The 42,540-nt window shown below is 50.3% G+C and carries 41 protein-coding genes; 35 read left to right on the top strand and 6 right to left on the bottom strand.

The window, feature by feature from the left end; genetic code table 11:
• The coding region (locus KOO62_05295) for a hypothetical protein (protein ID MBU8933405.1) at positions 1-2,411 on the bottom strand (2,411 nt) is incomplete at its 3' end.
• Between the two features lie 311 nt (positions 2,412-2,722).
• Between KOO62_05295 and KOO62_05290 the strand changes: the two genes are divergently transcribed.
• The 3 genes from KOO62_05290 (at position 2,723) to KOO62_05280 (ending at position 4,167) form a co-directional block, all read left to right on the top strand.
• Positions 2,723-3,268 (top strand): helix-turn-helix domain-containing protein, encoded by a 546-nt coding sequence (locus KOO62_05290; protein ID MBU8933404.1) that lies wholly within the window; start codon positions 2,723-2,725, stop codon positions 3,266-3,268.
• Positions 3,269-3,305: 37 nt separating this feature from the next.
• Positions 3,306-3,788 (top strand): methylated-DNA--[protein]-cysteine S-methyltransferase, encoded by a 483-nt coding sequence (locus KOO62_05285; protein MBU8933403.1) that lies wholly within the window; start codon positions 3,306-3,308, stop codon positions 3,786-3,788.
• Between the two features lie 97 nt (positions 3,789-3,885).
• Positions 3,886-4,167 (top strand): PGPGW domain-containing protein, encoded by a 282-nt coding sequence (locus KOO62_05280; protein MBU8933402.1) that lies wholly within the window; start codon positions 3,886-3,888, stop codon positions 4,165-4,167.
• A 13-nt stretch (positions 4,168-4,180) separates the two neighbouring features.
• On the opposite strand, the gene KOO62_05275 is transcribed toward KOO62_05280, so the two are convergent.
• Positions 4,181-4,813 carry a DNA-3-methyladenine glycosylase 2 family protein gene (locus KOO62_05275; protein ID MBU8933401.1) on the bottom strand — a complete coding sequence of 211 codons (633 nt, stop codon included), beginning with the start codon at positions 4,811-4,813 and terminating at the stop codon, positions 4,181-4,183.
• A gap of 353 nt (positions 4,814-5,166) precedes the next feature.
• Here KOO62_05275 and KOO62_05270 point away from each other — a divergent pair, with 353 nt between their 5' ends.
• From KOO62_05270 to KOO62_05240, 7 genes are all read left to right on the top strand, one after another.
• Positions 5,167-5,562 (top strand): hypothetical protein, encoded by a 396-nt coding sequence (locus KOO62_05270; protein ID MBU8933400.1) that lies wholly within the window; start codon positions 5,167-5,169, stop codon positions 5,560-5,562.
• An 18-nt stretch (positions 5,563-5,580) separates the two neighbouring features.
• Complete coding sequence (locus tag KOO62_05265; GenBank protein ID MBU8933399.1) at positions 5,581-6,153, top strand: hypothetical protein; 573 nt, start codon at positions 5,581-5,583, stop codon at positions 6,151-6,153.
• 15 nt (positions 6,154-6,168) lie between these two features.
• Positions 6,169-7,326, top strand: coding sequence for a hypothetical protein (locus KOO62_05260; protein MBU8933398.1), 1,158 nt, complete (start codon positions 6,169-6,171; stop codon positions 7,324-7,326).
• A 94-nt stretch (positions 7,327-7,420) separates the two neighbouring features.
• Positions 7,421-8,593 (top strand): hypothetical protein, encoded by a 1,173-nt coding sequence (locus KOO62_05255; protein MBU8933397.1) that lies wholly within the window; start codon positions 7,421-7,423, stop codon positions 8,591-8,593.
• Positions 8,594-8,827: 234 nt separating this feature from the next.
• Complete coding sequence (locus tag KOO62_05250) at positions 8,828-9,064, top strand: hypothetical protein (GenBank protein MBU8933396.1); 237 nt, start codon at positions 8,828-8,830, stop codon at positions 9,062-9,064.
• Positions 9,048-10,433: an SAM-dependent methyltransferase gene (locus tag KOO62_05245; protein ID MBU8933395.1), complete on the top strand. Its 1,386-nt coding sequence runs from the start codon at positions 9,048-9,050 to the stop codon at positions 10,431-10,433. The genes KOO62_05250 and KOO62_05245 overlap by 17 nt, the downstream gene beginning before the upstream one ends.
• Complete coding sequence (locus tag KOO62_05240; GenBank protein ID MBU8933394.1) at positions 10,430-12,319, top strand: hypothetical protein; 1,890 nt, start codon at positions 10,430-10,432, stop codon at positions 12,317-12,319. The genes KOO62_05245 and KOO62_05240 overlap by 4 nt, the downstream gene beginning before the upstream one ends.
• 57 nt (positions 12,320-12,376) lie before the next feature.
• On the opposite strand, the gene KOO62_05235 is transcribed toward KOO62_05240, so the two are convergent.
• A complete protein-coding gene (locus KOO62_05235) occupies positions 12,377-13,624 on the bottom strand; it encodes an MFS transporter (protein ID MBU8933393.1) in 1,248 nt (415 codons plus the stop codon).
• Between the two features lie 245 nt (positions 13,625-13,869).
• Between KOO62_05235 and KOO62_05230 the strand changes: the two genes are divergently transcribed.
• The 11 genes from KOO62_05230 (at position 13,870) to tgt (ending at position 25,310) form a co-directional block, all read left to right on the top strand.
• Positions 13,870-14,055, top strand: a complete 186-nt coding sequence (locus KOO62_05230; GenBank protein MBU8933392.1) for a 4Fe-4S binding protein — start codon at positions 13,870-13,872, stop codon at positions 14,053-14,055.
• A gap of 426 nt (positions 14,056-14,481) precedes the next feature.
• Entirely contained in the window at positions 14,482-16,689 is a 2,208-nt protein-coding gene (locus tag KOO62_05225) for an HYR domain-containing protein (GenBank protein MBU8933391.1), read from the top strand.
• A gap of 63 nt (positions 16,690-16,752) precedes the next feature.
• Positions 16,753-17,238, top strand: coding sequence for a tRNA (N6-threonylcarbamoyladenosine(37)-N6)-methyltransferase TrmO (tsaA, locus tag KOO62_05220; protein MBU8933390.1), 486 nt, complete (start codon positions 16,753-16,755; stop codon positions 17,236-17,238).
• Positions 17,239-17,323: 85 nt separating this feature from the next.
• Positions 17,324-17,797 carry a DUF494 domain-containing protein gene (locus KOO62_05215; GenBank protein MBU8933389.1) on the top strand — a complete coding sequence of 158 codons (474 nt, stop codon included), beginning with the start codon at positions 17,324-17,326 and terminating at the stop codon, positions 17,795-17,797.
• 5 nt (positions 17,798-17,802) lie between these two features.
• Positions 17,803-19,005 carry a bifunctional phosphopantothenoylcysteine decarboxylase/phosphopantothenate--cysteine ligase CoaBC gene (coaBC, locus tag KOO62_05210; GenBank protein MBU8933388.1) on the top strand — a complete coding sequence of 401 codons (1,203 nt, stop codon included), beginning with the start codon at positions 17,803-17,805 and terminating at the stop codon, positions 19,003-19,005.
• A 24-nt stretch (positions 19,006-19,029) separates the two neighbouring features.
• Positions 19,030-19,788 (top strand): uracil-DNA glycosylase, encoded by a 759-nt coding sequence (locus KOO62_05205; protein MBU8933387.1) that lies wholly within the window; start codon positions 19,030-19,032, stop codon positions 19,786-19,788.
• A gap of 8 nt (positions 19,789-19,796) precedes the next feature.
• Positions 19,797-21,251, top strand: coding sequence for a replicative DNA helicase (gene dnaB / locus KOO62_05200; protein MBU8933386.1), 1,455 nt, complete (start codon positions 19,797-19,799; stop codon positions 21,249-21,251).
• Positions 21,252-21,260: 9 nt separating this feature from the next.
• Positions 21,261-22,040: an ABC transporter permease gene (locus KOO62_05195; protein ID MBU8933385.1), complete on the top strand. Its 780-nt coding sequence runs from the start codon at positions 21,261-21,263 to the stop codon at positions 22,038-22,040.
• Positions 22,041-22,043: 3 nt separating this feature from the next.
• Entirely contained in the window at positions 22,044-22,802 is a 759-nt protein-coding gene (locus tag KOO62_05190) for an ABC transporter ATP-binding protein (GenBank protein MBU8933384.1), read from the top strand.
• A complete protein-coding gene (gene radA, locus KOO62_05185; GenBank protein MBU8933383.1) occupies positions 22,802-24,166 on the top strand; it encodes a DNA repair protein RadA in 1,365 nt (454 codons plus the stop codon). Before KOO62_05190 ends, radA begins: the two co-directional genes overlap by 1 nt.
• A gap of 7 nt (positions 24,167-24,173) precedes the next feature.
• Positions 24,174-25,310: a tRNA guanosine(34) transglycosylase Tgt gene (tgt, locus tag KOO62_05180; GenBank protein MBU8933382.1), complete on the top strand. Its 1,137-nt coding sequence runs from the start codon at positions 24,174-24,176 to the stop codon at positions 25,308-25,310.
• A 68-nt stretch (positions 25,311-25,378) separates the two neighbouring features.
• On the opposite strand, the gene KOO62_05175 is transcribed toward tgt, so the two are convergent.
• Together KOO62_05175 and KOO62_05170 are read right to left on the bottom strand one after the other, a co-directional pair.
• Entirely contained in the window at positions 25,379-26,680 is a 1,302-nt protein-coding gene (locus KOO62_05175; GenBank protein ID MBU8933381.1) for a serpin family protein, read from the bottom strand.
• 155 nt (positions 26,681-26,835) lie between these two features.
• Entirely contained in the window at positions 26,836-27,453 is a 618-nt protein-coding gene (locus tag KOO62_05170; protein ID MBU8933380.1) for a hypothetical protein, read from the bottom strand.
• A 346-nt stretch (positions 27,454-27,799) separates the two neighbouring features.
• Between KOO62_05170 and KOO62_05165 the strand changes: the two genes are divergently transcribed.
• The 14 genes from KOO62_05165 (at position 27,800) to icd (ending at position 42,291) form a co-directional block, all read left to right on the top strand.
• A complete protein-coding gene (locus KOO62_05165; GenBank protein MBU8933379.1) occupies positions 27,800-29,290 on the top strand; it encodes an aldehyde dehydrogenase family protein in 1,491 nt (496 codons plus the stop codon).
• A gap of 176 nt (positions 29,291-29,466) precedes the next feature.
• On the top strand, positions 29,467-30,831 hold the full coding sequence (locus KOO62_05160; protein ID MBU8933378.1) for a cyclic 2,3-diphosphoglycerate synthase: 1,365 nt from the start codon (positions 29,467-29,469) through the stop codon (positions 30,829-30,831).
• 84 nt (positions 30,832-30,915) lie between these two features.
• Positions 30,916-31,860, top strand: a complete 945-nt coding sequence (gene arcC, locus KOO62_05155) for a carbamate kinase (GenBank protein MBU8933377.1) — start codon at positions 30,916-30,918, stop codon at positions 31,858-31,860.
• A 2-nt stretch (positions 31,861-31,862) separates the two neighbouring features.
• Positions 31,863-33,257: a CCA tRNA nucleotidyltransferase gene (locus KOO62_05150; GenBank protein MBU8933376.1), complete on the top strand. Its 1,395-nt coding sequence runs from the start codon at positions 31,863-31,865 to the stop codon at positions 33,255-33,257.
• Positions 33,254-34,393, top strand: a complete 1,140-nt coding sequence (sucC, locus tag KOO62_05145; GenBank protein MBU8933375.1) for an ADP-forming succinate--CoA ligase subunit beta — start codon at positions 33,254-33,256, stop codon at positions 34,391-34,393. The genes KOO62_05150 and sucC overlap by 4 nt, the downstream gene beginning before the upstream one ends.
• A gap of 21 nt (positions 34,394-34,414) precedes the next feature.
• Positions 34,415-35,473, top strand: coding sequence for a succinate--CoA ligase subunit alpha (sucD, locus tag KOO62_05140; GenBank protein ID MBU8933374.1), 1,059 nt, complete (start codon positions 34,415-34,417; stop codon positions 35,471-35,473).
• A 54-nt stretch (positions 35,474-35,527) separates the two neighbouring features.
• Positions 35,528-35,794 (top strand): ferredoxin, encoded by a 267-nt coding sequence (locus KOO62_05135; GenBank protein ID MBU8933373.1) that lies wholly within the window; start codon positions 35,528-35,530, stop codon positions 35,792-35,794.
• 8 nt (positions 35,795-35,802) lie between these two features.
• Positions 35,803-36,945, top strand: coding sequence for a 2-oxoacid:acceptor oxidoreductase subunit alpha (locus KOO62_05130; protein MBU8933372.1), 1,143 nt, complete (start codon positions 35,803-35,805; stop codon positions 36,943-36,945).
• Positions 36,945-37,820: a 2-oxoacid:ferredoxin oxidoreductase subunit beta gene (locus KOO62_05125; protein MBU8933371.1), complete on the top strand. Its 876-nt coding sequence runs from the start codon at positions 36,945-36,947 to the stop codon at positions 37,818-37,820. Before KOO62_05130 ends, KOO62_05125 begins: the two co-directional genes overlap by 1 nt.
• Positions 37,810-38,385: a 2-oxoacid:acceptor oxidoreductase family protein gene (locus KOO62_05120; protein ID MBU8933370.1), complete on the top strand. Its 576-nt coding sequence runs from the start codon at positions 37,810-37,812 to the stop codon at positions 38,383-38,385. The genes KOO62_05125 and KOO62_05120 overlap by 11 nt, the downstream gene beginning before the upstream one ends.
• 25 nt (positions 38,386-38,410) lie before the next feature.
• On the top strand, positions 38,411-38,812 hold the full coding sequence (ndk, locus tag KOO62_05115; GenBank protein MBU8933369.1) for a nucleoside-diphosphate kinase: 402 nt from the start codon (positions 38,411-38,413) through the stop codon (positions 38,810-38,812).
• 14 nt (positions 38,813-38,826) lie between these two features.
• On the top strand, positions 38,827-40,071 hold the full coding sequence (locus KOO62_05110; GenBank protein ID MBU8933368.1) for a DUF2088 domain-containing protein: 1,245 nt from the start codon (positions 38,827-38,829) through the stop codon (positions 40,069-40,071).
• 35 nt (positions 40,072-40,106) lie between these two features.
• Entirely contained in the window at positions 40,107-41,033 is a 927-nt protein-coding gene (gene mdh, locus KOO62_05105; GenBank protein MBU8933367.1) for a malate dehydrogenase, read from the top strand.
• A 10-nt stretch (positions 41,034-41,043) separates the two neighbouring features.
• Positions 41,044-42,291, top strand: a complete 1,248-nt coding sequence (gene icd / locus KOO62_05100) for an isocitrate dehydrogenase (NADP(+)) (protein ID MBU8933366.1) — start codon at positions 41,044-41,046, stop codon at positions 42,289-42,291.
• Here icd and KOO62_05095 read toward each other — a convergent pair.
• A partial coding sequence (locus tag KOO62_05095) for a hypothetical protein (protein ID MBU8933365.1) occupies positions 42,275-42,540 on the bottom strand: 266 nt, incomplete at its 5' end. The two genes, icd and KOO62_05095, sit on opposite strands and share 17 nt — an antisense overlap.

The raw sequence follows: 42,540 nt of genomic DNA, 5'->3' as shown, positions 1-42,540 counted from the left end.
CTATGCGGCTCCAGATTCGAAGAGAAATCGCATGTGTCATTGAGATATGCCCCCAGCATGGCATGACCACCGAAACGGTTGGTGTTGGGTTGACAGCCGCTACCATCTTCCATACCCTGGAAATATACTAGCCGGTCGTCGGAGCTAAAACCGGTGAAGTTCTTTGCCCCGTCATCAGAAGGGACATCCCAGTCAACGAACTCTCCGATGCTCAGACCCGAGTGAGAGAATCCATCGAAAGAATACACTTTCAGACGTCCGATAACAAACTGGCAGCTGTCATAATGTTTTGGTGCCCACCAGGTTTTTTCCAAGCCCAAGGTCAGGTCATCCGTAGCAAAAGTACCGGTCTCGTACACCTGGTAATCCGGTGTATCCGTAGTCAACACCGTCGGGTTACCCGCGACATCACGATATGTGTCTTCGCCAACGGCCGAGACGTTGAGAACAGTATCAATTCCGTCAATATAGCAAATCAGCGGCGAACCATCATAGATGTACACATTAGCTCCAGGGTCGCAATCGCCAAAAGCGGCATAGTCCAGGTTGGCACCGCCCTGGCCGCTATTACCGCCACTGCCGCAGTTACCGTGACGATCTACGATTAACTGCGTACAACCGGTGTTCACCGTATCCGGCCACGCCTCAGCTTCACAGGCGTCGCCGATGCCGTCGCTGTCGCTATCCAGTTGATTAGGATTGTAGACGGTCGGGCAGTTGTCAACCGGGCACGTATTGAATACAAAGTCGGGATCGCCGAAATCATCGCCGTCAGTGTCGGTGCAAACGTCACAGACGTTGCCGATGTCATCACCGTCGGCATCCTCCTGGTCGGGATTGAAGGTCGTGGGGCAGTTGTCGTCGGCATCCGGGATACCGTCGCTGTCTTCGTCCTCTATTAACGGTATCTCGACGTAGGCATATAGTTTGTCATCAACAATGGAGTCTACTCGAATTGTTATGCCCGATGAACCGTAATAGCCGTCGCTGGACGGAATAGATGAGGGGGAGAACTCGTTCTGCTCGAACGGTCCGCCGGTGACATCATCGGACCATGGTGCCGCTACGCGTGTTTCATAGGGGTACCACCATTGGGCGCTGTCAGTGAGGCCACCCTCCGGATTACTGCTCCAGCCCATGTTGTTGTTATATCCTGCATCCTCGACTTGTACGGCGTAATGTGGATAATCGGGCGTGCCGGTGTTGATACGCCACCACGTAGAGCCGACGCTGTCGTGAACATGCGAGATCAACAACCCACGATCCATTGCCTCACCGCCATGGGACAGTAGCGGCCAGAAATAACAGCTGAAATCGGAATTGACTTTGTCAAATATCCCTGCCGATTGCGGGTTGCGGTATTCGAGTAGGAAATACTCACCGTTGACCAGGTCAATCGGAACCATATATAATGAACTGTCCTTGTGTGTTTCTATATCGTAGATGACGAGGTCATGATTGGTTCCAGATAGTATTACCGGCTCGATCCACCCAATCTGCATTTTGTTCCAGCCACAAAGGTGCGCGGCAATATCGGTACCTAATGAGAATATTCCGTAGCCATAGTAGCCCATGAGGCACCAATCCATGAATGGATGATCGTTGTCATCATTGGGCGTGTAGTAGGTATTTGTGTCAAGTTTGGCGTCATAGTCGTACAAATCGGGTAGTCCGAGATTGTGAGTCGTTTCGTGACAGAAAACACGGATGCGGTTAAGGCTGTCTATGCCTGAAAACTGAGTTGGATTACTTAGATTGCGGAGTGGCCTTGTTTCGGGTGAGGTGTTCCAGGCCGAGACCAGTACACCGTCAAACGGCCCGGCTCCGTGGCCCGGACTATAATGAAGCGCATGTGACCAGATATCGTTTGGATCGCCGCTATCTTCCATGCCGTTGCCGGATCGAACAAACACGACGGCATCCACCACACCGTCACTGTTGCCGTCGAACTGGGAGAAATCGACAGTAGCATCTAAGCTGTAGAGAATGTCCTCAAAGTCAAAGCTTGTCGAATATAACCCGGCATCGAACCAATCAAGAAGCTGACCAATTACGGTCAATTGACCATAGGATACTTCGTCAAAGTAGTCGGCGATTGAACCTCCCTGATAGACCCCACGGGAGAAAAACATGCTGTCAAGCGTGGCATGAGACCATGTTCCAGGGCGGTCGATCCATTCAACCAGAATCGCCAGAATTTTTACCGTGTCAGCATCGTAGCGATAAGAAGCCAATGCCAATGAGTCTTCTTTGGACAGGGCTGAACCAAACTGCTGTCCATAGTGCTTTTGCTGCGCATGGTCGGGCATGTCGAACACGATGGCATGCGACGGATCAACGCTAAAAGATTGCGGGGTAGCAATCAGGATGGCCAACAGAGCTGTTACGATGGTTATGCCAAGGTTTCTCACTTCGATCTCCTCTTCAGTTATATCGGCGCGACCAGTGACTATGCCCTAATGTGTCGCCGGTTTATTTCTCACTTAATATGAGTCGGTCAACAAGACGGTTAGTACATGTAATATCTACCCCGACAAGATTCCTAAGTGTCGAGGTGATTCATGGCAATATAGTTATGTCTGGTCCGCTTTGCAAGATAACTTTGCGTGGCGGCCAGATCGGTGGGTACTTCTCTATATCACAAGTTTGCAGGGACAGCCATTCTTACAATGATGCTTGGAATTCGGTAGACAATTCCGGCCCCGTCGGTTAGACTCTAAACATGAACATGCCGAACTACGAAGAGATGGTCGAAGCTATGCGGGCCAGTGATGCCGATTATGACGGTCGATTCTTTGTGGGTGTTCATTCGACCGGGATATATTGTTTGCCGTCCTGCCCGGCCAGATTACCGCTTCTGAAGAACGTAGTTTTCTATGTCTGTCGGGAAGAGGCGGTTGCGGCCGGTTTGCGTGGTTGCAAACGATGTCACTCAGATCGTTACCCCGATACATTGCCCGAATGGTTGCATACGGTCTTAAAGCAGATGAGCCGGACTTGTGATATGAAACATAACGAGGGGAAATTGGCAGAGATTACCGGTGTGGAGATTTCGACTGTTCGACGGCACTTCAGGAAACATCTGGGTACAACTCCCTCGGCTTTCCACCGCAGACTTCGTCTGAATTATGCCCGATCTTTGATTGAGGAGGGAAACGGTTATCTTGAGGCTGCCTTTGCCACCGGATGGGAATCATCGAGTGGATTTCGGGATGCGTTTCGCCGAGAGTTTGGTTTTCCACCAGGGAGATTCTATGCCCGACCTTAAGATTGTTTTTACTGACATGAGTAGCCCTCTGGGAGATATGATTGCCGGGGCTTCTGATACAGGCGTTTGTTTCCTTGAATGGCATGATCGCGGGGGCGTGGAACGTATTCTCAAACGTGTCGAGAAGCGATACAAAACGACTCCAGTCTTAAGCAATGTTACTAACCCGCATCTGATTCAACTTGAAAAAGAACTGACAGAATACTTCGATGGTCGGCGACGTGTTTTCGACGTTTCCATTGACGTTCATGGCACTCCATTCCAGAAAATAATTTGGGATCAACTTATGGATATTCCCTACGGTGAAACCAGATCGTATGGCCAACTGGCCAAGTTGGTGGGCAAGCCGGGGGGGATGCGAGCGGTGGGACGCGCCAATGGGTCCAATTATCTATCGATCATAATACCCTGTCATCGGGTCATCGAATCATCCGGTGGGCTTGGAGGATATGGCGGCAAACTCTGGCGCAAGAAACGGCTGCTTGAGCTGGAAGGCAGCCTCGGCGAATCTTTCATCTGAGGATACGAAGCAATGAACATCGGGATTCTCGAGTATCATACGGTGAATATGTGTCGTTTGAGAAAGTAGTCCATATGTATATATGGAGAGCATTACAGTGAGCTTAGCATCGGATTCACCAGGGCCGACCAGCAAATCGATCCGTACCGGCGGAGCATTCAAATCAATACGGCGTATCGTCGTAAGCGTGATCGGAGTCACAGTAGTTATGATCGGTATGGCGTTGATACTTCTACCCGGACCGGGACTTATTGTCATTTTTGCCGGACTGGCTATTCTTGGTCTGGAGTTTGCGTGGGCACGAAATCTCTACTTGAAGGGGCGGCAGCAAGCAGCATCACTTTTGAATCGCACAAAGAAACGTTCCCCAAAATCCTGATCGCCGGATTGTATCACTCCTTAGCCAGATCGCTACCCAGAAATGCCCACAGGTACCAGCAGGCTACGGTTCGGAAAGGTTTCCAACGTTCGCCGAAGATATCAATATCTGTAGTTTCGTGGTCCACATCATAGATACGGCGAATCGCAGAGCGGATACCGAGGTCCCCCGGAGAGAAGATGTCGGGGCGCATCAGCACGAACATCAGATACATCTGCGCGCTCCAGGGGCCAAGTCCTTTGACCTGAGTGATTGCTTCAATAATAGCCTCATCATCCATCCGACCGAATCGACGTGTGCTGAGACGGCCATCCTCGATATGAGCGATAAGGTCACGAACCGCGGTCGTTTTCGCACCGGAAAGGCCAACGCTTCGTAGTTTCGTATCGGTGACCTTCTGAAGCTCTGGCAGGGTGATTTTCCCTGAGGGACAAAGACCGCGAACTCGTCCCGCAATTGTTTGAGCCGCTTTGCCGGAGAGCTGCTGGGCAATGATAATCCGTACCAACTCTTCGAACTGACTGCACCGTATCACCGAAAATGGCAATTCGATCTGTGCCATGATTCGGGCCATTTTCGGATCGGCCTTTTTGAAGTGTCGTCTTGCTTTCCGAACGAGATCATCTCTGTGTTGTTTAGTAGGCATGATTCAAACTCGTACACCTATTTGTATGTATGTTTTTCAAAGATAAGATGGCCAAATCTCTAGCACAATCACAATTAACCCTGAATTTAGTAGCCCCGTTTTTAGGCTGGATCCGGCCCTGCTTGAGAGGAATTATGTACAATTATATCTAAAATAGTGGTGGAAATCCTACTCAGGTTGGCGTACACACCACTTAGTTTCGCTATCTATAGCCATATATTTCTCGTTGCGAGACGCTATCACGTTGCAAGACCATAAGATAGGAAGGTGGTGTTGGTGGGCTATACTCTGGCAGATGATTTGCTTAAGAGACTAACAGAATTAGATAAGAAATCCTCAAAAGGGAACTGATTATGGGACAACTCAAGATTTGTAATAATACAGGCGTAGGTCTTCTTGAGGTCATGGTGGCTATGATAGTTGTTGCTATCGGTCTCATGGGTCTTGCTCCGTTGCTTGTGACTTCAGTCGAAGGAAATGTCATTGCGCGTGACACTTCCACAGCAGTTAATCTCATCAAGCAGCAAATAGAGTTCTACACGGCACAGGATTCGATACCTGGGATTCCCGTGGAATTTGTGGTTAAAGGACTCAGGAATCGATTCAATCGATCTACTCGTATCTGGGATAACACCACCGATTCTACGCTCCCCGATGGGGTCTATTGCATAGATGTAGACGTAACGTGGACGGATTTTCAGAACATACCGCACTCTCGTAACTATACGACGCTGATTCTAAAGGACTAGTGAGATCGGAAGGATGCCATGAGGATATTAAGCGAAACGACTGGACATACGATTATTGAACTGTTAGCAGCTCTGTTTATAACGGGCATCATGACAGCAGCCGGATACAACTTCTATATCAAGATGCACAATCAATCGATTGCTCAGAGCGATATTTCCGATCTACAGCAGAACTCGCGGAACACGATTCAGGAGATCACCAAGACTTTGCGCTCGGCCGGATACAAAGTTGGCACTCACGTACCCTACCGGATCGGCAATGATAGCTTGTTGATATTTTTCAGTGATACAAATCCGGTGGATAGCGTCTTGTACTATCTGGAAGATTACAACGGTGATGAAGCCTTCGAGGTGGCTCAATTACCGGTGGGTCTGCGACCCAAGAAGCTAATGAAAAGAGTCAACAGCAATCCTCCGGAAATGTATTCAGGACTGGTCCAGAGTATTTCATATGTGGCATCAAGTGCCTCTTTGATCCAGGTAACCCTCGTCGTACAAACGGGTCGGCCTGATGAAGATTTCAACTCCAACGATGGTGTCAGAACACTAACCAGTGTCGAGTCGGTTACTTTACGCAACGTTACGCTGTGATCAGGAGTACGAATCATGAATTTAAAGATAATGAACCAGAAGGGCAGTGCTCTGCTCATTGCCCTGATGCTTTTATCCATGCTTACTTTGCTGGGTGTGACGGCAATAGAAAAGACGAACACCGACATCGATCTTGCGGGCAACCATGTGCAGGCAGAACAGGCTTTCTATATTGCCGAAACAGGAGTCAAATGTGCGTATGTTGAGTTGCTCGCCGACGCTACCTGGAGAACTGGTTTCCCAGGAGTCAGTTTCGGCGATGGTCAGTACATTGTTACTCTGACCGATTCGACCGTAGATCCAACTTTGGTGGATACGGTTATTTTGCTTTCGCAAGGTATGACATCTGAAGCTTCGGCGATGGTGCAGTTGGTAGTAGCTCCCGGCGAGGTTCATCCTTTTGGATGGGCAATGTTTGCCGATGACGAGGTGGATGTTCGCAACAGTTTTGTTACCGATTCGTATAACTCCGATTCTGGTAGCTACTGGGCGACGCGGCTTAACACGGACTCCAATGTTGGTTCCAACGGTAACATCATTGTCAAGAACGGTGCCGTCATTGGGGGGGACGTGGCAACTTCCCTGGTTGGTGGAGCGGATGTCAACCCGGGTGCCACTGTTACCGGGACAATATCCGATACTGCCCCCGATCAGGAACTGCCCGAAATCCCAGCCTCGGAGTTCACCTGGGCTGAGACCAACAGCAATGCTCCGGCGGGAATTAGCGGCAGTTATAGTTACAATCCAGCCACTAACGCTCTTATTAGCTCTGGCAACCTGGTGCTTGATGGAGGGGTTTACTACTTCTCAAGTATCATCCTCAAGAACTCCGCTTCGATATCCATTCCCAGTGGTGCAGAGGTCACTATCTATATTACTGGTGATATTGAGATGAAGAATTCTTCATCTATGAATTCAGGCGGTGATCCATCTGACCTCGTTATATATTCTCAGGGGGATTTCGTTCTTAAGAACAGTGGTGATATTGCGGCAGCCTTCTATTCTCCCGACGGTGATGCCGACTTGCGGAACTCGGGAGAATTCTATGGATCCATCGCGGCAAATACTATTGTAGCTCACAATAGCGCCAATTTCCATTACGATCGCAACCTTGGGAAGAAAACTCTTTCCGGGTCGGGAGGTATGGAAGTGGTTGGATTCAAAGAGCTTTAGCAATTTATGAGAAGGCTTCAGAAGTCCAAATCATGGAACCTTAGTTGGATGAGGTAGATCGATACCGAGATATTATGAAAGGCGGAGAAGAAGTATGATATCAATATTATTCAACCAGAAAGGCAGTGCTCTGCTCATTGCCCTGATGCTTCTGGGTATGCTCAGTCTGCTGGGACTGGCGGCAATAGACAAGACGAACACCGACATTGATCTTGCGGGCAATGACGCCACCGCTAAAGGTGCTTTCTACGTAGCCGAAGCTGGCGTGAAAATGGCTCTCGTCACGCTAAATACAGACGATACCTGGCGAGCTGGATTCACCAATGTCAAATATGGCGGTGGATTCTATACGGTAACGCTAGTTGATTCGACTGGTGACAGCACGTTATTTGATACGGTCCTGATTACGTCTACCGCGGTAGTTGATGGTGGTGCAGCAGCCGTCGAGTACGAGACGATACCGGTTTACAAAACCCCCTTTAGCTTTGGGCTATTCGCTGATGCCGGGATATTCTTCGATCGAAACACTTGTACCGACTCCTACAACTCTGACTCAGGGACCTATGCGACCACTGTCCTGGATTCTATGGGGGATATTGGTTCGAACGGTACAATCGGTTCATCGAAAGATGTCAACTTTGGTGGGAGTATCAATGTTGCTACCGCGGGCGGTATTACTTTGGGAAGCGGCAATGTCGTTAATGGTGACACGAGTTCAACGGTTGATTCGGTGGACCTCGATCTAATTCCGAGTTCCGAATACGATTGGGCTCGTACAAACAGCATCGCGACTATCGGAATAACAGGTAGTGGATTTACCTACAATAACGGAACCAAGGATCTTACCGCCGGTTCCTACTCCAATATCGTGCTATCGTCGGGCGTATATTACTTCAATGATATTTCCCTGGGGCAAGGCTCGAACCTGTCATTAGCTCCAGGTGCAAATGTGACCATATACGTCAACGGTGATATTCACCTGGATCAAGCGTCGACTATGAATGATGGAGGAGCGCCATCTGATCTCATGATATTCTCACGAGGTTCAGCTCTCACGTTTAATCAGGACAACATTTTCTACGGCGCTTTCTATGGTCCCAATGCCCATATTCAATACGACCAGACGACCCAGGCTTTCGGGTCACTGGTGGGTAACACGATCAAGCTCGATAAAGGCGCATGTTTTCACTTCGACCGAATGCTTGGCAGCTTCACCAAAGGGACTACGGGAGAAATGATTGCCGTAGCATGGATTGAGACTCTGTAGACTTTATTCAGTTGGTCAATTCCACTCGAAACTAAAGGACTCTCTTCACGGTGAAGAGAGTCCTTTTTTTCTTACACCTTCACGCCAGAGTCATAAAAACCTTGTTCTCGGTATTGACGGCTTCTATGTTGTTCCGCAGGGATTGTACAAAGTGATTGTTTATCGGAAAACGGTCGTTTCGGGAACGGCTGATGTATTCTCGGTCGCGTCTGCTTCATCTGTGGAGGGATTCTAATGCGTAACGTCGGTTTGTTAATATCCCGCCTGATTGGCGGGTTTACCATTATGCTATTACTAACAGATGATGCTCACGCCTACGTTGATCCGTCGACAGGTAGCTACCTGATCCAGATTTTACTGGCGGGTTTACTGGGCGCACTTTTCACACTGAAGATATACTGGAAACGAGTTAGTTTGTTTATTGCCACTTTATTCTCCCGATCCAAACGAGACGATGACACCACTTCGTGACGAGCGTGTAGCCGGATCTTTTCGCGACCCTTCAGGTTTTGTGTTCTTTAGGGAGGGGCAACTCTATCGGCAGGTCAATTCTGAGTATCGTGAGAACTTCGAATTATTGACCAGTTCCGGATTGCATGAATCGCTTGTCGGCAAGGGATTGGTTGTGTCATTCGAGGAGGTTGATATACCTCCTCATGATCCTGAGACGGCTGATCGTATTCTGAAACCAGAGGAAGTACCCTTCGTTTCGTACCCATACGAATGGTGTTTTGGCCAGCTTAAAGACTCTGCCCTGACAACTCTTGCTATCCAGAAGCTCGCCCTTGAACACGGTATGTCGCTTAAGGATGCGAGTGCGTATAACATTCAATTTCTCAAAGGGAAACCGGTACTGATCGATAATCTTTCCTTCGACCGTTATGAAGAAGGAACACCCTGGGTTGCTTATAATCAGTTCTGTCGTCATTTCCTTGCTCCGTTAGCCCTGATGGCTTACTGTGATATCAGGCTGGGACAGTTGCTGCGGGTTAATATCGACGGCATACCCCTTGACCTGACCAGCAAGTTGCTGCCACGCAGGACATGGATGACTTTCTCCCTGCTAACTAACATCCACCTGCACGCCGCGAGCCAGCGACGAGCTGCCGACAAGGGTACTACAACCGGTGGGAAAGGGGTAATGAGCAAACGCGGTCTACTAGGGCTGATCGATTCACTGGAAACCAGAATTAGAAAATTGAAATGGTCACCCGGTAACACGGTCTGGGGGGATTATTATTCCGACACGAACTATAGTCGGGAGGCGCTTGATCACAAAAGGCAACTCGTTTCGGAGTCCCTGAATGTCATGACACCGATATCAGTCTGGGACATGGGTGCCAACACTGGTCTGTTCAGTCGCCTGGCCTCCGAGCGCGGCGCCTACACAGTAGCATTTGATATGGATTCCTCTGCTGTCGAAGCCAATTATCTCGAATGCAGAAAAAAGGGCGATGACCTTCTTCTTCCGTTGATGCTGGACTTGAGCAACCCCAGCCCTGATCTCGGATGGGCGCATCGGGAAAGGATGTCATTGCGCCAACGCGGTCCGGCCGACCTGGTTATGGCGTTGGCTTTGGTACACCATCTGGCTATCGGGAACAATGTTCCTCTGAGTGATATCAGCCGTTTTTTCGGTGAAATTGGCCGTGCGTTGATAATCGAGTTTGTTCCCAAAGAAGACTCCCAAATTCAACGCATGCTGGCTAACCGCGAAGATGTGTTTCCGGACTATGATCGCGCCCATTTCGAAAAAGCTTTCTCCGACCATTTCCATATCAAGCAAACAAGCCCCATCCGTGACAGCAAACGAACCCTTTATCTAATGACCAGACTGTGATCAGTTTTATTAAAAAATACGGCGCTATCCACCCCGTTCTCTTCGGGGTGTTTCCGGTTTTGTTCCTTTTTGCCCAGAACGCAAACGAACTAGTCCTGGACGAAGTGCTGGATGTTCTCTGGGGTGTGGCTGCGATCTCTCTGGGTGTCACAGTTCTCTTTACGCTCGTCTTACGAAATCTTCGGAAGGGAGCTTTGTTCGCGACTCTCAGTCTTATGCTGTTTTTCTCCTTTGGTCATGTTAAAAACGTATTACCAGAGATCAGCATCACGATCGGAGATTCGGAGATTACATCCGGGATCATGCTGCTGGTTTTCTGGATTTTACTGCTGATAATCGGAGGTTGGTCTATTGTTCGCCAACGGCGTGAATTGGATGGAATCACAAGTGCTCTCAATGTGATCGCCACTGTCCTGGTGTTGATTCAAATATGGGGTGTTGGCAGTGTGCTGGCGGATCGCCCTGGACCTCTCGTCATTCTGGAAACAGACGGAACTGAGTGTGACCCGCCCGACCAACTGCCCGACATTTATTACATAGTATGTGATGCCTATACCCGGAGCGATGTTCTGAAGGAAGTATTCGATCACGACAATTCGGAGTTTCTGAATGGTCTTGAAGATATGGGGTTCTATGTCGTTGATCGGGCACGTTCCAACTATCCAGAGACTGTATTATCCCTAGTGTCGTCCCTTAACCTAAATTATGCCGACAGTCTTGATGGGCTGGAGCCATCTTCTGGTGACCGAACATTGATGTCGGATCGAATCAGGCAAAATACGCTGACAAGCACGCTTAGGAACGCTGGCTATGATATCGTCGCTTTTGAGACAGGTCATTACCCAACTGAGATGACAGAGGCAGACGTCTATATTTCCGGGGAGCGTCTTGTCGATGAGTTTGAGCAACTTCTGTTATCTACAACTCCTGTACTTCTCATGGTGCCAGCCAGAAAAACTGCTTATGCAGAGCATCGTGATCGTGTCCTTGCCGTTTTGGATAAGTTTCCACTAGTCTGTCAGACAAGCTCACCGAAATTCGTATTTGCCCATATTCTATGCCCACATCCGCCATTTGTGTTCGATGCTCAGGGTAATCACCTGGATCCCGAATGGCCCTTCACACTCAACGATCCGGTGTTCCACGAGAAACTAGGTGGAACCAAAGAAATGTATCGGGCGAGTTATGCCGACCAGTTGGCTTACTTGAACTCACGATTAACCACCCTGGCACAGACCATTATTGAACGATCATCTGATATTGCACCCGTCATTATATTTCAAGGTGATCATGGAACAAGGTCCCGCGCCAGTGGGAATGGATGGAACAAAAACTGCTTTAGGGAGAAGTACTCGATTCTGAATGCTTTGTATATGCCAGGGATTGATTCCAGTCTTCTGCATGATCGTCTCACACCCGTAAATACGTTTCGCCTTATCTTAAACGAATACCTGGGGTGTTCGTACGACATGCTCCCCAATCAAAGTTTCTACTCAAAGTGGAAAAGTCCATACTTGCTTACGACAATAACTCGCGAAGCGCTGACCTGGGGTACTCCCGACGAAGTGAAGTACGATGATTTCGATAACTTGCCAGAGCATGTTGTCAAACGAGACGGAATGCTTGTTACTTTTTCTAGTGTGCGACATAATCGGCAGATAGAACTTGGTGCTGATCGAGGGAGGCGGTACGACTTGTACTTCTGTCGGGATCAGGACGTAGTTGCAACTGTATCTCTTGAATCGGATGGGAAAGAAACGCCCGGTCGAAAGACAGATACTTTGACTATTCCTGAAGAGGCCATCCTTGACGGTTTTGACAATATTCTGTTGGTACCGATTCGTGATTCTGAAGGCCATTGCATCGGGTCGTTGCGTCTGATGTAGTCGCAGTGCGACGACCTCTCTTCCGAAAGTGCAATCGATCGCTCCATTGCAACGATTTCAATGGCCCCCGTCCAATTGCCCAGGTACCTTAAGAGCAAAGAGCATATCAATAAACACAATCGCAGCACCTGCCAGGAACGTTGTCTGAAAACCAAATGTTGCCCAGGCTATGCCACCCAGGATAGGGATTACGATAGCTGTGATATGATTGGCAGTCATGCCAAATGCCAGGCAACTCGTCAGGTCCTGCGGCGTTGATATTTTTCTCAGATACGACTTAAGCGCGATCGACGAAGCAAAAAGGATGTTGTCGGCAATATAGAAACCGATCAACACGGGCAAGTAACTCACGAAGGCATAACCACAGAAGATAAAGACGAGGATTAACGAACATCCGGCTAGTACAGCCTTCTCACCCAGTGAGTCACTGGCGCGACCGAGCCAACGGTTTGTGAAAATTGTAATGGCGCTATTAGCCAGCATTAGAATGGAAATCTCGGTGATGCCGAGATGATGAACCTTAACCAGAAGGAATATCGCAAAAGTTGTAAAAATGTGTCTCCGACACCCGCGCAGAAATGATAGTGTATAGTACAGCCAGTATTTCTTCTGGATTCGAATCTTGCGGTGTTCGGTCGCGGTACGGTTGGCAGGCAGAGCCGCCACAAGATATAGTCCGATAACGCTCACCAGGCCACCGATCAAAAAGAACGTTGTGCGAAAACTGAGATACAATGTCAGCGTCAATACCAGTCCGGCCCCGATCAACCCGGCCAGTGATTCCCAGGACTGAAGTTTCCCCTGAGAACGGCCGAGTTCGCTCGATTTGGAAAGCATCAGCAGTTGTGAAGAGTTGGTTGGCTCAAAGTAATGGAAACCGAACGACATCACGACTGTAGCCAACCCCAGCATCAACAGGTCCGGTGATAGTCCACACAGTAGTAGGCCGACACCTATAGTGATTATCGAAAGAGCCGCGATCTTGGATTCGGTTATGTATAATGCGAGTGCTCCGACGCCGAAGGCCAGTAGTCCGGGGATTTCTCGGGCGGCCTGGATGAGACCGACATCGGTGGGGGAGGCATCGAAGACTTCGACGGCGAAGTTGTTGAACATCACCCGCCAGGCATAGAATCCTATCCATACTACGACGGCCGAGAATGTGACGGTCGCCATTGAAACTTTCTTGATCCGGAATGCCATAAGCGGACAAGATAACGAATGCAGGGAGAATGAGTAGGAGAAAAAGTTCAGGTTTACCGGAGGACCACCACCCGTGTGTGAATAAGAACGATATATAATCATCAGATATTGAGAAAGGCCACTTCCCATATAGGGGAGTGGCTGTTTTTTTTGCTAAAGGAGAGAGCACGGTGGAGGTTACTTGGACAAAAGAACACTCAATGGTAATATTTTCCAGCACTGGTCGAGAAAATACCGAAAAGTTCGGTAAATATGTCTTGTATACAAAGTGGGAACCTTTGTATATTGGCCGGGTTCTGAACTGTAAGAACGTTGAGTCGTAACATAGTTTCTGGAGGTTGCTGATTATGGCAATGAAGATCACTGACGAATGCACCGCCTGCGGACTCTGTCTGGAGGAATGCCCGACCGAATCGATTACAGAAGACGATATCTACATCATCGATCCCGAAACCTGCAACGAGTGCGAGGATGAAGACGAACAGCAGTGTGTCGAGGTTTGCCCAATAGATGATTGTATCATCAAAGCCTGATCGATTTTCTTAAGATGTGATTATTTAAGGCCACCCAATCGGGTGGTCTTTTTTTATCCCCACAAGTAGATTTTGGGCATAAAAAAGAGGGCGCTACTCTGGTAGGGTAGAGGGGGCTAGGAAACTACCCAGGGACAGCAGAGAGTCACCCTCGTTGGTTTTAGTATCGTCATTATGCTCTCAATTGTCAAGGACCTTCTTGGAATCATTTGAAAAGTTTGGCTATTCGAAAGGATACACCTTTGTCTATTATTCACCTTCAGGGATATTACCATTCGCTGCCGTAATTTAGCAAAACCCCTTGCAGCCCGTGAAAACGTCAGTTATTATTGGTACTGAGACCAGCTACAGAAGTGCTACCACGCACTGATACAGTATATTTGGCGATGTCCGATACTCTTAGAAGACCTCTTAAGGATGCCGAATATGAGACGACTTCTTTTATGCCTGATACTGACCTTTTCCCTTTTTGAATCAAAAGGAATGGGTGCTGATATGGCCATCAGGATGGAACGGATTCCCACCGGAGCACTCGGTCAGGTGGTCAACATCGGTATGATACTCGAAAACTCAATCTCGGCGGAGTTGGGTGGCTTTGACATCCTGCTGAAATTGGACTTGTCTCTGGCGCTTCAGTCAGCAACGGCCGGGCAGGTTCTAACTGATTGTGGTTGGGAGTACCTTTCCTGGAAGGGCTTTGAATCCTGCTGCATACGTTTGATGGGGATAGCCGACATGAGCAACGGTCCCTATCATCCTGCCTGTTGGGCGACTGCATCTGGCCGGATAATTGAACTACAATGTCAGGTCGGAGCAGATTCTGCTTTGACCGGGCAATATGCGGGAATTCGCTTCATCTGGTATGACTGTGGCGACAATAGTCTCTCATCTCGATATGGTGATGTGCTATACGCGTCGGCGGATGTCTATGACTTTGATGGTCTGACGGAGACACTTATAACTGACGACTCTGAGTTTCCTACCTATTATGGGATTCCAAGTTCGTGTGTGAACGACGAGGGAGTAGTATATGCGATCGATTTCTACAACGGCGGTATTTTGCTGGTTCAGCCCGATACTATTCCACCGCAAGCCTTCTGCCCGAGCGATATTACCGTCGGCAATATTCCCGGCCAGTGTGGTGCCGTTGTGGAATTCACCGCAACGGTTGAAGACGACAATCCCGATGCATCAGTTAACTGTCAGCCCGCTTCGGGAGCCTCCTTTGCTATCGGGACTACTGCCGTTGTATGTGTGGCCGTCGATGGTGCCGGCAATGTCGATACCTGTGGTTTCAATATTACGGTCGTAGATACTACTACGCCGACCATATCCTGCCCCGCTGACACAACCCTGAATTCCGAACCGGGCTTGTGCGGGACGACCCTTGATTTTTCCGTAAGTGCCGATGATAATTGCCAGGAAGTGAGCGTTGAGGTTTTGCCGCCGTCGGGTAGTTTCATTGATGTTGGGGTCACTGAAGTCGTTTGTGTGGCTGTCGACGCAGCCGGTAACGTCGATACTGTCATGTTTTATGTCACCGTTCTTGATCAGGAGCCACCCATTCTGAATGTGCCAGACAGCCTGGTAGTCGGCACCGACCCTGGCGAGTGTTACGCGACGGTTGACTTTGAGCCGGATGCGACCGACAACTGTTCCCCGGTTGATATAATTTCAATGCCTTTGTCGGGAACTATCTTTCAAATGGGGGCAACGACAGTAGAGGTTGTCGCTTTAGACGGTTCTGGCCATGCTGATACCGGCTGGTTTGATATTATTGTCAATGATAATGAACCTCCCGATTTGTTTTGTCCGGAGGATATCATAGTCTACAACGATTCAGGCTACTACGGAGCGGTGGTAGACTTTCCGCTTATGGCCGAAGAGAACTGCTCGATCGTGCAGATCGCATACAGTCGACCGCCTGGAGTGTTTTTCGCGCTGGGCAACACGCCCGTAGAACTGATCGCAACCGATCAGACCGAAAACGCCGATACTTGCCTGTTTGAAGTGACGGTTCTACTAAATGATCCTGACGGCGATGGTTTACCCAACTGGGATGACAACTGTCCGGCCCTTGCCAACCCGGATCAGGTCGACACTGATGGCGATGGCGAAGGGGACTTGTGTGACCAGTGTACCGACAGCGACAACGACGGAGCCGGTGATCCCGGCTTTGCAGACAACATCTGTTCGGACGACAATTGTCCTGACATTCCCAATCCGCTCCAAAATGATACCGACATAGACGGGGTCGGAGATGTCTGCGACGAGTGTACCGATACTGATGGTGACGGCTTCGGGAATCCTGGCTATGCCGCGAACAATTGTCCGGTGGACAACTGTCCCGATAAATCCAATCCTGATCAGTACGACTCCAACTCCGATGGCGTGGGGGACGAGTGCTGCTGCTACGGCAGGCACGGCAATGTTGATGGTGACCCCGACGATCTGGTTAATATCTCCGACTTGACCCGTCTCGTGAGCTATCTCTTTGTCGGGGAGAGTATTCTATCGTGTCCGGCCGAAGCAAACATTACCGGGGATCCAGACGGGGACATCAACATCATAGACCTGACCACGTTGGTGGCCTATCTGTTCACTGGCGGTACGGCTCCGCCTGTCTGTCCGTAATTGTCAACAGATCCCACACGGTTTGACTTGGCAATGTTCCACTGATACTATAGCTTAAGAATTATGCAGAAGATCACGCTAACTCAAATCGGCATCATTCACACACCTTTTGTTGAGCCGCAAGGTACTCCGATTCAGCCCCAGCGTTCCGGCGAAGCTAAGGGAACAATTGAGGTCTTTCCTGAGTTTGTGGCCGGGTTGGCCGATCTTGATGGTTTTTCACACATCATCCTGTTGTATTTCATGCATTTAACAGATGGCTTCAAGCTGGCTGTAACTCCGTTTCTGGACGATCATCCTCGGGGACTATTCGCCACTAGAGCACCGCGTCGACCGTCGCCCATCGGTCTGTCGGTGGTTCGACTGGAGCAGATTGATGGCCAAGAGTTATGCATCAGGGAGGTCGATATGGTTGACGGTACCCCCTTATTGGATATCAAGCCATACATTCCACGCTTCGATGATGTGAGCGATATACGTATTGGGTGGCTGGAAGGAAAAGCCAAACGAGCCGAGAATCACCGTGCTGACGACCGTTTTCGGTCATGATCGGTTACAACTGAAATACGGCTTGCATAAGAAGCTGTTCTGTACTATCTTTTGGCTTGAGAATTGGTTGAATTAGGAAGAGAATATGCGCAATAGAGTATTGGAAATAGTCGTTGTTTTGATAGATTTCATGCAGGGTGATGGTGCAACGCTGGTAAATTCTGAGGAAGTCTCAACTGCCCTTGAAGCCGAGGGTTATTCCGAGGACGAAATAGCCTCTGCCTACTCATGGCTTTTACACCGCTTTGATAATGCGCCGGAACAGTTTTTCTCCCAGTTTCCGACCGCCAGTTCCTCGATTCGGGTTCTGACTCAGGCCGAACGTACGCAACTGTCGCCGGAGGCTTATGGCTATTTACTCAAGCTGGTGCACTTATCATTGATAGATGCCGAGCAGTTGGAGATGCTTCTTGAGCGGGTCTCAGTCTTTGGACCGCGCGCAGTGGATTTGGAGCAGCTGAAGCTCATCGCTTCTTCGGTTGTATTTGACGAACTCAGTGATCTTGATTTGTTTGATATGACTGATGGCACTCCTTCGCAGTCGGCTCGAGTCAACTGAGCCGTATGCCTCTCAAGGGAAAGAAAATTCTGCTTGGCCTTACCGGTGGGATTGCTTGTTACAAAATTCCCTACTTGATCCGATTTTTGCTCAAACACGAAGCTGAAGTGCGTGTGGTCATGTCGCGTGCCGCCACCGAGTTCATTACTCCGTTGACTCTTGAGACAGTTTCTGGTTCTCCGGTAATGGTTGAGATGTTTGATCCGAATTCGTTTGTAGGTACGCGTCATATTGATCTGGCTCAATGGCCGGATCTGGTCGTTGTCGCACCTACTACAGCCAATTTCCTGGGCAAAGTTGCTTCAGGTATCTGCGATGATCTGTTGACTACGATTATATGCGCCACGCCCCAGCAGATTTTGATAGCCCCGGCCATGAATCATAATATGTGGGCCAATCCAATCACTGCCCGTAATTTCAAGACTCTGACCGAACTTGGATATCTGGCTGTTGGTCCGGAGGAAGGGGAGATGGCCTGCGATCAGAGTGGGGTCGGACGGATGGCGGAACCGGAGACGATCTTTGCTGCTGTCGAATCCTTTTTCAAACCTTCAGCAAAAAAAAAAGCGCTCGAAGGTAAGAGGATTGTAATCACAGCCGGCCCGACCCAGGAGGCCATTGATCCTGTAAGATTCATCAGCAATTACTCATCCGGCAAGATGGGATATGCTTTGGCCCGACAGGCTCAGTCTCTGGGGGCGGTTGTTACACTGATTTCCGGGCCGACGGCTTTAGCTGCTCCGTTTGGTGTAAAGCTGGTTGCTGTTCAATCCACGGCCGATCTTCAAAAGGTGGTCGGAGAAAGTTTCCCCGAATGCGATTGTCTTATCATGGCAGCTGCACCAGCCGACTATCGTCCTGTCCGGGTACACTCCTCCAAGATGAAACGACAAGCCGGTGGACAAAACCTGGAATTGGTACCGACCGATGATATTCTTTCATCAGTGACCGGTTCGAAACGTGAAGAACAGGTTGTAGTCGGGTTTGCTCTTGAGACTGACAACGGGGTGGCCAACGCTCGCAAGAAACTCAAAGAAAAACGACTCGACCTGATTGTCCTCAACCAGCCCGGTCCCGACAGCGGGTTCATTTCTGATACAAACCGGGTGAGTGTTATCGGTCCGGGCCGAAAACCGATCTCATGGCCGCTGGCTCCGAAAGAAGAAATTGCTCTCAAGCTCCTTGAACTCATCGGCAAGATGCTGTAACTTGTACTTCTGGTGTAAAAACGAATGAAAGAAGAATCAGGGAACATAAATGACATGCTGCGCCGAGCGCTCAAAGCTCAGGCAGAGCTTGGACTAGGAGAGATGATCGTTAGTCCGGCGGCTCTGGCAGTTGCGGAGGGAGACAAAGAAGTACCAGTTATGAACGACTCCGAGACAAACGCTCCGGATATGTTCAACGGCGTAGTTCCAACACTTGCACCTGCCGAATACGAATCTCTGGAGGAACACAGGGAGGACATTTGTCATTGTCATCTTTGTCCGTTGGGGGATTCCCGGACAAAGTTCGTTTACGGTGTTGGTAATCCCGAAGCAGACTTGATGTTTGTCGGTGAGGCTCCGGGTCGGGATGAAGACCTCAAGGGGGAGCCATTTGTCGGTCGAGCAGGGCAGTTGCTCGACAAGATCCTGATTGCAATGCAGATGACCCGACAAGAGGTATACATTGCCAACATCCTTAAATGTCGTCCTCCGGGAAATCGTGATCCCCAACCTGATGAAATGGATAAATGCTTTCCATTCCTCAAGGAACAAGTCCGATTGATTCGGCCGAAAGCAATTTGTGCTCTTGGTCGCATTGCCGCGCAGGCATTGCTGGAGACAAAGACACCATTGGGTAAGCTGCGCCGCCAGTGGCATAATTTTGAGGGTATCGCAACCCTGGTGACTTATCATCCGGCGGCGTTGTTGCGGTTTCCCAAGTACAAGCGAGATACCTGGGAGGATATGCAGATGATACTGGCCCGATTGAAGGGTGAGCAATAGGAGAGGATATGGCCTACCGAACCCAGAACGAGAAAAAACGCGAGGATCTGCAACCTCCTCAAAATATAGACGCTGAGAAGGCTGTACTTGGCTCGATCCTCAAGGACGATCAGGCCATGGACGTTGTACTGGAAGTATTTGATCACGACGCTGCTTTCTATGTTCCTAAACACAGAATGATTTTCAAGGCGATGCTCGACCTAAACAAGCAACATGAGCCGTGCGACATAACAACTGTCGCAAGTGCGCTGGCCGACAAGAGTCAGCTTGAAGGAGCCCAGGGCATAGGTGGCCGGGTCTATCTCGTTGATCTGGCCGAGTATGTGGCTTCAACCGCCAATGTGCAGAAACATGCCGACATCATTCTCGAAAAATTCCTCCTGCGGCGACTCATACAGACGACGCGAGAGATCACCCGAAGTGCGTACGATCATGCCGGCACGGTCGACGACATTCTCGACATAGCCGAGAAGAATATCTTTGTTATTTCTGAGCAACGTTTGCGCAAGGGTTTTGTGTCGATCAAAGATCTGATCCCTTCGACTTTTGACGAGATCGAGAATCTTCAATCGCCCGACAGCGGACTCATCGGTGTCCGCACTGGCTATACTGATCTGGATGTAATTACCAATGGTCTTCACAAGGGGGAGTTAGTTATCGTTGCCGGGCGGCCGTCGATGGGTAAATCGGCCCTGGCTATGAATATCGCTGAACATGTGGCTATCGAGTTGGGCAAAGGTGTTGGTATCTTTTCGCTCGAAATGTCCAAAGAACAGTTGGCGCTACGTACTCTGTGTGGCCGGGCGCGTATATCACAGCAGAAGCTGCGAGCCGGCAAGTTGCGTGATGAAGAATGGAGCCGCCTCACTATCGCCGGGGGACCGTTGTCGGAAGCACCCATCTATATTGATGATTCTCCGACGGCATCATCGCTTGAGATTCGAGCCAAGGCTCGTCGTTTGAAATCGCAGGGCGACGCCAATCTTGGCCTTATCATCGTTGACTATCTTCAGATGGCATATGGCTCCGGTCGTTTCGAAAACCGCCAGCAGGAGATGGCCAGTATTTCGCGCAGTCTCAAGGCGCTGGCCAAGGAGATTGAGGTGCCGGTGCTGGCCTGTTCGCAGTTATCGCGCCAGGTGGAGCAGCGCGGGGGCGAAAAACGTCCGCAACTATCTGACTTGCGCGAATCGGGAGCTATTGAACAGGATGCCGACGTGGTTATGTTTATCTATCGCCCCGAACATTACATGGCTCATGCAGAGAAGACCGATCCTAAGTTTCAGGAAGTCGAAGGCAAAGCTGAGATCATCGTAGCCAAGCAGCGCAATGGTCCGACGGGCGTGGTTCGTCTGGCATTTGTTAAAGAATTTGCCCGGTTTGAGAATCTCGCACCGGGCTACAGGGAAGTTCCCTCCGACGTAGAGCCGGTCGGGGGTGATGATATGCATTCTCCGTTCTAAGGAAAGAACATGGCTTCACCACTGGAAGGATTGGGACGCCGAGGAGTCGATTTTGTGGTCACGCTGGGAGGCATGACCATTATGCTGGGGCGTTTCGTAATTGCTCTTAAAGACATTCCCCGGTCGTTCGGTATAATTACTCAGCAGATCTACACTCTGGGTGTTCAGTCATTGCCTCTGATTGTCATTATCTCCGTTTTCGTCGGGGCAGTGTCCGCATGGCAGGCAGCATATCAGTTCAAATTTATCGGCGCGCCACTACATTATCTTGGACACGCAGTAGGGAAAGCGGTCGTTATCGAATTAGCTCCGGTGCTGTCAGCCATAGTATTCGCCGGTCGAGTGGGAGCTGGTATCGCCGCCGAACTGGGAACGATGAAAGTCACCGAACAAATCGATGCTCTTGAATCAATGGGCATCAGTCCCATTCGATATCTTGTCATGCCGCGTATTCTGGCCTGTGTGTTGATGGTTCCGTTTCTCGTGATCTTCGCTAACTTTGTCGCTATCATGGGCGGGCTGGTGGTTAGTGTCTTGGGCGTTGATGTTTCCAGTGAGACTTTTCTGTCCGGATTTCGCAATTCGTTCAAGATGGTCGATCTCGTCAATGGTCTGGTCAAGGCCGCCGTGTTCGGTTCCATAATCGGGCTGGTCGGTTGCTACGAAGGTTTTCAGACTCGAGGTGGAGCCGAGGGGGTGGGGAAAGCCACTACATCATCGGTTGTGATCTCATCGGTCGGTATACTGGTGTTTAATTTCATTTTTGCTGTAATACTTTTTCGGATATAGACTATGGATGCTCCTTTCATACAGATTCAGGACCTGCATAAAGCCTTCAACGGACAGTCAGTACTCAATGGTATAAACCTCGACATAGGGATTGGCGAATCAATTACTGTTATCGGCCAGTCCGGGTGTGGCAAATCGGTCCTGCTCAAGCATATCATTCGTCTATTGGAACCGGACCAGGGGCAAGTTGTTTTTGATGGCGAGAACCTGGCTGATCTTGATGCCCGTTCCCTGACGGCCGTACGCCAGCGAGCGGGGATGCTATTTCAGTCGGCGGCTCTGTTTGATTCCATGACTGTGGCAGAAAACGTTGGTCTTGGTTTGAGAGAATCACGCCAGCACACCGACGATCAGATTGATCAAATTGTAATTGATAAACTAAAGATGGTCGGACTGGCCGATGCCGCCGACAAACACCCATCCGAACTGTCGGGCGGAATGCGGAAACGGGTTGGTCTGGCACGAGCTATTGCCAATGATCCCGATGTGCTTCTGTACGACGAACCGACTACCGGACTGGACCCGATTACAGCAGACATGATCAACGACATGATTGTCAGTCTCAACAAGATGCTCAAGGTGACTTCGATATCCGTCACCCACGACATGACATCCGCCTACAAAATTGCCGACCGCATTATCATGCTCTACCTTGGGAAGATTCAGTTTGACGGTACCCCCGATCAACTGCGACAATCAGACGATCCAATCGTTCAACAGTTTATCACCGGCAGTGCGACCGGCCCCATCGGAGTGGGCTGATGGTTCTGAAGAAGAACAGGACAGCCTATTTCTGCTCCCAGTGTGGAGCCGAACATCCCCGCTGGCAGGGACAATGTCGTGAATGTGCGCAGTGGAATTCGTTGGTTGAAGAAAAAAAGATGTCGGTACGTGGGGGAGGGGTGGCGAACAATCCGATGGTCGACAAACAGGCGCTGCCTGACATTAGTCTTGAATCGAGCCGAGGGCACAAGAGCGGTATTGATGAGTTTGACCGCGTACTCGGGGGACAATTGGTGCCGGGAGCAGCGGTTCTGATTGGCGGGGAACCGGGAATTGGCAAGTCGACTTTATTACTGCAGGCCGCAGGAGCATATTCCGCTCTGGGTTTGAAAGTGGCCTATATCACGGGTGAAGAAGCACCAACCCAGATCAAGCAACGTGCCCAGCGTCTTGGTGTAACCGGTGAGAACATATCTGTTATCAACGCCACGTGTCTTGAGGACATCACCCGTATAGTAAGTGAGACACCTTTTGCGGTTGTGTTGATCGACTCGATCCAAACGGTCGCATCATCCAATCTTGATTCACCTCCCGGCACGGTGGGGCAGGTGCGGGAAGCGGCGCATCAGTTGATTCTACAAGCCCGGACCAAACAGTTCGCTCTCTTCTTGGTCGGACATGTTACTAAGGACGGCATGGTGGCCGGGCCAAAACTTCTGGAGCACATGGTCGATACCGTTATCTATTTCGAGGGAGACAGTTCGCATCTCTATCGTATCCTCAGGGCCACGAAGAACCGTTTCGGCTCGGTGTCGGAAATTGGTCTTTTCGAGATGTTGCCTGAAGGATTAGTTGAAGTTGTCAATCCCTCATCGTTGTTCATGTCCGATCGCAACGATGCTCCCCGCACAGGTTCTGTTGTGACAAGTATCTGTCAGGGACAACGCCCAATCCTGGTTGAGATTCAAGCCCTGGTGTCGCCTTCCAGTTATGGGAATCCCCAGCGTGTCGCCGGAGGAATTGACAACAAGCGACTGGCTTTGTTGCTGGCGATTCTCGAACGACGAGGCGGTTATCCGATGGGGGCTAATGATGTTTTTGTTTCGGTCGCTGGGGGATTGCGCCTTTCGGAACCGGCGGTTGATTTGCCGGTGCTGATCGCCATAGCGTCATCGGTGCTGAATCGTCCGGTCGATCCCCACACTCTGGTGGTGGGGGAGGTTGGCCTGTCGGGAGAGGTGCGCGGTATTACAATGATTGACCAGCGAATAAATGAGGCGGGCAAGATGGGGCTTAAGACCGTTGTTGCACCAGTGTCGAGTCTGGGACGGGTCAAAGCAACTGATGTCAATGTGGTCGGGGTGAAGACATTATCCGCGACATTGGAGAATCTTCTGGGCTAAGCCAACTATGAGCGAATTGATCTATACTCTCAAGAATGCCGATGGCGGCGCTCGTCGCGGTGAAGTTGCCACCGCTCACGGGACGTTTCAGACGCCAGCCTTTATGCCGGTCGGAACGGCCGGAGCGGTCAAGGCACTGACATCGGAAGACCTCGAATCGTGTGGGGCGGAGATCATTCTTGGCAATACCTACCATCTCTATCTCAGACCCGGTATTGAGATTATCAAAGCTCAGGGCGGGCTTGCAAAGTTCAACGGCTGGAACAAACCGACCCTTACCGACAGTGGCGGGTATCAAGTATTCTCGCTGAAAGAGACGTCTAAGATCACTGATGAGGGCGTGGAATTTCGTTCGCATCACGATGGCTCCAAACATATGTTTACACCGGCAAAAGTGATGGAGATTGAACACGCCATCGGGGCCGACATCATCATGGCTTTCGATCAATGTGTTCCTTATCCGGCTGACCGTGAATTGGCCGCGACCGGTGTTCGCCGCACCCACGAATGGGCGACCATTTGTCGTGACACTCATAACCGACTCTCAATGAATGAAGAAAAGCAGCTTCGCTGCCTGTTTGGGATTGTTCAGGGTTCGACTTATGAAGACCTGCGAACCCAATCGGCTGAGCAGATTATGGCGCTTGATCTGCCGGGTAATGCCATTGGTGGTTTGTCGGTGGGGGAGAGCATGGACGAGATGGAGGACATTCTGGCCCATACTATTCAATATCTACCGGAAGATAAACCGAGGTATCTGATGGGGGTTGGTTATCCCGAGAATATTCTCATGGCGGTTTCATACGGGATTGATATGTTTGATTGTGTGCTGCCGACGCGTAACGCCCGCACGGGAAATGTGTTTACATCAGAAGGACCGATTGTGTATCGCAACGCTGAATATGCCAATGATGAACGCCCGCTTGATCCCAACTGTGATTGCAAGGTTTGTAAGCGTTACAGCCGGGCGTATATTCGTCATTTGTACAATCAGTCCGAGATTACGGGAATGGTGTTGGCGAGCTATCACTCGACGTATTTCTTCCAGAACCTGATGCAGAACATCCGCACATCGATTGAGCAGGGCCGCTTCGATTCGTTCCGGAAAGAGTTTTTGGAGAGGTATAGGCAGTCACAGTTGTAGGTCAAGCGGCTTGCCGCTTGATGAACTGTACTGTCAAGCCGACAGGCGGCTTGACCTACGGCTATGGGCTAATCGATCCACACGGGGCGAGCGATTTTGCCCATGAACAAGATGGCCCCGGATTGCTCTTCGTGGATAATAAAGAGGAAAGGGTGGTCGGCGATCACCTGTGGAGGGAGAGAATCAATGAAGATGTAGTGTGGTACGTCTACAGGTTCCAATCCGTCTTCGCCAACCTGAATCAATGCCTTCTGTATTATGTTGTCCAATCCCTCCAAGCTGTCGGAAGATGTGTTACTGTGATCAAACTTTTCGGAATCGAAGATTGTGCCCACGCCGAGAGCTTCGAGCCCCTCCTTTAGATCTACGGTGGAAGTGAATCTGAACTTCGGTAGCGCGACATAGAAACGGTGTGGATGAAGTTTGCCAAGCCAGGTCGTCCAATTCTCGATCGTCAGCTCATTGATGATCGAATCCAAGGTCAGCGTGGAGTTCGGTACAATCAACATCATGCGGAAACCACCTCCTCCGTAAGGAAGATTGGCGACTCCCAATAGGTTGTTCAGAAAATAGGTGGCGCTAGGATCAAATTCCCATCCTTTACCAGTCTTTGTCACATGATCGTCTTCTGGCAGCCACATCATGTCACATTCAATTTCGGTGCCATCCGGAAGATGAAACGGCCGAACAGATGTGTAAGCGGTATCAAAGGGGAACTTCCAGAGGCCGGTGAAGGATGAGGCGGTAGTGAGAATCATGGCCGTATTGGCGTCAATCGGTGGCTTCACCATCTCGGTAATCTTGCCGTTGGTCTTGGAGTCGACCCAGGCGTTGATTGTGTCCGCAGCCCACGGTGCCTGGAAGTCAATCTCCTCAACACGGGCATCAAAGTACTCACGGCAAACATCGACGAAGCTCGACTGAATTGCCTTATTCTTCCGGTACCAGATTGAGTTGGCCATGCTGAAATCGACGACCGGATCAGCCTTAGTTAGAATTTCGACAAGGCTCGAAAATGATGAATTGATTTGCTGGTCCGTAAGACCGTCAAGTTCTATCGTCGCGGCAATGGCCTCGCGTGTTTCCCCAACCGCACCGTTGTAGGCCATACCCAGGGCATATGAAACAGAAAGCGGCGAAACGAAGACGTTTGAGTCGGCAGCTTCGTTTTCGGCAATTTCACGGAACAGCTTAAAGGCAAATCGATTGCAGGACCCTACCAGGTCCTTCTCAGTTTTAGTCAACTCCCCTGGACTTCTGACCAACTGTTGGCCCGAAGGCGTATCCCCACCGTCTCCCACTGCAGAGCTGTTGCAGAAGAAGCATAGTATTCCGGTCAAACATATTATTAGGATAGAGTATTTCTTCATGGCATTTCCTTCCGTCGTGTACAAGTTGGAAGTCTGGTTGCCTCCAATATACATGATCAACGGGAGTTATGCAATGGTTGCGTAGGGCGGCCCCGTCCACGGAGCCGTCGTCTGGAGAAGATTGGCAGGTTTGAAGACAGACCTGACCTACAAGACTACATCTTCAACGGCAGGAGGTACCCGATCGTGAGGCGGAAATCGTTCATGCGGATTTTCTCTTTTTCAACACTGAACCGGGTCGCAGAATACCGCGCTGTCGACACCTGACTCGGTCGCACTTCAGTGATCCCCAATTCCAGCGTGTAGACTCGTTTCCACCGTAATCCAAACGTCAACCGATATCCGATCTTGGCCGCCATGTCCACATCGACGATATTCTCGGTCCGTCTCAGGGAATCCGCGACGCTCGGCAAAAGGCCAACATACGACCGGGATAATATCAGTCCGAAGCCGGCACACCCAATAAGTTTACTCGTGCCGCGATAGTAAAAAGCTTCGACAGAATAGGAGACTCCGTGGAAATACCCCCTGGGGTACAGATTGGATTTCATCTCCCCATAGCAATAATCCACTCCCAACTGAAGAACGAACGGATGATGGAATAGCCACTCATATCTGACTGTGAAGTTCGGCCCCGGTGAAACCAACCTGTTGCCGGTGCTTGCACCCAGAGTGAGATGCAGATTCATAGCGTTGACGGTGTCCTGCTCAGCCGGGTTTAGGGGATATACCGGAGCCGCGGCCAACCAGGATGCAACTATCAACGCGAGCATAATCTCTCCAATCATTGTGTCCCTACGTAATAAACGTTCTATATGCACTAATATCAAATGGAATACTACTGGCATGTTAATAATATGGACTTGACGAGTCATTATTAGCGCATCATCGCCAATCCTGAAAGTCAATTTGTGTCTCTTTTCAGAAGGTCCGGCAATGCTGGCTAATCCCTTGTGCTGCAACGGCAAATTAAGTAGGATTTACAGTGGAAAGGGGTTGACTTTCGGGAAAGAAAAAATATATTACACAGCTTATATTGCCGGGGTGTGAATTGATTCACAAGCCGACATGCAATCTGAATACAAGTTGCTGTTAGAGATAGTGTTAACGGAGTAAAAAATGAGTAAGCCCGAAGTCTTCAAAAACCTGATAAACGGTGAATGGGTCGAGTCCAAGTCCGGCAAGACCTACGAGAACCTCAACCCGGCCGATACGAGCGATGTTGTGGGCGTGTTTCAGAAGTCAAATGGCGATGATGTCAAGGATGCTATTGATGCCGCTTCAGAAGCCTACAAGAAATGGCGGTTGGTGCCGGCTCCCAAGCGAGGCGAGATTCTCTATCGAATCGGAGCTCGTTTGACGGCGGACAAAGAAGCTCTGTCGCAGGTTATGACGCGCGAGATGGGTAAGATCATCGCCGAGACTCGTGGTGACACTCAGGAAGCTATCGACATGACTTTCTATATGGCCGGCGAAGGTCGTCGTTTGTTCGGTGTGACCACACCGTCGGAGATGCCTAACAAGTTCAATATGACCGTGCGTCAACCGTTGGGTGTTTGTTCGTTCATCACACCGTGGAATTTCCCAATGGCGATTCCTTCCTGGAAGTCGATGCCGGCTCTTATCTGTGGTAATACTATAGTGATCAAGCCAGCCACCGAGACTCCGGCTTCGGTAGTGAACTTTGCACGTGTCTGTCAGGAAGAAGGCCTTCCGCCAGGCGTCATCAATGTTGTCACCGGTTCCGGTGCACAGCTGGGTGAACCACTGATGAAGAATCCGGCTGTTAAGATTGTATCCTTTACCGGTTCGACTGAAATTGGCCGCAAGATTTCCGAGACATGTGCCACCGATTTCAAACACTGTTGTTTGGAAATGGGCGGCAAGAATATTCAGATCGTTATGGACGATGCCAACCTCGAACTAGCCGTCGATGGCGCTCTCTGGGGTGCTTTTGGAACTACCGGTCAGCGTTGCACAGCTACCAGCCGGGTCATCTGCCATAAGGATATCGTTAAGAAGTTCACCGAGGCTCTCGCCAAACGCGCCGCATCTCTTAAGGTAGGAAATGGCCTTGACGAATCGGTTCAGATGGGACCGTGTGTCAATGAAGGCCAGCGTGAGACCGTTCTGGGTTATATCGAGATTGGTAAGAAGGAAGGCGCGAAACTCGTCACGGGCGGTGAGAAACTGACCGGTGGCGATTATGACAAGGGCTACTTTGTCCAGCCGACGATATTTGGTGACGTCACCCAGGAAATGCGCATTTGGAAAGAAGAGATATTTGGCCCGGTGCTGGGTATTGGTGTTTTTGAGACTCTGGAGCAAGCTATTGAGATGGCCAATGATACTCCGTATGGCCTGTCGGCTTCGATCTTCACTCAGGATGTGAACAAAGCCTATGTGGCCATGCGCGATGTCTACACCGGCATTTTCTACGTCAACGCTCCGACCATCGGGGCGGAGACCCACATGCCGTTCGGCGGCACCAAGGAGACCGGTAACGGCCATCGTGAGGCGTCCACAGCGGCGCTTGATGTATTCAGCGAATGGAAATCCTGCTACGTCGATTTCTCCGGCGCTCTCCAGCGTCCGCAGATCGACAACTGAGAAATGTGTCAAGGTTGAGATAATGGCGAGTTGCAAACACATATTAGGTCATTCGACCGGCCATCTGGTTCTGTACCTGATTGTATACATCTGGACTGCTTCGTCCATCTGGTAAGAATGCCAGGACTATGGATGAAACGTGTAACCAGATAACTTAAACTACAGTGAGGCTGATCATGGCCAAGAATAGAAAAAAGATCATTATCATGGGCGCCGCAGGGCGTGACTTTCATAATTTCAACTGTCTCTATCGCGAGAATGCCGATGTTGAGATCGTTGCTTTCACTGCTACCCAGATTCCTGATATCGAAGGCCGTAAGTATCCCGCAGTCTTGGCCGGCAAACTCTACCCTAAGGGTATTCCAATTGTCGACGAATCCGAACTGCTGCCTTTGATTAAGAAACACAAGGTTGAAGAAGTCATTTTCTCTTACTCCGACGTGACCTATCAGTACGTGATGGAGAAAGCAGCCTATGTTATGGCTGCCGGTGCTCGTTTCTCGGTTGAGGGTGCGGATCCGACAATGATTCGGTCCAAGAAGCCGCTGGTGTCAGTATGCGCTATCCGTACAGGTTGTGGCAAGTCGCAGACCTCCCGACGTGTGGCCGATGTTCTCCAGTCGCTGGGCAAGAAGGTAGTGGCTATCCGTCACCCTATGCCGTATGGCGATCTGGCCAAACAGGCGTGTCAGCGTTTCGCGACTCTGGCTGACCTCGACAAGCACAAATGTACTATCGAAGAGCGCGAAGAGTACGAGCCTCACATCATGCGTGGCGTGATTGTTTATGCCGGCGTTGATTATGAGATGATTCTGCGCGAAGCCGAGAAAGAAGCTGATGTCATCCTGTGGGATGGTGGTAACAATGACATGTCCTTCTACAAGCCAGACCTGATGATTACAGTCGTTGATCCGCATCGTGTGGGTCATGAATCGACTTACTATCCGGGCCAGGTGAATCTGCTGACGGCTGATGTTATCGTTATCAATAAAATCGACTCGGCCGACGCTGAAGATGTGAGTTTGCTTCGCCAGAATATCGCCGAGTACAATTCGAACGCGATTGTCGTCGATGCGGCTTCTCCTCTGGCCGTTGAAGACGGATTCAAGATCAAGGGCAAGAAGGTACTCGTGGTTGAAGACGGTCCGACCCTGACACACGGTGAGATGGCTTTTGGTGCTGGTGTCGTTGCGGCTGACAAATACGGTGCTGCTGAACTAGTCGATCCTCGTCCGTACACTGTCAAGTCGATCACCGCGACGTTTGAGAAGTATCCCGGCATCGGTGTGCTTCTACCGGCGATGGGTTATGGCAAACAGCAGGTCAAGGATTTGGAGACCACTATCAACAAGACCAAGTGTGATCTGGTTGTGCTGGCTACTCCTATTGATCTGAGTCGTATCATTAAGATCAAGAAGCCGTCAGTGCGAGTGAGCTATAGCCTGCAGGAAATCGGAACTCCCGATCTGATGACAGTGCTCAGCGACTTTGTTGGCGGAAAGAAAAAGAAGACCTCGAAAAAAGGCGCTTCTAAGAAATAGAGAGCAACCTGAGCGGGCCGGTGAAAGCCGGCCCGTTGCGTTATAGGAGTCCCCCAGAGCCGGGACTAAATAAGTGTCATGGACATCAAGAAAACAGCAGTAGTCGCCCTAGGTGGAAATGCCATCACGCAACCACACCTTGAGGACACTATTGCCAACCAGTTTTCCAATACTCGTCGTTCGCTGGACGGTGTTGTCGAGTTGGCTCGTGAAGGATATGGTCTGGTTATAACTCACGGCAACGGTCCGCAGGTAGGTAACTGTCTGCTTCGGATCGAACTCTCCCGAGGGAAAACCCCGTTTCTTCCTCTGGGGATACTGGTGGCCGATACCGAAGGCGGTATGGGCTACATGATTGAACAGTCGCTCCATAACCGACTTCGGGCTGAAGGGATCGACCGCCCCGTTGCGACTATCATTACCCAGGTCGTCGTGGACAAGAATGATCCAGCCGTGAAGAATCCAACCAAGTTCATTGGTCAGTTCTATTCAGAGAGAGAAGCTTTCGAGTATCGTGAGTCCCGGGGCTGGATGATGAAACAGGACGCCGATCGAGGTTGGCGTCGAGTGGTTCCATCACCTATGCCGTTGAGTACCGTGCCGGGGCCGATCATTCGCCAACTGGTGGAGCAGGGGACAATCGTCATTGCCGCCGGTGGTGGTGGTATTCCTGTCTATATTGATGAAAATGGCGACTATGAGGGGCTGGATGCTGTGATTGACAAGGATCGCGCATCAGCTGTCCTGGCCAGGGAAATAGGAGCTGAAGTCCTGTCGATACTAACCTCTGTCGATGGGGTGGCGGTGAACTTCGGCAAGCCGGAACAGAAAATGCTCGGGATAATTACCTTGTCGGAAATTGAGAAATATGCCAAAGAAGGTCACTTCCCAGCAGGTTCAATGGGACCGAAGGTGGAAGCGGCCATGCAGTTTTTAAGAGATGGTGGTGAAATGGTTACAATCTCCTCGATTCAGGAGGCGCAAAAAGCTGTGCACGGTGAAGCGGGGACGAGGATTGTACCGAATTAGGGATGGGTAAGTTGTCGCGGGATGCTGTAGCAGCGATACTTGAAAAAGGTCGCATTTATGAAGTTGGTGGTGTCGTGCGTGACCGGCTTCTCAGTCGGCCTCAGACCGAGCAGGACCATGATTATCTGGTCACCGGGATTCCCTACGAGGAAATAGTCCGTATTCTTAACCCACATGGCAATGTAAGCCTGGTGGGACGCAGTTTCGGAGTTATAAAGTTTACTCAGTTTGTTTCCGGTCAACCGACCACTTGCGATATCAGCCTTCCTCGCACGGAGCATTCCACCGGTGTCGGTCACAAAGATTTCGAAGTTTGTTATGATCCTTCATTGTCGATTGATGATGACCTTGTGCGGCGTGACTTCACAATTAACGCTATGGCCTGGGAATTGGATGGGGACGAATTAACAGATCCACTTGGCGGAAGAGCTGATTTAGAAGCTCACTTGTTACGCATGGTATATCCGGAGTCATTTCTAGATGATCCGTTGCGCATGATGAGAGCGATTCAATTTGCGGCCAGGTTTGATTTTTCCGTCGAAGCTGAGACATTCGCCGCTATTTGTAAACATGCTCATCTGATCAAGACGGTCTCGAGTGAGCGCATTGCCGATGAGTTGACCAAGCTTCTAACTCTGGCTCCAAAACCGTCCATTGGCTTCCGTTTGATGGAGTCGTCCGGTCTTCTGAAGCATGTCCTGCCGGAACTTCAGAACTGTATAGCTGTCGATCAACCTGGTGGGTACCACAAGTATGACGTGTTTGGACATATTGTTCGTACGGTTGATGTTTGCCCTCCAAACCTTGCGCTACGATGGGCCGCTGTATTCCACGATATTAATAAGCCTCAGGCCAAAAGAGTGGTTGGTGAGGGAGCGACGTTCTATGGCCATGAAGTACAGAGTGCCCGTACGGCTGAGTGCGTTCTCAAGCGCCTCCGATACTCCCATGATCTGATTGCCGATGTGAAGATACTGGTCGAGCGTCACATGTTTACTACCGATGTCTCGCCCAAAGGATTGCGGCGTCTGGTCAAGCGTGTAGGGGTGCCGTTGATCTATAACCTTCTGGATCTTCGCCGGGCAGATGTCGAGGCACAGGGGATGGATGGCACAACCGATGATGTTGACCAGTTCGAAAAAGACATTCATGAGGAACTTGATCGTAAACCGCCTTTTTCCCTTCAGGATCTGGTTGTCAACGGCGGCATGATTATGGATTGGTTCATTCTTGATCCAGGCCAAAAAGTAGGTCTGATTCTGGACCGTCTCCTCGAAGAAGTGCTGGATCATCCCGAGCATAATACGATCGACAAACTGAAAGATATTGCTACTAAGTTCTACAATTCACTCCCCGACAACTCAATAATCGTTAGCGATAAGGAAACAGACGTATGAAGATCCACGAGTATCAGGCCAAGCAGTTGTTTGCTGATGCCGGTATTCCGGTGCCTCCTGGTGATGTAGCAACAACTCCTGTTGAGGCCTTCGAAATTGCCGAGAGAATCAACAAACCGGTCATGGTTAAGGCACAGGTGCACGTCGGTGGTCGAGGTAAAGCCGGAGGTGTCAAGTATGCTGAGACTGCCGAAGCAGCCAAGGTGTTGGCCACCAGTATTCTTGGAATGGACATCAAGGGGCTGACCGTCAAGAAAGTGCTTGTTACGGCGGCCGAGGACATCATCTCCGAATCGTATGTCGGGATTATCCTTGATCGCGTGACCAAGCGACCGGTATTTATGATTTCTCCGGCTGGTGGCATAGATATCGAGCAAGTTGCCGCCGAGACTCCGGATAAGATCTTCAAATTGGCTGTTGATCCTGTCGTTGGCCTCCGTCCGTTTCAGGCTCGTAATCTGGCCTACAAGCTATATCGTGACATTAGCCAGGTAAGACCTGCAGCCGATATCCTGATGAAGCTCTATGATGTTTTCTGGAAGGTTGATGCTTCACTGGTTGAGATCAATCCCCTTATTACCAATACTGCTTCCGAGGTAGTGGCTATTGATGCGAAGGTTAACATTGACGACAATGCTCTTTTCCGTCAGAAGGACGTGTCCGCTATGCGTGACATTGATGCTGAGGAACCTTCGGAAGTAGCGGCGCGTGAGGGTGATCTCTCGTTTGTCAAACTGGACGGCAGTATTGGTTGTATGGTCAACGGTGCAGGTCTGGCTATGGCGACTATGGATCTGGTCAAACGCTATGGTGGCGATCCGGCCAATTTCCTTGATATTGGTGGTTCATCCAATCCCAAGAAGGTCATTACGGCACTAAAGATCATCACCAGCGATCCGAACGTTCGTGCCATTCTGATCAACATCTTTGGTGGTATCACCCGATGTGACGATGTGGCTACCGGAATAGTGGCTGCGCTCAATGAGCTGAAACCGACCGTGCCTATTGTTGTGCGGCTGACCGGTACAAATAAAGAGGCGGCGGCCAAGATTCTGGCATCGTACAAATTGCCGCACGAAGATACGTTGGATAAGGTAGTGAAAAAGGCCATTGAACTGGCCGGACTCGGACACTAATAAAGTTGTTGGGGAAGAACAATGTCGATATTCATTAGTAAGAGAACAAAACTCATCGTTCAAGGTATCACGGGCCGTGACGGTTCGTTTCATGCCGAACAGATGAAGGCTTATGGCACCAACGTTGTTGGTGGTGTCACGCCCGGTAAGGGCGGCTCAAAAGTGGCCGGCATTCCTGTTTTCAATACAGTGGAGGAAGCGGTAAAAGCTACCAAGGCCAATACTTCTGTCATTTACGTTCCACCTCCGTTTGCGGTTGATGCCATCTATGAGGCAGTCGATGCCGGTATCAAACTGGTCGTGTGTATTACTGAGGGTGTACCCGCCAATGATATGATGAAGGTCTACCCTTATGTGAAGGAAAAAGGCGCTCGTCTGATCGGTCCCAACTGCCCCGGCCTTATCTCAGTCGATCAGGCCAAGGTGGGTATTATGCCGGGCACGATCGTCAAGAAGGGCGGCGTGGGCGTCGTGTCCCGTTCAGGAACCCTGACCTACGAAGCTATCTGGGCACTGACACTGGCCGGTATGGGCCAGACGACTTGTATTGGAATCGGCGGTGACCAGGTTATCGGGACCAATTTTATAGATTGTCTCGAAGCTTTTCAGGCCGACTCGGCCACCAAGGCTATCGTCATGATTGGCGAGATCGGCGGCTCCGATGAAGAAGATGCTGCGAAGTATATCAAGAAGCATGTTACCAAGCCGGTCGTTTCCTTTATTGCGGGACAGACAGCCCCTCCCGGGAAGAGGATGGGTCACGCCGGGGCAATTATTTCCGGAGGCAGTGGTACGGCTGAAGATAAGATCAAGGCTTTGAACAAGGCGGGTGTGCCGGTGGCTGGATCACCGACCGAACTACCGATTCATTTGGCCGAATTGATCAAACAGGCCAAAGAAAAAGCCAAGACTGCCAAAACCAAGAAGACAGTCAAGAAAGACGTCAAGAAGGCAGTAAAAAAAGCAGTGAAAAAAGCCGTTAAGAAAGCCGTGAAGAAGGCTGTTAAGAAAGTGACGAAAAAAGCTGCTCCGAAGAAAGCTGTGGCTAAGAAAAAAGCGACGACAAAGAAGAAAAAATAAAACGACATCCGGGATTGTCGGTATTATCCGACCCCACAACGTCGAGGATAGATCATGAATGCGTCCGCTGATGCCTCCGGCGAGAAAAAAGCCTCTGCCGGCGGCAAGAATAAGTATGATTATTCAAATGGTCCCGCCCCTTTGAATATCAATATGGCGTGGTGTAAGGCGTGCAATATTTGCATTGCTTTGTGCCCCAAGCAGGTGTTCGAGCCGGACCGTGACGGCAAGCCCCTGTTGACCCGTCCGGATGATTGCACCCAGTGCACAATTTGTTGGGTCCATTGTCCCGACTTCGCCATTACATCGAACTATAAGTAAGGAGGGACATTTCTGTGGCACAAAAGAAGAAACTCCTACTACAGGCCAACGACTCATGCGTCGAGGGAGCATTGTACGCCGGCATGAATTTCTTTGCCGGGTACCCTATAACACCTTCCACTGAAATTGCCGAGTTGTCTGCTCGTGAATTGCCTAAGATCGGTGGCAAGTTCATCCAGATGGAAGATGAAATCGCCTCGGTCGCGGCTCTTATTGGGGCTTCTGCCTCAGGCGCCAAGGTTATGACTGGCACTTCCGGTCCGGGGTACTCACTTATGCAGGAACTAATCGGCTATGCCTACATGGTCGAAGTTCCGCTTGTTATCGCTAATGTTCAGCGCGGTGGTCCATCAACCGGTTTGCCGACCAAGGTTAGCCAGGCTGACACTATGCAGGCACGCTGGGGAACCCATGGTGACTACAACGCTATCGCTGTTGCTCCGTCAACCGTCGGTGATACATTGACCGAAACTGTTCGCGCCTTCAACCTCGCTGAACGATTTCGCACTCCGGTTACTATTTTACTGGACGAAGTTATCGCTCACTCGCGTGAGATCATTGAGATTCCCGAGGAGGGCGAGTTGGAGATTATCAACCGTGTTAAGCCTACCTGCAAGCCGGAAGACTACAAATCCAGCGAGTTTACGGAAAATGGTGTAACGCCAATGCCGGCCTACGGTGAGGGGTATCGTTATCATCTGACTGGCCTGACGCACGATGAACGTGGTTTCCCGACCAACAATCCCTCTGAGATATCTCCCAAGTTAGAGAAGCTGAGAGACAAGATTCTGAATTACACTGATGAGATCGTCAAGCTACGGGTTGAAATGCTGGACGATGCCGAAGTCGTCTTCATCTCCTACGGTTCGGTCTCACGGGCTGCGTTGCAGGCAGTTAGTCTGGCTCGTGGCGTTGGTGTCAAGGTGGGTTGTATCCAGCTCTATACGATTTGGCCTTTCCCGGATGAACAGCTCCGTGATCTCTGTTCCAAGTGCAAGAAGGTGATTGTTGGTGAACTCAATATGGGCCAGATCATTCACGAAGTTCGCCGTGTCTTGCCAAATGACAAGGAAATTCACTCTCTGCAACGCTACGATGGAGAAATCCTGACGCCTATGCAATTGCTTGAAAAGCTTGAGGAGGTGCTCTGATGACCACGACCGAAACTGACAAGAAAGCTCCCAAGCAGCGTTCCGACATAGCCCTGCAGTACTTGCGTCCGGGAAAGAAACTCCCGCACGTCTGGTGTCCGGGCTGTGGAATTGGTGTCGTAATGGGTGCCTATATTCGCGCTCTTGATAAGCTTGGCTGGGATCGCGACGCGGTAGCGATGGTGTCTGGAATCGGATGCAGCAGCCGTATGCCCGTGTATATGGATTTCCATTCTCTACACACTGCTCACGGTCGGGCTTTGCCTTTTGCTACCGGCGTCAAGTTCAATCGACCTGACATGAACGTAGTTGTGATTACCGGCGATGGTGACGCATTGGCTATTGGTGGTAATCATTTTATCCATGCCTGTCGTCGCAATATCAATATCACTACTATTCTGATTAACAACAGCATCTACGGCATGACAGGTGGCCAGGGTTCACCTGCCACGCCGAGCGGTGATAAATCAACAACAACGCCCTATGGCAATAGCGAGAAGCATTTCGATCCATGCACTCTTGCGACTGCGGCCGGAGCTTCTTATGTAGCCCGCGCCAGTGTCCACGCCGTACCTCAGCTTGAAAAACTGATCAAGGGCGGCCTCGCGCATGATGGCTTCTCGCTTATTGAAGTCATTGCCAACTGTCATACCTATTATGGCCGACTCAATCGTTTGGGCGATGCAGTCGCCATGCTTCGCAGGTATAAGGAGCAGTCGGTTACCGTGGCAAAGGCCAGGAAGATGTCACCCGAAGAGTTAGAGGGTAAGATCGTTCTCGGCATGCTCCATCAAGACGAAAAGACCGAATTCTGCAACGAATACCAGAAGGTTGTAGAGTTGCTGAAGAAAAAGAGAGGCACCAATGGCAACTAAATTCATCGATAAGATCACAATCCCGAGCGATCGATTCGAAATGAGACTTTCCGGCTCCGGAGGCCAGGGTATGATCTTTGCCTCGGTCGTTCTCAGTAAGGCCATCGGTATTGGCTCCACCAAGAACGTAGTTCAGAGTCAATCGTACGGACCCGAAGCGCGTGGCGGAGCCTCCAAGGCAGATGTTGTGGTTTCGGATAACGAAATATACTACCCCAAGGCAATGAAGCTCGACCTGCTCCTGGCGATGACCCAGGAAGCACTGGACAAGTACTACCCTGATCTCAAAGAGGGTGGAACGCTTATAATTGATTCATCAATGATTGATGATGTTCCGACCGACAAGTATTACGCCCTTGAATTCACTCGCATTGCGCGTAAGGATGTCGGTCACATTATGGTAGCCAACGTGGTGGCTCTTGGAGCTATCGCCGCTATCACCGGTCTTGTTTCCAAAGAACGATTGGTGGAAACGGTGTTGGAACGGGCCCCCAAGGGAACCGAAGACAAAAACCGCAAGGCCGTGGATATCGGCTATGAAGAGGCTCTGAAGCTGAAAAAATAGCAGACTGAAAAAAAAGGAATAGCTATTGAGTAAGACGCTGTTGATCGTCAAACCGGATGCGACCACACGGAACCTAACGGGATTCATAATTGAGCGTTTGGAACGAGCGCGTTTCAAAGTGGTCGAGATGCGTATGATCACATTGAGCACAGAACAGGCCCAAAGGTTCTACGAGGTTCACAAGGAACGTCCGTTCTATGATTCGTTGGTTGAGTACATGACCTCAGGCCCGGTTGTCCCTATGGCGTTGGAGAAGGGCAATGCCGTTTCCGACCTCCGTGTTCTGATAGGAGCAACCAATCCCAAGGAGGCCGAGTGCGGGACTATCCGCTACGAAATAGGTCGGGATGTCCAGGAGAACTCGGTTCATGGCTCGGATTCGGATGAAAACGCTGCTGGCGAAATTGCCTTCTTTTTTAGAGAGTAGTGTAATCGATGGATATGGATGCGAGTGACTCGCCGGGATTCGTAGACATTTTCTATGCGGCCGACAGACTTCGTCTGCTGCTTCCGGTCACAGCCAGCCTTGATACGTACGCGCCGCGACTAACGGAGAATCCGGTCTCCTTTGAATCCTGTCGGGACATTCTGCAGGAATTGATCGTGACCCCGCAATTTCAGTCACCCCGACTGCTGACCGTAGTCAATGACGGTCACCGTACAACACCCACACCGATAATGCTCGACTGGCTGTCGCGCATTGACCAAACCTATCTTGATCGCACGGATTTCCTGATTGCAACCGGTACTCACGAACCCCCCTCCGAAGAGCACTGTCGAAATATCTTCGGTCCCTTGTACGATGACCTCCGCTCCCGCATTCATGTTCATCGAGCGCGCGAAATGGAGACGATGACCGACCTGGGGACTGACCCGATGGGGGAGAGGGTCCTTATTAATAAGATGGTGATGGACTACCCTGCCATTCTTGTTCTCGGCTCGGTGGAACCGCACTACTTTGCTGGGTATACCGGTGGGCGCAAGGGATTCTTTCCTGGTCTCACAGATCTGGCCACAACTGAGCGTAATCACAATCTGGCCGCATCGCTGGACGCAGCCCCGCTTCGGCTCGAAGGCAATCCAGTGGCTGAACACATGAAAGCCCTGACCAAACTCCTTCCCCTCGAAAAAGTTAAAACAGTACAAGTCGTGCTTGATGCTCGGCATCAGGTTGCCGGTTGTTTTTCTGGTAGTCTCTGGGATGCGTTTCAGCAGGCGACGACGAAGGCGCGTGAAATCTTTGCACATCGAGTGAGTCGTCAATATGATGTGGTGCTGGCTGAAATATTACCTCCGCTTGATGTCAATCTCTATCAGGCTCAGAAAGCTCTGGAAAACTGCCAGACGGTTGTAAAGGATGGTGGATCAATAATACTGTTCTCCGCATGCGAAGCTGGTATCGGGTCTGCGTTCTTTTATGACCTGGCCCAGAAGTGGGATCACGAGCGTAATGTTGCTGCTGATGGAAAGCAGTATTTTGGTAGCCACAAGTTGTCCCGTGTCAATCTTATGTCACGGCGCATTGGCGTCTATCTGCATTCAGAATTGAAAGCGGAGGAAGTACGCCGTGTTTTCTATGAACCGCTTGACAATCCTCAAGAATTTCTTTACTCAACATTAGAGAAATGTGAAAAAAGTAACATAGCTGTTGTGTTTGACGCCGCTCACACGGTGTTAAACGCGTAATTGATGCACACCATGTGCAATCCCGTGGAGGTTTTATGAACAAGAAGGTTGTCGTTGTCGGTGCTGGACATGTGGGTGCAACTTGCGCCATGTACATGGCCGAGGCCAACATTGCTGATGTCGTACTTTTGGACATTATCAAGGACATGCCCCAGGGCAAGGGACTTGATCTTACCCAGGCTGGACCCGTTCGCGGCTACAACGCCAAAATTACCGGTTCCAACAAATGGACCGATCTGAAGAATGCTGACGTCGTTATCATGACTGCCGGATTGGCTCGCAAGCCAGGCATGTCGCGGGAAGACCTGCTTAAGATGAATGCCAACATCATTGCTTCGGTAGCTGGCAACATCAAGAAGTATGCTCCCAAGAGTTATGTTATCGTCGTTTCCAATCCTCTTGATCTGATGACTTTCCACATGCAGAAGAAGACTGGTTTTCCTAAGAACCGCGTTCTCGGTCAAGCCGGTGTACTCGACTCAACTCGCATGAGAGCTTTTGTGTCGATGGAACTCAACATTGCGATGACCGATATTCATGCTATGGTACTGGGTGGTCATGGTGATACTATGGTTCCGCTGCCGCGCTATACCACTGTCGGTGGCATCCCGATCAAAGAACTGATTCCTGCCGATCGCATTAAGGCTATCTCCAAACGTACCGCTGTAGGTGGTGGTGAGATTGTCAAACTGCTCAAGACCGGTTCAGCTTACTATGCTCCGGCCGCAGCCAGTGTCAGCATGTGTCGCTCGATTCTTTGTGATGAAAAGCGCATTTTGCCGGCCTCCGCTTTCCTGACCGGTCAGTACGGTATCAAGGATATCTACATCGGTGTACCGGTGGTGTTGGGTGCCAAGGGCGTCGAGCGCATTCTCGAACTGAATCTCACCAAGAGTGAAAAGGGTGCTTTGCAGAAATCTGCCAAGACCTACAAGAAACATCTCAAAGACCTTGGCTACTAAAGGATCAGACATGGCAAAATACAAACATATCGAAGTTCCCGAAAACGGCCAGCCGATCAAGGTTGTAAAAAAGAAACTCAAGATTCCGAACAAACCGATCATTCCGGTCATCGAAGGTGATGGTATCGGTCGCGACATCATGAAGGCGACTCGTCGTGTTGTCGATGCCGCTGTCGAGAAGGCCTATAAGGGTAAGAAAAAGATAGCCTGGATGGATGTTTACGCCGGCGAAGCCGCCTTTGATAAATACAAAGAATGGCTACCGCAGGAAACCGTGGACGCCATCAAGAAGTATGTCGTGGCTCTCAAGGGTCCGTTGACCACGCCGGTCGGCGGTGGATTCCGGTCGCTTAACGTTTCGCTGCGTCAGATTCTCAATCTGTACGCCTGCGTCCGTCCGGTCAGCTACTTCAAAGGCGTTGGCTCCCCTGTCACGCATCCGGAAAAGATGGATGTCGTTATCTTCCGTGAGAACACCGAGGATGTTTACTCCGGTATCGAGTGGAAGAAGGGTACCAAGGATGTAAAGAAGGTCATCAACTGGCTCAACAAGACCATGAAGACCAACATCCGCCCGGACAGTGGAATCGGAGTCAAGCCGATTTCTGTCACTGGCACCAAGCGTTTGGTTCGCAAAGCGATCCAGCATGCTGTCGATAACAAACTGCCGACCGTGACGCTGGTTCACAAAGGCAATATCATGAAGTACACCGAGGGCGCTTTCCGTGACTGGGGTTACAAGCTGGCGACGACCGAGTTCCGGAACAAAGTCGTGACTGAGGATGAACTCTGGGATAAGTACAAAGGCAAAATGCCCAAGGGCAAGATTCTCATAAAGGATCGTATTGCCGATTCCATCTTCCAGCAAATTCTGACTCGTACCGACGAGTACGATGTTCTGGCCACACCGAACCTCAATGGTGACTATATCTCCGATGCCTGCGCGGCGCAGATCGGTGGTTTGGGTATGGCTCCCGGTGCTAATATTGGTGATTACATCGGTCTCTTTGAAGCCACCCACGGCACAGCTCCGAAGTATGCCGACAAGGATGTTATCAATCCGTGTTCGGTTATTCTTTCGGCCTGCATGATGCTGGATTACCTTGGCTGGGACAAAGCGGCCACGATGATCCGTAATGGAATTCAGAAGACGATCGACAAGAAGACAGTTACTTATGATCTGCATCGCCAGATGAAGGGCGCCAAGAAAGTCGGCACCACCGCTTTTGGTTCAGCGATCATCAAGAACATGCGCTAAGGATCATCCTGTCATTCCAACGCGACGATGTCGCTGCGGGACACAGGAATCCAGATATGATGAAGGGAGACTCACATGAGTCTCCCTTTTTCTTATTGAGGATTACGCGAAACTTGTCATCGCTGTAGATGTCAAGTAATTCGGGTGGCATGCTCAAACCTGTTTGGCAGGCATCGCCAGTTATTCTGAAGTCATGTAGGGCAGGAGCCCTTAGCGCTCCTGCCAGAAACCAAGCAATGCCTGGCGGAA

This window comes from Candidatus Zixiibacteriota bacterium (assembly GCA_019038695.1).
Lineage (GTDB): Bacteria > Zixibacteria > MSB-5A5 > GN15 > FEB-12 > B120-G9.
Note: the sequence above shows the minus strand (reverse complement) of the source record. Positions and strands in the feature narration are given on the sequence as shown.

What these genes read in the sequence shown, in the direction of transcription:
- KOO62_05290 (MBU8933404.1), top strand. Translation starts at nt 2,723, where the DNA reads ATGAACATGCCGAACTACGAAGAGATGGTCGAAGCTATGCGGGCCAGT.
- KOO62_05285 (MBU8933403.1), top strand. Translation starts at nt 3,306, where the DNA reads ATGATTGCCGGGGCTTCTGATACAGGCGTTTGTTTCCTTGAATGGCAT.
- KOO62_05275 (MBU8933401.1), bottom strand. Translation starts at nt 4,813, where the DNA reads ATGCCTACTAAACAACACAGAGATGATCTCGTTCGGAAAGCAAGACGA.
- KOO62_05270 (MBU8933400.1), top strand. Translation starts at nt 5,167, where the DNA reads ATGGGACAACTCAAGATTTGTAATAATACAGGCGTAGGTCTTCTTGAG.
- KOO62_05265 (MBU8933399.1), top strand. Translation starts at nt 5,581, where the DNA reads ATGAGGATATTAAGCGAAACGACTGGACATACGATTATTGAACTGTTA.
- KOO62_05260 (MBU8933398.1), top strand. Translation starts at nt 6,169, where the DNA reads ATGAATTTAAAGATAATGAACCAGAAGGGCAGTGCTCTGCTCATTGCC.
- KOO62_05255 (MBU8933397.1), top strand. Translation starts at nt 7,421, where the DNA reads ATGATATCAATATTATTCAACCAGAAAGGCAGTGCTCTGCTCATTGCC.
- KOO62_05250 (MBU8933396.1), top strand. Translation starts at nt 8,828, where the DNA reads ATGCGTAACGTCGGTTTGTTAATATCCCGCCTGATTGGCGGGTTTACC.
- KOO62_05245 (MBU8933395.1), top strand. Translation starts at nt 9,048, where the DNA reads ATGACACCACTTCGTGACGAGCGTGTAGCCGGATCTTTTCGCGACCCT.
- KOO62_05235 (MBU8933393.1), bottom strand. Translation starts at nt 13,624, where the DNA reads ATGATTATATATCGTTCTTATTCACACACGGGTGGTGGTCCTCCGGTA.
- KOO62_05230 (MBU8933392.1), top strand. Translation starts at nt 13,870, where the DNA reads ATGGCAATGAAGATCACTGACGAATGCACCGCCTGCGGACTCTGTCTG.
- KOO62_05225 (MBU8933391.1), top strand. Translation starts at nt 14,482, where the DNA reads ATGAGACGACTTCTTTTATGCCTGATACTGACCTTTTCCCTTTTTGAA.
- tsaA (MBU8933390.1), top strand. Translation starts at nt 16,753, where the DNA reads ATGCAGAAGATCACGCTAACTCAAATCGGCATCATTCACACACCTTTT.
- KOO62_05215 (MBU8933389.1), top strand. Translation starts at nt 17,324, where the DNA reads ATGCGCAATAGAGTATTGGAAATAGTCGTTGTTTTGATAGATTTCATG.
- coaBC (MBU8933388.1), top strand. Translation starts at nt 17,803, where the DNA reads ATGCCTCTCAAGGGAAAGAAAATTCTGCTTGGCCTTACCGGTGGGATT.
- KOO62_05205 (MBU8933387.1), top strand. Translation starts at nt 19,030, where the DNA reads ATGAAAGAAGAATCAGGGAACATAAATGACATGCTGCGCCGAGCGCTC.
- dnaB (MBU8933386.1), top strand. Translation starts at nt 19,797, where the DNA reads ATGGCCTACCGAACCCAGAACGAGAAAAAACGCGAGGATCTGCAACCT.
- KOO62_05195 (MBU8933385.1), top strand. Translation starts at nt 21,261, where the DNA reads ATGGCTTCACCACTGGAAGGATTGGGACGCCGAGGAGTCGATTTTGTG.
- KOO62_05190 (MBU8933384.1), top strand. Translation starts at nt 22,044, where the DNA reads ATGGATGCTCCTTTCATACAGATTCAGGACCTGCATAAAGCCTTCAAC.
- radA (MBU8933383.1), top strand. Translation starts at nt 22,802, where the DNA reads ATGGTTCTGAAGAAGAACAGGACAGCCTATTTCTGCTCCCAGTGTGGA.
- tgt (MBU8933382.1), top strand. Translation starts at nt 24,174, where the DNA reads ATGAGCGAATTGATCTATACTCTCAAGAATGCCGATGGCGGCGCTCGT.
- KOO62_05175 (MBU8933381.1), bottom strand. Translation starts at nt 26,680, where the DNA reads ATGAAGAAATACTCTATCCTAATAATATGTTTGACCGGAATACTATGC.
- KOO62_05170 (MBU8933380.1), bottom strand. Translation starts at nt 27,453, where the DNA reads ATGCTCGCGTTGATAGTTGCATCCTGGTTGGCCGCGGCTCCGGTATAT.
- KOO62_05165 (MBU8933379.1), top strand. Translation starts at nt 27,800, where the DNA reads ATGAGTAAGCCCGAAGTCTTCAAAAACCTGATAAACGGTGAATGGGTC.
- KOO62_05160 (MBU8933378.1), top strand. Translation starts at nt 29,467, where the DNA reads ATGGCCAAGAATAGAAAAAAGATCATTATCATGGGCGCCGCAGGGCGT.
- KOO62_05150 (MBU8933376.1), top strand. Translation starts at nt 31,863, where the DNA reads ATGGGTAAGTTGTCGCGGGATGCTGTAGCAGCGATACTTGAAAAAGGT.
- sucC (MBU8933375.1), top strand. Translation starts at nt 33,254, where the DNA reads ATGAAGATCCACGAGTATCAGGCCAAGCAGTTGTTTGCTGATGCCGGT.
- sucD (MBU8933374.1), top strand. Translation starts at nt 34,415, where the DNA reads ATGTCGATATTCATTAGTAAGAGAACAAAACTCATCGTTCAAGGTATC.
- KOO62_05135 (MBU8933373.1), top strand. Translation starts at nt 35,528, where the DNA reads ATGAATGCGTCCGCTGATGCCTCCGGCGAGAAAAAAGCCTCTGCCGGC.
- KOO62_05125 (MBU8933371.1), top strand. Translation starts at nt 36,945, where the DNA reads ATGACCACGACCGAAACTGACAAGAAAGCTCCCAAGCAGCGTTCCGAC.
- KOO62_05120 (MBU8933370.1), top strand. Translation starts at nt 37,810, where the DNA reads ATGGCAACTAAATTCATCGATAAGATCACAATCCCGAGCGATCGATTC.
- KOO62_05110 (MBU8933368.1), top strand. Translation starts at nt 38,827, where the DNA reads ATGGATGCGAGTGACTCGCCGGGATTCGTAGACATTTTCTATGCGGCC.
- mdh (MBU8933367.1), top strand. Translation starts at nt 40,107, where the DNA reads ATGAACAAGAAGGTTGTCGTTGTCGGTGCTGGACATGTGGGTGCAACT.
- icd (MBU8933366.1), top strand. Translation starts at nt 41,044, where the DNA reads ATGGCAAAATACAAACATATCGAAGTTCCCGAAAACGGCCAGCCGATC.